Below are 57,671 nucleotides of genomic sequence, written 5' to 3' on the forward strand. Positions count from 1 at the left end.
ACTTCTAGCAGCCGGAAAACCTAAGAAAGTCGCAATAATCGCGTGTGTAAGAAAGATGGTTGTGACCCTTAACTCGATGCTAAGAGATGGCGCCATGTGGGATGAGAACGCAGTCAAAAATTAATCATTGACGCCATAGTCGTTTGTTAGCAGTTTTGCCACAGAAATTTGCTTAATCTAGTCGCTATGGAATCTAACTGACCAGATTCAAGAACAATAACCACTTGTACACCCCAATGAGGTTCAGTCAAATTCGAATAAATTTTAAAGTTAAGATAAACATGCCCAGTCAGGTCACTCTTTGCAGACATGGAATATTCACCTTCCAACGAGGACCACACCTTTTCACCATCCCAACCTTGCCATTCTTCTGCTAGCCGTTTGAAAAAGTCTTCCGGGCTATCACCATAAGGCTGATTCGCAACACGCACCGATGACGTCATGCCTCTACCACTGAGTGATAGTGTGTAATGCTCCATCCATCCGTCAAGGTTAAACTCTGGACGATGAAATTCGATAATTAGTTGGTTATCACTTATGATTTTCATCTTTACTATGACCTTTACCTTTGACTGCTAACATTCTTAATAACAGGCAGTCTCGTTTTTCTGTCTGCCTGCTTATCAAAAAATTTATCATAAACTACTGAAAATTAAAGCAAATACATCGAGCTAAGTACTCTGTCATCATATAGAAACGCGCCAGCGTGTTATCACTTTTTAACAGTGCCTGTTATCTAAGGCATGATTCTCACAAACATCTTAACAAACAATAGTTTATCAAACATTCCATTGACAAAACGAGATTAAGCACTCAACAAAACAAGCCATTATTCATACCCAAACCAGATTAAAACTAAATAAACTGTATAGATATACAGAAAAGAAAGTAAAGATGATGAGTAAATTATCCAAAACTTGATATTAGGATTTGTAGGGCAAACGCACGCCCTCTGAATTGTGCAGAGTATTTAATCTAAGTGATTTTGGGGCACAGGCTTTTCAGAAGAAAAGCCTGTTTCAGCACCTGTCAGCAGTCTGTTTTCTCAGACAACCTCAGAGCGTCTTCTAGTTCAACGCCAAGGTATCGAATTGTGTTATCTAGCTTCGAATGTCCAAGTAAAATCTGTACGGCCCTGATGTTTTTCGTTCTGGCATATATTAACGTGGCTTTGGTGCGGCGCATGGAATGAGTGCCGTAATAGTCAGCATTCAGTCCCAGTTTTACAGCCCAGCTCCTGATAATTGAACGATAGGATGAGTAGCTGATAGGTTGCCCAAAGCGTCGGCTACTCGGGAATAGAAAGCTGCTTGCCTCTAGGGATGCTGCAAAAATCCATCGGCTAATATTTTGCTGTGTTCTCGGAGTAATCTCATAGTGGACATCGGTGCCAGTTTTTTGCTGGATGCACTGAACCCTTTCATAGATAACCCCTTGCGAAGAAACATCGTAAACGTGTAGTTTTAGTAAGTCACTCGCTCTTAATTTGCTATCTATAGCTAGGTTCAGTAATGCGAGCTGCATCAGATCATTTTCAATCTCCAGCCTAGTTCTGATCCGCCAGATCTCTTCAAGCTTAAATGGCCTTTTGATGCCACTGCATTTTCCAGAAGATAACTTTCTCATGATGACCTCCTCTCAGTGTTTTGGTCAACATGAAGTTTGGCCGTCAAATTTAGTAGGGTTTAGGAAGCTCTTAAATGTCGGTGGACAGAAACTGAAAGGCTGAACTCTGAGATATCAACTTAATTAATGTAAAGTTTGTGAGATTGTATGCAACTCCCATTGAATTTCTTTCCTTGCAATTATGACAGTGTGCTGACACCATGTAAGCCTGTTGTCATTTTTGAGTGTAATTTATGAAGGAATCTATTTATCTAGCTGTATATGACGGAATCTCTGATTGGGAATATGGGTATGTCTTGGCTCATATCAACTCTCAAGAGTTTCAAGCTTTCCCTGACAGGTTTGAAATAAAGACGGTTGGGCGAAATAAAGAATCGATTAGAACTAAAGGTGGATTAACTGTCGTGCCAGATTTATCTCTCGATAAGCTAAATCCCTCTGATGGTAAAATGCTTATTCTTTGTGGTTCAGATAATGCTGCTACAGGCGGCATCGATGATTTTGTCGATGCAGCCAAGCGTTTTATCGACAATGGTATTTGTGTTGCAGCTATCTGTGGTGCAACCGCTGCTTTAGCGAGAAAAGGTATATTAGATAATGTTCCGCATACTAGTAATGCAAAAGAATTTCTGGAAATGACAGGATATGCAGGTAGCCAGAACTATATCCAAGAACCCGTTGTCTCGACAGACTATTTGATCACCGCAGGGGGTATTGAACCTATTGCTTTTGCGGCAGAGATATTCAGGAAGTTGGAGATCTATTCTGAAACTACGCTAGATTCTTGGTTGAAATTATTCGAACAGCGGGACATAACTGGTTTTTATGAGTTAATGGAGAATTCCCTTCAATGAGTGACCCAAGACATGACCTCAGTACTTTAGCCCTAACTGTTTTTTCTTTAAATGGTCAGTTTTTATCAATAGCCGAGAATATTGCTTCTCGGGCAGATCTCACCGCAACTCGCTGGCAAGTGTTGGGGGCTCTTGTTAATGATCCTCTTACACAAGCTGAAGTCGCACGTCAAATGGGGATCACACGTCAAAGCGTTCAGAGAACCAGCAAACAGCTTATCGATGAAGGTATGTTAGAAACATTAGCAAATCCATCTCATCAAAAGGCTATGCTACTTCAGTTAACGCCAAAAGGTCATAATGCTCTGTCAAAAATAAGACCATTTCATAAAGCATATGCTGAGCAACTAATTGATACGGTTGGGAAAGAAAAAGTAGCTGAAATGGTTAAAGCCATAACTGAGTTATCAACCGCAATGAAAAGCCTTTAATCTATATGAGTGATAAAGAGCGCCAATCATGAGAAAATGTAATCTGATTTCAGTGGCACGATTCACCAACGAACAATCACTCTAACGCGGAACGGGGCACTTTCGAGTTAGAAAGTGCCACGGGTAAGAATTCAGCCTGCGAAGATTTTGGACATTTCTGTGTCAGTGACATTACTAATTTAGTAATCAATTAATTTAGATACGGAAAATCAACTGATTATGGGTGTTGCTTCGCATACCAAACTCCGAAACCAATGATCATTACTAGCTCAACAGCAACCCACATCCAATGTCTCGGTACGGAGCCATCAAGGAAAATACCCATTACGCGCGAAATTAGCGCCCCTAATGTTAATGTCATGCCGAGTGCAGCTACAGTAAATAAATACGGAGTAATTTGATGATGAAAGATGAGTAGCATGCCTGCCCCCATCAGAAAGCCCCACCGGACTCTTCGTTCAACAGCTTGGAAGCTATCCTCGGGGATGGGTTTATTGCTCACTAGCTCAGGGTTATAGCTGAGTATCCCCCTAGCAATAAAATGATAATACCCACGACCTGTAAAATTTCTTTACTGTCCATAAATATCCTTAAACGTACTTAGCGCAATGCTCTAGTATCATCGTTTAATATTTTATTCCTGTTAATTCTTCAGATAGCGTCCAAAGCTTTCGCGCAGCATCGACATCATGTGACTGCTTGCTTGATTCGACCTTAATGGGTGCGCCATGCAGTTCAAAGAAATCTTGCGGGCCGAAGAAATCACCCGAGGATGCACTTTCGTCTATTGCAGCTCGTAGTGTTGGTAGTGCTCCCATTTCTTTACTCTGGCCGAAAAAGATATTTAAGAATTTCACCACGCCACGCTGAAGTTCCGATGTCGTCCAGCCCGGATGGGCTGCTGTAACCATAGGGTTTCCGCCCTCAGGTCCAAGCCGCCTTTTCAGCTCATAGGCAAAGTAAAGATTTGCCAGTTTACTATCTGCGTACGCCGTAAAGTTACTGTATTGTCGCTTCTCCCAGTTCAAATCATCCAAATCGATCTTCGAGGACTTATGTGCGCCAGCAGAAACGACCACCACACGAGAATTTGGTGTTTTTTTGAGAGTCTTAAGTAAATGACCGACCAATGCAAAGTGACCTAAATGATTCGTACCCATCAGAATTTCAAATCCATCATCGGTCTTGGCATACGGGCACGCCACGCCTGCGTTGTTGATCAGTAAATCAAGCCTATCGAAAGTTGCTAAAAACTGTGAACTAAACGCTTGAATTGAGTGAAGACTGGAAAGGTCTAATTGCATAACCGAAACATCGGCATCTGGATAGTCTGATCGAATTTCCGCTGCTACCTTCTTACCTTTTGATACATTTCTTACGGCAAGTACCACAGTTGATTGTTTTTGCGCTAGCACCCTCGCAGTTTCCTTGCCGATCCCGCTGGTTGATCCAGTCACAACTGAAATTCTGCCTTTTTGAGTAGGTATGTCGTCAGCACTCCAAGGTTTATTTGCCATGAACTTTATTCCTCATATTTTACGATGGTTTAGTTATTTTGAAGCAATGCCTATAGCACAATGCAGCTAAATTCGAGGGCTTCGTAATCGATAGAGCAATCTTAAGAGACATGGCCAAAAGTAGCAGTGCACAAAACCGTAAGAGTTGTATACAAAATAACGAATCTAACAGTTCAGACATTTTGTATACACTTCACGTCAATTTGTGCACTGATTTTTCTGTTCAACTAAACCATAATATGAATGAGAACGAGGTAGATGCAGTTAAAGGTTCTGAGATGAGGTTAAACAGTGAAAAACTTCCATTTTGATACTATTAAACAGCTCAATGCTGTTCTTGGTATACGCCCACCAGAGCACCCTTTAGTTGATGTAATGAAACTAAATCCCAACAGTGATGACAATCAATTACTCAGCGGTGAGAGCATATCACTCACCACTAGTTTCTATGCGATATCGTTTAAACACATCACATCAGGCGAGGTCATGTACGGTCGTACCCAATACGACTGTTCAAGTGGGACAATGCTGTTTATCGCTCCCGATCAAGAGCTGACTGCCAGCGGTATAATCATAGATTCCGTTGCTCGCACCATCTGTTTTCACCCCGATTATATCCGTGGTCACAAACTGCAAGACGAACTTAAACGATATCAGTTTTTCAATTATTCGGTTAACGAGGCTCTACACCTTTCACCAAAAGAAGAACTACATATGATCGCGATGTTTGATGCGCTTGAGGCAGAAAATAACATGAGCCTAGATGCCTTTAGTAAAGAGCTTATTTTATCGCAAATCAGCACCTTATTGATGTACGCCAATCGCTATTACCACCGTCAATTTATGATGCGCAAAGAGGCTAACACCTCAGTATACGATCGACTTTCAAAGCTTTTAGATGCTCGCTTAGACGCTATTATTCAAGAATCTGCCGCAATCCCTGAAGTAGATGAACTGGCGCAAAGCATGAATATGACCAGTCGATACCTAAGCGATGCCCTGAAAGCTGAAACGGGTAAAACAACGAAGGATTGGATTCAATATGCTTTGATTGATAAATCAAAAGATCGCTTACTCTCTAGTAAGGATTCCGTGGCGACCATTGCCTACAGTTTAGGCTTTGAGTACCCCCAATATTTTTCCAGATTATTCAAAAACAAAGTTGGGGTGACCCCTTCAGAGTATCGATTACAAAATACCCGCCATTAACAACTTAGACTGGGAACAAAAAACATTAAGAATGCTAATGGTTAGGAAAGTTCTATCTGGCTCACTTGGGGCATTTTTGAGTTAGTAAGTGCCACGAGTATAATTTCAGATCAATGAAGCTTTTGGACAAGGAATGTGTCAAAGATTCCTCTAAATTAGCAATTCATAGATAATTAAAGGTATGGAAATCAGCTCGCTAATGCCTTTCAATAAAAAAGCCCAAACGAAGGATTGGGCTTAATTCAATTATCATGAAACCATTGTCACGGCGGTTATATACCGTTTAATTCCCCCAGATTTGGCTGACAAACTCTGGATGGTCAATAAAAGGGTTACGATTTCCTTGGAAATCATGTACCGCTTGGTTTCGGTCGATTTCTTTTTGGCTTACTGGATCTATAGAATGCCAACGCTTAAGCATAGTAAGTAGCCAAGGTTCAAATACGGTGGTATTGGTTCCATCCAGGACGGCGTTTGAGCTTGTAGAGTTACCTTCCCAGCTCGCGATTTCATTTTCATAGCGTGTTGCCATGTAGAAATATGCTCTTGCGAAATCACCTTTGAACTCATCAATTGGTTCAAACACAGTACCCACATAACCGAGAGAGCTTGCCGCACTGCCTAGTTTAGAGCCATTGCTTGACGTGTATGTTGCATTGCCCACCTCACCAAATGGCCAGTTACTGCGTTTCGAGTTAACGTAGCCGTCAGTAGCAAATAGATGATGACCGTCAGAGTTCATTGGCTCCACTTTTCCACCAAACCAGCTTTTCGGGAAAGAGTGCTCGCGGTTGTAACAATCACCTTCCTTGCTGTACTGACCACATTGATCAGTCACCTTAGTGAATTGGATTGAATCAGAACCCGAAGGCTTCTCTGAATACATATCCAGAATCGACCCATCTGTCTCATAGTACGCGTCTAGGTCAGTCTCAGACACTAATGTCCAGATAGCGGTGTAACCCTGACTACTATGGTTATCTATAATTTGATGCAAAGCCGTTTTTAAAGCAAAGCCCGTTTTGCCTTCAGCGTCTTTGTAATACTCGCCTAATACTGGTGGTTCAGTTGGTGGTGTCGTTGAGCCACCAACTGTAAATTCTGTACTCTGACTTGATTGGAAATCACCGCCAGACGCCACAACGGTTCCATTAACCGACAAACTGTACGAGCCATTGCCTACATTGCAGCACATTCCATCGCCATAAGAGTCTTTAACTTCTAACGTATAGCTGCCGTTTGCTAAACACATTTCCACTTCATTGGTGGTGTTATTTTGATAGTCTGAACCAGAATAAAGAGTTTGAGAAACTGAGTGTTTAAGAGACCAACTGGTTTCAGAGCCATAGTTATCCGTCACTAGCGTAAGTGTGGCGCTGGTATCATTACAGCTTTGAGTGGGTGGAGTGACCGTAGGCTGAAAGTTATCTAGGTACACAACTTCCGATCCATCAAAGCCGGCTTCATCATAAAATCGTACGCCCACAACAATGTCTTTGGTGCTTGTAGCACTGTACGAGTGAGTCAATGCTTGCCACTGGTTCGTTAAACCATTATTTGAGTAACCTAAATAGCCATCCACAAAAAGGCGAGCTTTCACGTTGCCATCCGTATGGTAAACATCAACAGAGAAATCATAAGTTTTCCCTTGTTCAACACTTATTGTTTGCAGAAAATCGGTATTACTTTGAGTGCCTGTATTCACTGTTACTTGCGCAGAGAAACTGCCGTTAGTAACAGGAACGTTAGAGCGTGAAACTGCAATGCCGGAATCAATTACACTCCATCCAGATGGTGTATTTCCTTCCCAGTTTTCGAAACTTCCATTTTGGATTTGTGCATGTGCACTCGCTGAACAAAGTAATGCAACGCCACTTAGTGTTATTATTCTATTTATCATATAACCTTCTGTTTAATTGGATAAAAATCAACTAAGCTTAGAAAGTAATCAAAACATTAAGAGAGACATACATCTCATTAATAAATGTAATGATCATCACTTTTATTAATATATGTGATGTAGAACAATGCAACATTGACCTATTAAATGCATTTCACAGGCTGCGAATCGCACACTGCGAAATGAATTTTTGACTTGAAAAGGGGCACTTCAAACCAAGAAAGTGCCGTCGGCAAAATCCAGTCGCTTTCAATATTTTAATCAAGCTTGATCTCGGTCGATTGACTCTATTTATTGCTTGTCTGGTTAACAATAAAGCTGAGAGTTACTGCGACAATACTAAAACTCACTACACCAACTCGCTGACTATGCCAAGTAAACGGTTAAAACGGCAAACTAAAACAGTTTGCCGTTTTATAGTGAGGGTTAGTGATTGATCCAGTGCTCACAAGCTAGCTCTGCAACCATCATTTCGATGTCGTAGGGTACTGGCTGCGGTGTTTTGGTGAGTGACTTGGCATTCAGCGCGATACGCTCAAGACTAAGCGTTTGAAGAGCAAGACCTAAATCCATAATTTCAATTGGATTTCCATCACCTGCAGATAGATTGACTAAGTTCGCATCTGATAACACAAACAGCTCTTTGTTTTCACCGGCTATTTGATAAGCGGTGACGTGCGGGCGTATACGATTAACGCTCTCACTCATCGATTTAAGTTGAGGTAAGTTAATTTCTCGTTGGAAATGACCAGCATTTGCGATGATGGTTTTGTCACGCATGAGCTCGAAGTGCTCTTTGCGTAGAACATTGTCACGACCTGTGATTGTTACAACCATGTCGGCATCAGGCAGTGCTTTTTCAAGTGTTGAGGTATAGAAGCCTTCCATGTGCGCTTCAAGCTTCGTCAAAGAATTGCTCTCAACCACAGTGACATGAGCTCCCATTCCTCGTAGACGCTGTGCGGTTCCAGAGCCACAGTAACCATAGCCAATGACGACAACTTTCTTGCCATGAAGCATAACGTTGGTGGCTCGCATTATTCCGTCCACAACCGACGAACCTACGCCAAAGCGATTTTCAATGATGCGCTTAGACATGGTGTCGTTGATGATCAACGTCGACCACTTATCGGAGTTGAAGTCTTCGCGGAGGCGGTTAGCGCCTGTCGTTGTTTCTTCTGTTGCCCCTAGCAACGTGGCTTGCAAGCGTTCAAACTCAGGGTGAGTAAACACAAGTTCGTGTAAGTCCGCACCGTTGTCAGCAATGATGTCTGGATTAAAGCTAAGAACGTTTTCACAGTAGCGCATGTGATCTTCAAACGATTCATTGCGATGAGAGAATACGTGAACGCCGTAATCTTTCACCAATGCCGCTGCGGTTTCGTCTTGGGTCGAGCCCGGAGAACCGGTTAAAACAACTCTGGCTCCACCTTTTGTTAGAGCTTCCATCCATACGCCGGTCTTGGCTTCAACATGAAGACAGATACCGATGGTTAACCCTTTGAAGGGCTGTTCTTTTTCTAAGCGCGTAATAAGACTTCGCATAATCGGCATGTGTGCACGCGCCCAATCGATTCGTTTCGTACCTTCAGGCGCAAGCGCCAAATCTGCTACGTCATGGGTGATATTCGTCATGTCTGTATCCTTTAGTGAAAATTGGTATGGACACAGAATGAGTGAAATCGAGGTTTTGAAAAACAAAGCTACGTGGAAAGATTGTTCTTGTAGAGAAACTATAACGTGAGGTATGTAAAAGGAACTTGTGAATTCTTTTAGTAGTAATGGGGTAGAATTGAGTGACTATTTGAGGTGCCCCTATGAAAAACTTGAATTTAAATTTGGTCACTACCTTTTATACCGTAGTGAAGAACAATTCGTTCTCTCAGGCTGCGGATGAGCTGATGTTGTCCAAATCTGTTATCAGCAAGCAAGTTCGTCAGTTAGAGAATGAATTGCAGTGTACGCTCATTCAGAGAACGACCAGGACGTTATCCTTAACAGAGCATGGACAGTATCTTTATCACCGATATTCAAAGATTCTTGATGATATTAAAGAAGCTCACGATGTTATCGATCAACGTAATGAGACTTTGAGTGGCTCTTTTAAGGTGCGTCTCCCGATCGTTCTTGAACATGATTTAGACCTCATGCAAAAAATCAGTTCGTTCGCTCAAGCATACCCTAAGGTAGAACTTGAATTTACGTACGGCTATACATTGGATGATCTCGTGTCTGATGGAATCGACTTGGCCTTTCATATCGGTGATATGCCGGATAGCAGCTTTCGATGTAGAAAGATCAAAGACATCGGTACCAAAGTGGTCGCCTCAAAGAGCTACTTAGAACAAAATGGTACGCCAACCATCCCGTCTGACTTAAAAAAACATCGCTGTATGAATTATCGAAGTTGTCTCACGAAGGATAAATGGCGATTTAATTTTACGGATGAGTCTCATGAGTTTGTTGAATTGAATTCAACGATACGGTCGGACTCTGAGGCGATGCTAGTCGAAATGGCGAAAAGTGGAGTAGGCGTTGCATGTGCACTGGATTTTCTTGTTAATGATTACCTAAAACGAGAAGAGCTTGTGAACTTATTAACGGACTATACTTGGTCAACTGAATTGTATTTTGTTTACCCGAGCTCTGTTGTTGCATCACACAAGGTTAGAACATTTATCGACCACGTTTTGCAATAGTCTAGTGGGGTATAAAAAGCCCCCAATAGTTGGCGTCCAACCATTGGGGCGTTTATTTTTGACCTAATTTCTAATGGCTAACCTACGCTTCTACTTGTGGCATTCACGATTCGATTATCCAAAGTAACCAATATAACGGGCAGTATTGATAGCAACATCACCGCGGCTAATGTAGAGATACCGCTAACGCCCATCAATCCTGAAATTGCAACAAGCAGCGCACCACCAATCATTCTCAAAAAACCGTCAATTGATGTCGCTAGACCAGCACAGTACTTAAATGATTCGAGTGCCAATGATGTCGCTGAGCCAGAAAGAAGGCTGAACCCCGCGGCGCCTAATGCCGATAAAACAAAGAATAGGTATGTGGCATTCGGTGCAATGAATAACAATCCAATGCCACCGATAACGATAATCACAGTACCTAAACGCACGGTATTTCTACGACCAAACGCTTTCATTAGCTTGGGGGCAACCAGGCTAGACAGTATTTGAACGCCTCCAATGATCCCGAACATCACAGAGAACTGTACTTGAGAAAACCCACCTTCACTTATTGCCACTATGGGGGCGACAGAGATGTAGGTTAATAAGGCGCCAAAACTGAGCATGTTTGTCAGCGAATACACCAAAAAACTTCGATTGCTCAATATATCTCGTACGTTGCATTGTAGAGCCTCGGTATCCTCTACCTCCATTGTTGTCTTAACACTCGGTTGCGACTTAAGAGCCATTGCAGAGAGCACAAAAAGCAATATTGCTAAGCCAGCCATGAGGTAAAAGCCAGCGGTCCAGCCCCAAAATAGCGCTAACCCGCTACCAATTAGCGGAGCAATAGTCGGAACAGCACTGGTCACGCCACCCATGTAGCTCAACCACTTTCCAGCAGCGTCTCCTTCATAGTTATCACGTATCCAAGCCATTGCCGTAATCATGGTGAAAGACGCACCGACGCCTTGAATTGCTCGCGCGGCGTACAGCATATTTAGGGAGGACGAAGCGACAACCAACAAGCTACCGGCGGCATACATAAACAAGCCAAGCATTGCTGAAAACTTTCGACCCTTACGGTCAGAGACCGGCCCAGCAATGAGTTGACTGACCCCCAAAGCCAGAATGTAGATTGAAATGGTCTGCCTTATTTCACTGTCGGAGGCAGCAAAGCTCTCAATCATTTGAGGAAAAGATGGCAAATAGACATCAATCGCTAGTGGCCCCAAAGGTATGAATGAGAAAATTACCAACAGAGGAAGAATTTTGTTGTTTGCCATCTTAAACTCCATTACTTGCTGATTTTTGGATATAAAGACACGCCTGAACGTGATGCAATGGTGTGGATAAATTTCATAAGGCGTTCGCTCATTTCAAGTTCAGCAATCATGGTGTAGTTTCTTACCTCAGCAAATATGACAACGTCTTCGATACTCAGCGCTCGCTTGCCAGATATAAAGTCATCAATCTCAATGAATGATTCGAGCTCTTCTAAAAGTCGCTGTAACTCTGGTAGGCACTCTTGTGTCCTTGCTAACGCTTGATCAATTGATTGGCCCAAAGCATTTTTGCGTGACTCGGTAAACATCTTGAGTGCCGACGGTGATGCAAGCTCAGGGAGATTCAGCTTCGGCATTCTCGGGTATAGAAGTTGTGCAGATACCGGGTAGAGTCGCGTCAGAAGATCTTGTAACGGTTCTGATATTTCATAATTCTCAAATAGCGGCTTATCTAGTTGATCCAAGTAACGAATGATATCTAGGCTCTCGACCATTAGTGAGCTTTCACGATCATGGGGCTGGTGTAGTTCAAGTACAGGAACAGTCAAACGCTCTAACTTTCCGTCTAGAGATGCCGGTAGCTGACCTAGTGTCATTGTCTTGATTTCACAATTCAGGCTTTTCAGTCCAATAACGGTCTTAACTCGGACACAAAAAGGACAACTATCAAATACATGTAATTTCATCGTTACGCTCCAATTAGTTACCATGCCAAATTGAGTAAGCCATGCGCTCAACATGAGCGGATAGGTGTTCCTCGTAACCATTCCAATGACGGAATTTAGGAAGTTTTATCGACGTTTTAAGTTCATCGACAGATTTTCCTTCTTGTAGCCCTTTCCAAACTGCGTCAAACAGAGCTTGGGCAAATTCTTCACTCTCTTTTAGAAGCTCAGGTGAATCGACCGGAATATGGCCATTGACGATGGTGTCGAATTCGAGCTCTTGTCGAACACGCTTGATCGTATTTAACGTAGCGACGTAGTCTTGTTCAATCAAACGACCTGAGCTCACCAGGTACTGTGGTAAATGCCAGTCAACGGCAACAAGAACTTTGTCTTCAGGCATATGTACAATACTCATACAGTTACCATCATTCTTACCGTAGTAATGGAGGTCGATTTGTTTCCCACCCAATGAGATAGTCATGTCATCTCTATAAGTCGTTGTTGGGTAAGCTACTTTTTGTTCTAAATCTCGAGAAAGTAAGTCTGTGCAGTTTTCTTGTGCAATAAACTCAGCCCCCTGATCTTTGAAGATTTTTCCCCCACGGGAATGATCAAAGTGGTCGTGAGAATAGATGACTTTTTTAACGGGTTGCGTTGTCACACGGCGGATTTCTTTCATCATTTGTGCTGAGCGAGTATCTCCTGAGGGATCGGTGATGATCACCCCTTCGTCGGTAACAACAACCAAGCTGTTGTAAAAAAACTGAGAATATTGATAGATGCCATCTTTCAGTTTTGTCATTACCGGTTTAGAAGGATCGAAACTGTCAGCAGCACTGACACTGGTCGCCATTCCTAAAACCAGAGAAAGAGTGGTGAGTTTTGAAGTAAGAGGCATGATTATTTCCGTTTCACTGTTGATGATGAAACAAAAGATAATTAACATCAGTAAATAGAACAATAGACGTAAAAGTAACTTCACTTAATACAAAAGGTATCAAATGGATAAGTGCCGGAATATGCAGCTGTTTTGCTCTGTTGTCGATAAAGGGAGCTTTTCTAAAGCGGCAAAATCACTGGGTATCACACCTGCGATTGTTGGTAGACATATTGCCGCGTTAGAAGACTCACTAGGATTTGTGTTGTTAAATCGCACAACGCGCAGTATGCACCTTACACCGGGAGGCAAAGCCTATTACGAGGGGGCGAAAGCGGTGTTAAGTGATATTGAACAGCTCGAGGACTCATTGGCGACAGCACATCAAAATAACCCAGAAGGGCTCATTCGTTTGTCCGCACCTGATGCCATGGGATCTTTTTTAATGAAGGCTATCAAAGAGTTTCGTAACGAATATCCAGGTATTCGTTTTGATTTAGCTTTGTCGAACCATCATATAAATTTGATTGAGGAGGAGATAGATCTGAGCATTCGATTTTCATTCGAACTTCAGGATTCTTCTTACATCGCAACTAAGCTCGGAGAGTCAGAGTTCGGCCTTTATGCGGCTCCTTCATACATAGAACAATATCAAGCTCCTGCTGATTATACTGAGCTGAAGGATCACGATTGTTTACATATGGGGAATTCAAGAGATGGGGATTACTGGACACTCACCATTGATGGAAAAAGCCTTTCCTATAGGCAGCCTTGGGTCGCTGTTATTTCAGATACACACACGTTAATTCAAGCGACTGTAGATGGAATGGGGATTGCGATGATACCAAGTGTATTCGTTAATCCCCATGTGAAGCGCGGGCATTTAGTTCAAATTGAAAATGTTGCCAACTTTCCGATAGTGAATATCTATGGTATGTATCCAACTCGCAAGCATGTACCATTTCGCTTATCGCTGTTCTTGGCGTTTTTAAAGGCGAATTTTACTCGCATCATTACGTCGTAGGAAAAGACGACCACATGGAGAACTACGCCGCTTAATTACTCGGTGTTTATTCTTTAGGTATATGCCCCGTCTTCTTGGCAAGCTTTTGCATTGCTTCGGCGAAGGTTGTTGTCCCGCCTTTTGCCTTAACCTGAACGACTTTAAACCCCATTTGCTCGAGCGTTTTGCGCTCGGCTACTACCTCTTTATCACCTTCTTGGCTGCCTTGTACTGGCTGGTGAATGTAGCACCCTTCTAGTTGGCCATCTTCGACGAGTTGATGGTGTTTCAATGTGTTGATATCAAATTTCATAGTCAGTCTTTTGGTTAAGTTTGGGTAGTAGCATTGGTAAAGTCGAACGCCAGTACCATCCTGTTATACAGGGTACTCACCTTTGTGATGAGAGTACAACGATCGGGCTATCTAAATATTCTTATACTCGCTATTTTTCTTTTTCTCGTTTGTTGCTTTAACCTTTATTCAACGCATAACAAATCGCTCCCTGCAATCATAAAGCAATAAGGCTTTAGGGAGTGAAAGGAGTAAATGATGAGCCGAATCCTTCCTTTGACATTGATAGCGAGTTTAACAATGAGTTCGAATGCATTGGCTACTGAAAACGCTGATACGATTTTAACCAACGCAAAAATTTATGGTTACGAAGAAGCGAATACGATCGCCATTCATGATGGAAACATCGTGTTTGTCGGTAATGGGGCAGACGCCAAGCCGTATCGTAATCAAAACACAGAAATCATCGATCTCGAACACGCTTATGTCATGCCAGGTTTCATTGATAACCATAATCACGTATTTGAAGCCGCTTCCGAAGCGGGTGGTAATTGCGAGCTGAGTATGGATGCTTCACTGGAAGGTCAGATTCCTTACTTACAGGCGTGTAACCGGAGCAGTAAATCTAAAGGTTGGTTGATGGGGTATGGTTTTTCGCTTGATGCCATTCTAAATGAAACGAATACACAAACCCCTCTGGAGGTGATAGATCGTATTTTTCCTGATCGCCCCGTTGTCATCATGGAGCAGACTTCGCACTCGATGTGGGTTAACTCTGTAGCAATGGAACTGGCTGGGATTACTAAAGACTCACCAGAACCGCAAGGCGGGAAGATTCTTAAAGACCCTTTTACCGGAGAACTTAATGGAATCTTATTTGATAATGCTGGCGATATCGTGATGGAGATGGCGTGGAATAGTCTGGAAGGGCAGTTCAACCAAAGTTATGACGGTTTAATGGCAGGTTTAGAAGAGTCGGCAGCTTATGGAATAACAACTATTGGTGATGGGCGACTGTACTGGAAGCGTGGCTGGTATGAAGTTTGGAAACAAGTAGAAAAAGACGGCAATCTAACTGCGCGAGTCTCTCTGCGTCCTTGGGTGTATCCTGCAGACTCTATGGAGCCGCAGTTAGCATTCCTGAAAACAATTCAATCCAGTGATACATCCGGTTTGTTATTGGTAGACCAGGTAAAAATGTACAGTGATGGAATTACCATAAACGGCACCGCGAAAACACTTGCACCTTATTTAGAAACTTACATTACCGATGAGCCTTACGGTATTAACTATATCCCACCAAGCGAGATGAAAACGTGGTTGGATGCATTGGATAAGATTGGTTATGGCGCACATATTCATGCGATTGGAGACGGTGCAGTGCGCGAGTCGCTTAATGCCGTGGAACATACTCGTAGGAATGGCTCAACGAGACCATACACCCTGACTCATGTCGAGCTTGTTGACCCCAAAGATGTGAATCGCTTTGCTACTCTTGATGTCACTGCGGATTTTCAAGTCGGTTCGGAATATGTTGTTGAGCACGACCATTCATGGGCTAAGCTATTCCTAGGCGCAAAAAGAGCACAGGCTCTTATGAATCTTAAAGCTATTTTTGGTACGGGAGCTAACCTGACATTAAGTAGTGACTGGAATGTTCACGAACTTAACCCGCTTGTCGGGATTGCAAACAGCATAAGAATGGGAAACACCGGTTTGCCTGATGTAAAGTCCGCCATTGATGCGTATACCATTAACGCAGCAAAAAGTCTTGGTATACAAGAGATTACAGGTTCCATAGAAGTTGGAAAGTCAGCAGACTTTGCGATCTTAGATCGCGACATTACTCGCTTATCGCCAGATGATATCGCCGATACGAAGATATTAATGACGGTACTACAGGGTGATATTGTATTTGACGCTGAAGAGTAAAAAACTTGGGTGTGGAGTTATCTCTACACCCTTTCTAGTGGAGTCTAATATGCAGAAAAAACACTTTTTTCGAAATAGCAGTTAGCGCTTCTGAAACGCCAGATAATCACTCTAAGTAATAGGGCGACTTTGTAGTTGGTGACTATTTTTGAAAGCCTCTACGATTTGAAGACCATACTGAGACAGCGTTAAGCCGTTGCGCCAACATAACTCAATTCTTCGATCTATTCCCACTGGCTCAAAATCGCAATTCAGAGCTATGAGCTCACCATTTTTAATGTAGGCATCAACACACTCGTTGGGCAAAAACGCAAACCCTTTGTCGCGTGTTAACATTGCTATTAGAAGCTGTACATCCGAGAAAAAGCCAAAATTAGGACTAAAACCATCGTGATTTTCATTGATCGTTTCAAGATCGCTATCTGTTTCACCCCAAATTAGCTCACGGTGTTGGCTCAAGTCATTGGTTGTAACGACCGGCAATTGACTGAGAGGATGCTTTGGGCTGCACGTTAATACTTCTCTGTAATGACCTACGCGGCAATATTCGAAGTTTTGATGGTGAAGAATGTCGGACTCATGAGTAATGATGATATCGACGTCGCCTTCATTTAGATCCTGCATGAGCTGCGCTTTATCTTCGCGATACACCTCGATACACAAATTAGGCAGCTCTAGTGCTTGAGAAAGAGGGGTGGCGAAGGCAAGGTCGGGAACATAGTTTTCAATCCCAATTCTCACCACGGTAGACTCTCCTTGGGCGATCATTTCAGCACTTTTAATCAGCTTGGTAAGCTGACTCATACTGTGGGAAAGATAAGGCAGCAAACGCTCCCCATCCTTACTGAGTGATGTTTTATTTCCAGTTCTATCAAAAAAGGAAACCCCAAGTTCAATTTCTAAGTCAGAGATCCATTGACTAACTTGAGGCTGCTTTTTCCCCAGCTTACGAGCTGCAGCAGAAATTGAACCTGTCTCCGCGGCTAATAAAAGCGCTTGTAGGTGTAGTAAATTCATAAATTGAACTCAACTCCGATATGAACAATGTTTTGACGAACATGGGTTTAACAAAAAGCATAACTATACGTAATTCACAACGGCTAATCATATCGGAAAAGAGTAGCAAACAATAACCATCGTATTGGAATCAAAAGCATGTATGAAAGCGTGCTTAGTTATTTATTTATCAATTCCAAGATAATTGATTATGGCTTACCTCTTCTTTTTTAATGAGATTTATTGTCAATTAGAATAAATACTCAATAAAAATAACTCGAAATTCATGTTTTTGATAAATAATTGGCGGTTTTGTAAACGATAAATTGGATATTGAGTGTTCACTCTTTTGGTTTAGCGAGTGATAACCGCTCAAGAAATAAACATTTGTGTGGTGAATGATTTGGACTTTAGAGCAATTAATTTATAGCTGAATAGCCCATGAGTGGATTTTATAAATGATTCTTCATGGGTTATGTGTGAATAAAAATATGCTAAAGGAAAAAGCAGATGCACTATACAACGTTAAATATGAAAGGCTTGATGCCACTGTCCGCCGTAGCAGTGGCGATGACATTGTCTATGTCAGCGCAGGCGGCTCCATTCTCTGGGTTCGATGAATCCAACTTGCCAACCAAGTACATCGTTAAGTTTAAAGAGGATGCATCCAGCCCTTCCGTCATGGGGGGGAACGTGTTTTGGGGGCCGCGCATTGTGCAAGAGTCGGTGCTCGATCAGCTCAAAGCACGTAAGGTCGAAAAGTTAGGTAAAAATGCGATCTACAGTGTGGAGATGGCAGACTCAGAGTTGGGGAAATTGCGCAATCGTAGTGATGTTGAGTATGTAGAGGTTGACCCTCCGCGTTACTTGTTGAGTGAAACCGTTCCTTGGGGCTATCAAGCGGTGAATGCTCAGCTTCTGGAGGATTCGAACGCAGGTAATCGCACCGTATGCATTATCGATTCAGGCTACGACCTCGCTCATAACGATCTGAGTGGCAATCTTGTGTCGGGGACTAACGACAGCGGCACCGGTTCTTGGAGCGTTCCTGGGAATAACAACGCGCACGGTACACATGTAGCAGGCACCATTGCGGCGATTGCTAATACCGAGGGCATCAAAGGGATCATGCCTAATCAAAACGTGAACCTGCACATCGTCAAGGTGTTCAATGAAGCAGGTTGGGGGTACTCATCTAGCTTGGTTAAGGCGGTACAAACTTGTGCCGACAACGGTGCTAATGTGGTCAACATGAGCCTGGGTGGTAGCCAATCGAGTGTGACCGAGAAAAATGCCCTAAAAGCGGTATACGATAATGGAGTGCTGTTAATTGCAGCAGCAGGTAACGACGGCAATACGGCACACAGTTATCCAGCATCTTACGACTCGGTGATGTCCGTCGCTGCGGTGGATGATAAGAGCGATCATGCTGCGTTCTCTCAGGCGACAAACCAAGTCGAGATCTCAGGTCCGGGTGTGGCGATTTTGTCTACCGTTACTGTCGGTGAAGGTAAGCTTTCAGACATCAAACTTAACGGTGTTAGTCAATTTGAACGTGGTATTGTTCCTCACAACCGCTTGGTTCAGAGTGGCGGCAGTTACGGTCCTGATCCCGTTGCAGGTTCCATTACAGCTGCTTTAGCAAGCTGTGAGGTGTCTGGCAGTCGTTTTAATTGTGGTGATATGTCAGGCAAGATCTGTTTGGTTGAACGCGTTGGTAATCAGTCTTCGAGCAGTTATCCAGAGATTGATGCTGTTCAAGCGTGTTACAACGCAGGGGCAAGTGCAGCGATTGTTTACAGTAACTCAGCACTTCCTGGTCTACAGAACCCTTTCCTAGTCGATCAAAACAACGCTGCACGCATGGTGTCGGTGACGGTTGATCGTGCCTTTGGTCAGGAGTTATTAGGCTATGTTGGTCAAGAAATCACGGTATCGACCACCAGAGATGAAGACTATGAGTACTACAACGGCACATCAATGGCGACGCCGCATGTCACCGGTGTTGCAGGCTTGGTTTGGAGTTATCACCCGACATGTACCGCTTCACAAGTGCGTAATGCGTTGATTAAGACAGCAACGGATATCGATGTCGTGGGTCGTGACAATCGTACTGGTCATGGTCTTGTGAATGCAGATGCAGCGAAGCAATACTTAGATGCTGGTTGTGATGGCCCGGATGGTTCAGGTAATGGAGGCGATCTAAATAGCTACACCAATTCTGATGCTGTTGCGATTCCTGATAACAGTGCCGCGGGCGTTGTGAGTGAACTTGATGTCATTCGTTCCGGTGATGCGGGTTTGGTCACGATTGATTTAGATGTTGCTCATACCTACATTGGGGATCTGCGTATCACGCTCACTTCTCCAACGGGTGGGCAAGTGGTTCTGCATGACAATCAAGGCGGTAGTGCCAATGATATCAATACCACTTTCCAAGTCGATTTTACGGGTTTTGAATCTCAAGGCATTTGGGAACTTAAAGCGGTAGACAGTGCCAGAAGAGACACAGGAACCATCAACAGTTGGACACTAACCTTTCAATAAGGAGTGATTATGAAGGCGTTGAACTTTGTTTCATTGTCCGCAATGGGTGTGAGTGCGCTTTTAGCACTCGGGCTGAGCTCACACAGTTTGGCTAATAACCAAGGCTTTCCTTTGGTGGATAAACGCCCTGAACAAGCGGAACAACAACCTACGCGTTACTTTGTTAAGTATGTTGAAGGGAAGGAAGACGAGGTAAGAGCGCTGCTTCATCAACACGATGTTCAAGTGGTAGACGTGCTGGTGGACCAGAATGTGCTGGTTGTGATTGGCGAGCAATCCGAACTGGATAAGCTTGCTAACCACCAATCAGTGGAATATACGGAGCCCGAGCCTGTGCGAAAGCTGCTGTCTCAGTAAAACACTCCAATAATCTGTTCTAATACGAAAACGCCCCTCAGGTTCTATAAACAGTAACCTAGAGGGGCGTTATGTGCTACAGCGACTCTGAATTAAACTAACTTCTTGTATGAACTATCTGTTGGTGATTCGGGAGCAAGCAGTTGTCACAAGGCCTCGTTTAGGCGTTAGCAAACTTAAAGGTTCGATAGCCGCCGATTAAGTTCCTCGCTTTAAACCCATTGTTGACCAGCTGGCGATAGGCCACATTGCCACGCAATCCTACTTGGCAGTAGATAATGATCTCTTTATCTTTTGGCAGCTCATCCATACGCTGACGAAGCTGGTCTACTGGAATATTGACAGCACCAGAGATAAAGCCGACGTTTTCGAGTTCGCCAGGGTTTCGTACATCTAACAGAATCTGATTGTCATTGAGGTTAATGATCTCATCAAAGTGGATTGGTTTGGCGTCACCTTTGATGATGTTGTTTGCCACAAAAGCAGCTTGGTTAATCACATCTTTGGCACTGCCATATGGGGGCGCGTAAGTGAGCTCCAAGTGTTGAAGCTGCTCGACAGTCATGCCGGCTCGTTGAGCAACCGCCATCACATCAATACGCTTATCGACACCATCTTTGCCGACGGCTTGTGCCCCCAGGATTTTTCCAGAAGATGGTTCAAACAGCATTTTGAATGAGACAATCTCAGCCCCAGGGTAGTAGCTAGCGTGACTTGCGGTGTGTACATAGACTTTTTCATAGTCCACACCCTCGCGTTTCAACTGCTTCTCGTTTTTGCCTGTTGAGGCAACGGCAAGATCAAAAATCTTACAGATTGCCGTGCCTTGTGTACCTTGGTAGGTTTCATTGCGTCCGAGCATGTTGTCGGCAGCCATACGACCTTGACGGTTGGCTGGTCCTGCAAGCGGAACGAGAGTTTGTGCACCTGTGACAAAGTCTTTTTCTTCGACTGCATCACCAACGGCGTAGATGCTAGGGTCGCTAGTCTGCATCATTTCATTGGTGTAGATACCACCTAACGCACCAATTTGAAGCCCAGCTTCTTCTGCCAATTTCGTCTCAGGGCGTACACCGATGGCCATGATTAAGATGTCGGTGGTTAGTGACTCACCGTTGTTTAGAGTCAGGTTCAGCTCACCCTCAATATGTTGGTGCTCTTCGTCTTCACCAGAACCGATACTGGCGATATGGTCATTCGGTATGTACTCGACCGCTTGAAGTGCAACGCCTAATTTAAGGTCAATCCCTTGCTGGCGAATTTCGGCATGAGCAAAGCCTGCCATTTCGCGATCAACAGGAGTCATCACCTGATCCGCCATCTCAATCAGGGTGGTTTTAATCCCCAGTTGATGAAAGGCTTCCATCATTTCTAAACCGATGAATCCACCACCAACGACAGTCGCGTGTTCAGGCTTATTCATTTGTATCGTTTGAATAATACGATCCATATCTGGAATGTTACGGAGCGAGTGGGTCAATGGGTTATTAATTCCTGGTATAGGAGGAACCACTGGACCGGCTCCAGGGCTGAGCAAAAGGAAGTCGTAGCTTTCAATATACTCACTACCGTCCAGTAAATTCTTAACCGTGACCTGTTTGTTGTGTCGTTCGATAGATACGACTTCGTTCATAACGCGAACATCGACGTTAAATCGAGCTAAGAAGCTCTCTGGAGTTTGTAGAAGGAGCTTACTTCTATCCTTAATGTCCCCACCTATGTGGTATGGCAAACCACAATTAGCAAATGAGACGAAATTTCCTCTTTCGAACATGATGATTTCTGCATCTTCACTTAAACGACGCGCTCTCGCAGCAGCAGATGCTCCGCCAGCAACGCCACCAACGATAAGAATCTTAGTCATAAGGTCACCTTTTGATCATTCTGAATGGCAACAACTATAAAACCTATAATTAGAAAAGTCTAATGTATATTTTTCTAAATTAGATTTGACTAATTTAAATCGGTGTACCATGATATTGTTCAAAATTAAGTGATGAGATGGTTTGAATGAACATTGAAGACATGCGTGACAACGCAAATGAAACCGCTGAGTTTTTGAAATCGATGGCTCACCCTGACAGGTTGATGGTGCTGTGTCAGCTGAGTAGTGGTGAAGTTGGGTTTACTGAATTGCTGGAGTCATCTCATTTAAGCCAGTCTGCTTTCTCTCAACAGCTTACGGTTCTCAAAAAGAAAGGCTTGGTAAAAGTAAGAAAAGAAGCACAACAAGTGTTTTATTCGTTGGCCGATGAACGCGTCATGATGTTGATGGGCTCTCTTCACACGGTATTTTGTAAACATCAACAAGAGGACAAATAGATGGAATTCTCAATGCCTTGGCATGCGTTGGCTGGTGGTGCTCTGCTTGGTCTATCTGCAGGTCTACTGATGTTGTTTAGTGGAAAAGTTGCTGGGATCAGTGGAATTATTGGAGGGTTACTTACTCCGAAATCGGGAGATTGGTTATGGCGAGTTCTGTTCTTGTTCGGCATGGTTATTAGCATCGTTTTTACACGTCCAATGGGTTTCGAATTGCCAGATTTAAGTGCGATGAACCTTGGATTGGTGGTGGTTGCCGGGGGACTGGTAGGTATTGGTACTCGTTTAGGTAATGGTTGTACGAGTGGGCACGGAATTGTTGGAATGGGACGTTTTTCGAAGCGTTCAATCGTTGCGACTTGTACCTTTATGACTGTCGCGATCGCCGTTGTATTCGTTCGTCGTATTTTAGGAGTGCTTTAGAATGACCCTTGTTTCTTTATTTGTCGCTCTTTTATCTGGCGTACTGTTTGGCGCTGGGATGAATGTTTCTGGAATGGTCGACCCTGCAAACATTTTTGCTTTTCTTGATATCACGGGTGAGTGGGATCCGAGTCTTGCGTTCGTGATGGGGGGAGCTCTGCTCGTATTTGCGCCTTTCTACCATTTAATCATCAAACCTCGTAGTAAAACTGTTGATGGCAATGCGTTTAGCCTGCCTACGAATACAAAGATTGATCACAAACTTATTTTGGGCGCGTCTATTTTTGGCCTAGGTTGGGGGATAGGTGGTATCTGCCCAGGGCCAGCAGTGGCTAGCTTAGGTGAGGGCAGTATTACCATCATCCTGTTTATTGCTAGCATGATGATTGGGATGAAGTCGGTTACCTTATTCGCAAGAAAGTAACCGTATGTTTTTCTAAATCAGCTTAACGGAAAGGGGGGATACTTGTAAGGTACTTCTGACAGTGAAGAGTATTTAAGCCGCTTATTATTAGCGGCTTTTGTTTATTTATTGCACTGGCCTAGGTCTGCTCTCACCCCCGTGACTGACAATACCTGTTATTTCACTTTCTTCTTTTTGCCGAAAACTTACGACCATCTTTAATATTTAGCACCATTAAACTTAGGTTGGTTGCACCTGCAATCAACTCTAGTGCCTGTACTCCGTAAAAGAGAGCCCCAAACTCACCGGCTTGCGCCCATTGATTAAGGAAGTAAGCGGCTGGGATCAAAATAGCGATGCCGTTGAAAGCGATGATCGGCATACGCTTACTTTTGCGTTCAATCACTTTCCCCTTTCTTACTTTGGCCATAGCGGCGCCTGTCGCCCCTGTGGTTGCAATAGCCGGTACCAATATGAACAGCCCAGGAAAGACGATAAGAGATTTCACCAACTGGATGGATTCCGTTGAACCAAATAACTCAACAGCCAACGTTGAAGTAAAAAAAGTTGCGACACATAGGGTGGCAATGATGGCAGCGGTGCGGTGAATGATTGGTTTCATAATCGGATTCTCTTAGTTGGTAACATGTTGTCGATGTAAACTTAGTAAAAAGACAACCTGTTGTCAATGTGATTTTTTAAGGTGAGAATCAAATTTAATCAATATGCTGGTTTTATATTGGCTTAAATTATTGTTAAATAATGCTTAGTTGTGTTTTATTGAGAGTTTTGAATAAAATTAGTGGTAAGGAGGGTGTTTGACAACAAGATGTCTTTATGGATAAGGTGACACTGTATTGTCAATCTAGTGGGGCGATGCCGTGAGCGGTATCAGACTCTTCGGGTTGGGCTTTTCATCGGTGTTCGGCACTAAGCCGATAAAGGCATAATTAGGTTGCTGCTAGAGTAAAAGTGACGCTCTAATCGCAACCTAAGGCTTTGAACTTGTTACTTTTGAATTTGTTCTTCTGAACATATAGAGTAGCAAGCAGTTAAATGTGTTGGGCGCAGTTATGTATATTGATCCAAAGGGTGAAATGTTCACCAATGTTGTTTTAGAAATCTTTAAAGTGAATGGAATGCTCAATGCGGAAGGCGATGAGATGTCCAAAGAGTTTGGAATGAGCAGTGCCCGCTGGAAAGTGCTTGGTGCTATTGTCAAACTTGAGCAAGCAGCGACAGTCGCGCAAATTGGCCGCACCATGGGGCAAAGTCGCCAAGCAACACAAAGGCTCGTTGATGTGATGGTAAAAGATGGCTTATTAAAGATGCTGGACAACCCACACCATAAGCGTGCCAAGCTTGTTGATTTGACTGATGAGGGCAAACGCGTTTACAACTTTTTATACATCAAGCAGTTATCATGGGCTGCGAAAGGTGCCGATGGTCTTGACCTTAAAGATCTAGAAACCACCCTTGCGACACTTCAAAAGATGTCCCAGCACTTCGATAAATAGAAATAAGAGCTGATTGAATAACAGAAAGCCTCCTGAGTGGAGGCTTTGTTTGGGTGTGGTTTGCTTTTTAGCTCATAGCCATGTCAACGTCTATGACTGTGATGGGGATACAAAATGAGTCCTCGACTCGTTTAATTGATCAAAGAGGCTAAAGAACTCTCTTACATCATTCTTGTTGTTAGTGACTACGTTACTGCTATCCAACATCTCATCTAAATCTAATTCTCCAACAAAGTACTGCACCCAAACTTGTTTAGGTAGGCTTAGTTCGAGGTTGGGTTGCTGTACATAAGTAGCAACATTAGGCACAAACTCCGCAACCGTACTGCGAACATGTAATCCTGATGTAGGCCCATCAGCATCTGTGATTTTAATTGCCAGCATTTGGTTTTTACCATAGCTAGCTTTCGGATCCAGACGCACTCGGAACTGGTTAATGAAAGTCTCCGATGGCATGTCAATGATAGAATCTACATCTGAGAAGACGACTGTAGGGATTTCTAGCTTACCTTCTAAAGCGAGTGCTTTTGTGAGGTACCAAGAACGTGGAATAGTCGCTTCGGTTCTATAACCCATTTCTCTTAACGCATTGGCTAAAAGTTGCTTGGCTTCTTTATCGTTTGGCGCAACACGAACTAAGTAGCCTCCTAACTCAGCTGACCAAGCAAATTCTTTGTTTTCTAGAGTCTTAACCAGCTCTTTTTTCACTGCGTCGACGCCTCCAAAGCCTTCAATTATCTTTTGGGCTTGTAGACTTGGCTCAATGGTATTTAACGTTTCGACTTCGCCATTAAACCAACCTAACGCATGTTGATAGATGCTTTTTGGATAGTAGGCAAACTCACCATAGCTCATTTGGTTATGGGGGAACTCAGCTAAGTCTTTAGGCAACTGCACAGAATAACTTAGCTCTTCGGGTGTTTGTCCGAGTAAGATACCGCGTAGTGTCTGATCATAGAGATACATAATGCCATCGTAGTAACCATTCAATACTGTTTGGATATTCTCTTGACCACTGAGCGGTTCTGCATGGGTGTTAATTAAATGCTCTGGATTCAGGCTTCGGAGAAGTTGAATCCCTTCAGCCCAGTGTGTCGGGTCTCGGTATATTGAACCTCGCAACGTATAGAAGTTAGGGTAGGTTGGCCATAAATGGTTGTTCAGGACGGTATTTGACTCAGGTAAGTACACAATAACTTGGTCATCTGTATCGCTGTCAAAGTCGGTATAGAACACCATTTCAACCCCATCGACAGTCATCACTTCACCGTTTGTTACAGGCGTATTTACAGGGATGAACCCTTTGGTTTTACCTACAGGGGTAGGGGCTTTAGCGTCTGCTCCATTTTCTGGTAGTAACACAGAAAACTGCTGATAGGCTCTAGCAGTTAATGTTGGTGACAATTCTGGTATCGATGAACCAAGGCCGCCACTCTCTAGTATGTTTGAGTTGACTTTAGGGTGGCCTATTACGGTCAGTTCACCGTCATAAACGTCTTGTAGAGCTTTCGAACCAAAAGCATAGTGCGAATGGCTGTAGATAACCGTATGAATTGGCTTATCACTAATGTGTTCTCGCACTAACTCAATGATCTCTCGAGCTTCTTCTATATCGTCACCAGAGTCATAAATAATTAGCCCAGTATCTCCTTCAATGACGGTTTTATAGCCCCAATGAAAGCCAGTTAAAGCCCAAACGCCGTCTGCTACTTGTTTGATGTATGCCTCCTCAGGCTGGGTTTTCGCAATGTTATCAATAACAATGGAATTTACCACTCCACCATTATCATATTTAATTAGGTTAACTTCTGAACCGTTATATATATTTTGATGGTTAGGGAATATGTTATCACTAGCGACCGTAGTGGCACTAATAGATGCGGTTATTAGAAATGTTTTTATAGAAATAGCCGATGCATTAAGTTTCATTTAAACTCCGAATTATTTGATCTAATAAAGAATGCTTGTGATATAAAATAAAGGCATGTCTGATTTTTTAATTGTTACTTTAACTATTTAGCCGAATGACTAATATGGAGAAAAAAGCCAAATAACCAATAAATATTAAGCTGGCTGGTAAGTACTTCATATTCCCTCCTTATGTTTTCTAATCTCAATATCACATTGATTTTTCCGGATGGGTAGGAATTAGAGAAATTCATAATTGCAGCTAATTGGTTACAAATTTGAATTTCTGTAATTCATCGCGGTTACTATTGAGGGAAGTGATAATGAACCCGTTAGCCGAAAGTGGCCTTTAATTAATAACTGGAGTCATCATGAAATCGAATTCATTACGTACAATCATCCCTGCTTTATTACTTGGATTATCAAGCACAGCTGTACTTGCTGACATAACGATGAAAGAACGAACGGTACCCACACCTGCAGGTGTTTCGTCGGAGTTTGCACAAATATTAGAGAACAGAACGGTTCCAGCGCCACAGCCAGTACCGACCACTACAGAAGAGTGGTTAGCGTATCAAACTCAGTTCGATGCCTCTGGTATTGAAATTGCCCATAAAGCTTTAGAGCGTACGGGGGTGACTTTTGAGACCAAGCAGATTGCAGGTGTTGATACATTCTTAGTGACGCCAAAAAACATTGCACCTGAATATAAAGATAAGTGGCTTGTTCATATTCACGGTGGGGCATTTGTTTTCGGTGGTGGCGAGTCGGCACTACGTGAAGCAATATGGATGGCGGACGGACTTGGAGCGCAAGTGATTTCGATTGATTATCGCCAGCCGCCACTGCATCCATTCCCTGCTGCCGTTGATGATGCGGTGGCAGTGTGGAAAGAGCTGATTAAAACTCAGTCTCCAGAGTCAACCGCTATGTTTGGCACCTCTGCTGGTGGTAACTTGACCTTGGCGACAACACTTAAACTGCAAGAGTTAGGTCTACCAACACCGGGTGCGTTATTCGCGGGCACACCTGCGGTTGATTTGAAAGAGACATCAGACTCTTGGTTAACCCTTCAAGGGCTTGACCAGCTCGGTCAGCGAGCTGGGATGATTGATGGAACATTTGAATTGTATGCAGGGGGAGAGTCACTTGATAACCCAATCATCTCCCCAATTTATGCCGAGATTGATGAGTTTCCACCAACTCTTTTTATTTCGGGTACTCGTGATCTCTTATTAAGTGACACCGTTCGAATGCACCGCCTATTACGTAGTGCGGATGTAGAAACCGATCTTCATATTTATGACGGGCAATCTCATGGTGATTACATGAATAGCTTATTATTCGATATGCCTGAGTCTGATGATGCGCTTAATGAATTGAGGAATTTCTTCAACAAACATATTAATCGCTAGTTATAAGGAAGTGTAACCGACGCTTATTCACAGGGATGTGGCTTCTTACCTAGGAGGCTATGATGACTAAAATATTCACGTCCATTTTCAGATGTTTCGCGACTCTCCTCAGTGCGAACTATCACTATGCCCCACATCAATCCGTATTAGACCACTCATACCCCATCGCACCAATGGTGGAGCTAAAACTGCGTAATAGCGGGAGAAGCCGGTGATTAGAGTGCTATTCAAAACACTGCTTGGGTTGTGCTTAACGATATCCAGTTCATTAGCGGTATCGAGCACAACCCTTGAGTTATCAGACACATCAAGCCCAAATAAGACGCTTGCAAGTTTTATGAGAGATTCTAGTGTTGTCATTGAACACTGGCAGCAAGAGACATTACATACAAAAGAAGCGCAATACGCCTACTCTCAAGTCCAACGAACCATGGATCTTTCTATGGTGCCTAATCGCAGTAGAACCGTCGTGGTGATGGAAAAAATCATTCTTCTTAGAGAGCTACTCGACCGGATCGACCAGGCGACTCATGAGCTTGCGCCTAACGTAATTCAAGTGAAAGAAAAAGGCATTGAACACTGGCGTTTTGGAAACACAGAAATCGTAATATCTCGTCAAGCGGAGGGCGAAAGGAGTGATCAGTTTCTTTTCAGCTCAAGCACGATTCAGAGTTTGTCTCGCTGGTATCGCACGATGTCCGCGCTTCCCTATGATGCGGAGAACCGTTCTGACTATTATCAAGAGTTTTTGATCAGCCCGGGGCCATTGTTTTCTAAGCAATTTATTCTATCTTTGCCTCAACCATTCAATGAACTTCATGGCCCGTTACCGATGTGGCAGTGGTTCGCACTTGCAGGCATTCTGGTTGCCTGCCGAATATTGATGAAAATCAGCTTCATATTGGGTGAACGTTGGAATCTTCGCTGGGAAAGCAGAGGCTTGAAATGGCAGGCGGGCAGGCTGTTTTCTCTTGTCGGGGTTGTGAATTTATTACTGCTCGCAAGGTGGATTATTGATGATGGTGTTTGGATCTCTGGTGGAGTTTACCAGTTGTTTACAACCTCATTTTTGCTCGCGCAGTTCTTTTTTGTTTCTTGGCTAATTATGGCGATCTTTAACTATTTCGCGGATATCTACGCATTCAAGAAGCATAACGGCAAACATGTCGATTCCTCATTAATCACTGTACTCGCTCGTATTTTTGGCGGTCTAACGATCGTTATTCTTGGTATTTACGTCATTGAGTTTATGGGATTTTCTATCTCCCCAATTCTTGCTGGTTTAGGTGTGGGTGGTTTAGCGGTTGCTTTGGCAATTCGACCGATCTTAGAAAATGTCATTAATGGCTTAACCTTGTATGCCGATGGTGGGGTGAAGCTTGGTGAGTTTTGTCGATATGGGGATAAGCTTGGCACAATAGAGAGTATAGGCTTACGTTCCACGCGTGTTCGCACTTTAGAGCGCTCGTTGATTACCATACCTAACTCAGAATTTGCCAATATGGAAATAGATAATCTAGAGCGGCGTGACAAGCGACGTATGGATCATATTATTCGGCTCCGTTCAGAAACCTCACTCGATCAGTTGCGAGTGCTTATCGTCAACATTCGCCGTTTGTTACTGCAGCACCCAATGATAGAAGAGGAGCCGGTGCGAGTGCGGTTGATGGGAGTAGGAGAGTACTCTATCAATATTAATATGATGGCTTACATTAGTTGCCGAGATCATGAGGAGTTTATGGCAGTGCAAGAAGACATTCTGTTTTCAATGCTGACTCAGGTTGACAGTGTGGGCGCCAAGATAGCGCATTCCACTCAATATCAGCTATTTGATAAGGTATCGACGGATAACCAAGAGCAGAAACGGAAAGCGGAGCAAGTGGTTGCGCAGTGGCATGAAGAGCAAGCTTTCCCATTTCCAGACTTTAGTTATGAATATAAGTATGAGATCAAAGACACCGTTATGTATCCAGCTACAACCTCTGCAGTACGTCAGTCTGGATCTATGTAGCCGACTGTTCAGGATACTGTACTTCCGGCTGGGCAAGATTGTCAAAGAAGTGCTGCATTGTCTGGTGCAAGAGTTGGTGGAGTGGGAAGCCCCGCTTAGATTGCAGGTAGCCCCCATCCACCACAATTTGTCGGAGTTCTTTCGGCAAGTTCGGTAGTGGATAACACGCTAAATCTGCGTCGCCCTCAGTCATAAAACTACTGCCAAAAGAGATCGAATCTGAGTGCTTAAGCTTGTTTCGCAACACCGTGATACTGTGCGTTGAAAGTGCCATGTTTGCTTTGTAGCCTTTTGACTTATAGAGATCTTCTACGGGAGCCCTTTTGGTATTGATACCATCGATCAATATTCTGCTGATTGGTAAATGGTGGATGTCTTCCCAGTGGCTACTTTTCATTAGTACTGGGTGGTTTTTGCGTGCGACAATGCTTAACTTCACTTCGGTGAGCTTATGTAGATAGATATCTTGTGGAAATGGGATGCCAGAAAGCTGCAGTAAGTAATCCACTTGACCATTTAACATTTCCACTAAGCTTTTATCTTGCCAATAGACTAACTTGAAGCGTGCCTTTGGTAGCACTTTTTGTAACGCTTCAAAGATGCCATCGCCATACAGTTCGAGCAAAAATATATTCAGGGCAATTGTAACTTCACCCGTAAACTCTTTTGGTTCAAAGTTGTGGTAGGACTCGACCACTTTAATCAACGGCGAATACATTTCATCCGCAGCTTCTGCGAGCTTTTCTGCCAGTTCTGAAGGTTCAACACCGTGCGCTTTTCGAATGAAAAGTTGATCACCAAAGGTCTCTCTCAACTTTGCCATGCCTCGACTCACACTGGTTTGTGATATACCAAGCTTATCTGCCGCCACATGAGTATTACGAGTTTCGACAACCGCTTTAAGCAACTTGAGTAGATTTAGATCTAAGTCTTGAAGTTCTTTCATGGGTTACCTTTTCGTAATGAAGTTTAGAAGCACCATTTAAGAATAAGGGAAATTGCGAGTTGTTCAATAGGTTACGAATGTTATGTGGTAATGAATCTTTGATGCACTCCGCAAGAAAGGGGTGTGAGCGGCAGTCAATTTTAATATAACGTGTTCCATACAACGAAAGTAAATAAAAGGAAGGCTGGCAACATCCTTGTTACTAAAAGGGAGTAGGTGTTTGAAGTGGAGTAAGAATCTTAAATTTGAGTGTTTGAAATAAGCTGGTGCGTAGAATTCGACCTAGATAGCAGGTATACAGCTAAAAAGCATAGGTGTAGTTAAATCCAACTTTATTGTCGGATTGGTCATAGATGCCGTAGTTGATTGAAACATTTTGATTATCTGCGACTCGATAGGAGAAGCCGCTCTCCCAGTCTAACGTTTTGAATTTAAGAGTTTGGTCGCTTAAAGACATCGTATAGATTGGTACCAACATTATCGAAGCTTGCTTGGTAATGGTCATCACACTGTATAATTGTGCCATGGCAATAGGCACTTCTTTATTGAGGCTATCGTTGAAAATGGCGCCCGCGCCAATAACCGGTGCAATAATGAATCGTTCATGCAGTGGCAGGACTTGCATCGCGTTCAGTACGAAAGTGTGTGTATCGTGTCGCTCATCGTATAAATAGTCTCCCATTATGCCACTACCGAAATTGGTGCTTAGCGCAGCAGCTCTCACTCTGTAAGTATCGAAGTTGTTTAGAGACTGTGCAAAAATCAATGCGGCCCAATTATCAGTAATCGTTTTGGCATAACCAAATCCTGTCTCAAAGCCTTCGTTGCTATACCCTATCTGGAGAGAGCTATAAGCTGCTGTTGGGTCAGTGAAATCAACGGGAGAAGTTTCTATGGTGGCTTCTGTAAATTCTTCTACCGCGGATTCAAAGTCAATTGTGTTTTCATCAGCGATAGAATAGGCACTGACAATACAGCTCAGCAATAATAGTTTGGTTTTCAAAATGGCTCGCCTATTATAGTATTGTTAAAATGGATATTAAAAAAATGAGCTGCCTATTGTTGGCAGCTCTAATAATTTAGAATGAATGCTTAAACGAAAATAATGAAAGATTATTGCCATCATCATATTGATAGCTATATACGAATGCGCTCGTGCTATTAAATTGATAACCAAGCTCTGCTGTGTAATCCCAATCTCTCAGCGTAGATTGATTTCCATTATTTTCTTTCACTTTACCTAAGCTGTAAGTGTATTCCGGTGTGAATCCTACCCACATGCTAGGGTTCAGGTTGTAAGTCATATCGAGTGATGCACTGGTGTAGTAAACACTGCTGCTCATGTCTTGATGCTTTAAATTACCTAGTGCAAGTTCTGGTGTCACGTTAAGCTTGTCCGTGATATTACTTGAACGATATAGAGTAAACTGGTAGTCGTTCGCACGTAAATCTCGAGATTCATAGTCAGTATCGTGGTGATAATTAAAAGCACCTCCTAGCCCATCAGTACGCTGGAAGTCGAAGCCAAGTTCGTGGTTATCAAAATTGTCGTCACTACTATATGAACTTAGCAAACTCCAATCGTTATTTAGTGACTTGGCATATTGAAGGCCAATATCAAAATTGTTGCTGCCGTAACCAATATTAAAACCCGAATAATGTTGTTTAGAATCCGAAAAATCAATATTAGTATTTGCAAGTACTAATGGTGAAGAAATAAGTGATGCAATTAATAGCGATGTTTTAGTTAGTTTCATAAATATAAATCCTAGTTGTGTTTGTTTATGATGCTATTTTATTTATCGACTTGGTTTTTGACTATGAATTACAGCGATTCATATTTGCTAAACGTATAAACATAAAAAAGCCCCAACCAAAACTGGTTGAGGCTCAAGCTGGGGCTGTATTGGTGACTTATAAGAGTTCGTTGATCTCAAGAACGATTTCTTGAATCCCAATTGTGAAAAATTGCACGCCCATACAAATTAGTAGAAAGCCCATAATTCGGGTAAATGCATTGATTCCATTCTGACCAAGCGCTTTGAGCAAAGGGTATGCCATGGTTAATGTGAAGGTCGCAATAAGTGCGACGAAAGCAAGTCCGGCGACGACACCACCGTAGACACTAGTCATACTGATGTGGTTTTCATAGGTAGCGATTTGAGCGGCTAGGCTGATGACCATAGCCATAGAACCTGGGCCACACAGTGACGGAATGGTCAATGGGACTAGTGCGATTGAATCTTGTCCGGACGGGGCTGCTCCATTGTCGGAGCGAGGAAACAGCATATTGAAACCAATCGCAACAATGATGATTCCCCCACCTAAACGCAAGCTTGGTATGGAAATACTGAAGAGTTCGAGTACCGATGCCCCAATAAAGAAGGTGATGCACAAGGCAATGAAAAGATAGAGTCCAGTCGCTTTGGCTTGCGACACAATATAGTTCTTATCTCGTCCCTTACTCAAACCGAGTAAAACCGTTGCTGCTGCGGGTGGATTCATAATGGGTAGCAGACCAAGAATCGTGAGTGTCATATAGGTGAATAATGTTTCTAAATGCATAGGAGTCTCCATTTAGTGGTGGAAAAGAAAGTTACATCACAGTAAAAAAGCGTGTGCTAGATATAGAACACTGAAGAACGAAATTGCGTCGGTTAAGGTTGTCAACATGGGGCTTGATAGCATAGCTGGGTCGAAGTGGAGCCGTTTGAGTAGCAGGGGCAATGTCCCCCCGATCACGACGGCAAGAGTGGAAGAAAGTGTGTAAGCAATGGCGATAACCAATGGTAATCCAGCGTGCCCTCCGCCAAGCGTGAACAGCGTAAGCAGAGCCAAAATACTACCAATTAGTATTCCATTAAGCGCACCTATTGGGATCTCTTTGGCTACCACATACAGAAAATCTTTAGGTGAGATTTGCCCCATAGAAAGTTCACGTATCGACACGGCAACGGATTGATTCCCAGCCGCACCAGAAAGGTTGGCGACAAGCGGTAACACGGCCGCTAAGACGGCAATTTGTTCAATGATGGGCTCGTAAATAGCAATGATTGAAATAGCGGCATAACTTAAGGCGACGGAAGGCAATAAAAATGCGAGTCGACGTAGGTTACGTTTTAGTACTGGCATGGTGCGAGATTCATCACCACCAAATACACCGGATTGCTCTAACATTTGCTGCTTCGAACGTTGGTATAAGGCATCATTGAGATGCTTAAAGCCGACGATGCCTATTTGGAAACCTTGTTCATCAACGATGGGAACAACGGGGTGTAAAGTGGTGTCCAGCGTACTTTTAATCGTATTTAGATCCGTGTCAGGGTTGATAACGGGCACTGTGGTATCTATGTATTCCCGTAATGACGTGCCCCGTGGTAGAAGCAGTACATCACGGATCTTCAGCCCGCCTAAATAACTTCCTTCATTGTCATGCAAGTAAACGTAACGCCACTCTAGTCGATCTAAGTTGTGTTCTTCTGCGCTTAATATTGCGCTCAAACTGTCGATGGTCGCGTCTGCTGCCAGTTTGAGGACTTCGCTTTTACAAATCCCTCCGGCAGAGTCTTGTGGGTAGATCAAGGCTGCGCGCTCTTCGTCTTTCCATGTTGAAGGTAGGGCTTGTCTGAGCTGTTTTTGTAGGTCGCTTGGCAGCTCATTGAGTAGCAGCCGACGGTCTGCGGAATGCAAATATTGAAATAGCACTATGGTGCTACTTTCAGGTAGTTGACTGATCAGCCATAGAAGCTCGGGATCAGACAAGTGATCAAGTAAGTTGGCAGCAAGGCTTGGGTTTACTTCACTTAATAGAGTCCAAGTGGCGATACGTTGCTGGTCGGTGAGCTTCCTTAATACTGATGGCAGTTCGGTGGGTTCAGCCTCTAGAAGCGTTTGATTCAGTCGTTTAGCCTTTCTTAGCGTGAGACACTCCAGTATTTTGAGATACAGCTTTTCCGCCCCTTCTGATGAAAAAGCTAATGTAATTAATGTCATATGTTAGACCTTTGACAATAAGTGATAATACGATTGAAGAGATTCTTATTAGGATGTTTGTGGTTGTTGCTTCTTGGTTGCAACCCTAATCAAGAGGGTGATAAATGCGGTCATCATCAATATCAAGCTGCCCAATAAAAACCACTTAGTCAGTAGCTCCTGATATTGAGAGACGAATGGGTGGCGCATGACCCACTGACCAGTCATTAATAGACTGATGACCCAAGTGATTGAGCTTGTGAAACTGACCACCAAAGTGCGAACCACACTTAGTTGAGCGACGCCCATTAACATGGGAGTCAACACGCGGACAAATGGAACAAACCGCGAAACGAATAAGGATAAAAAACCGTAGCGGTTTAACAGTCTTTTTGCCTTGGGTAATGATTCGTCTGGAAGGGTTTGCTCGGCTTTACGCATGAACGGAGTATTGTGCAGCCAGCGCCCTTGGAAATAGGCCACGATACTGCCCAAAAAAGAGGCACTGGTTAGAAGCATTAGAGCACTTGAAAAATCAATCGCGCCTAAACCCACCATGCCCCCGACAAACAGCACTAGGCCGTCACCGGGTAGTGGTAAGAAAACAAAACTCGACTCGAGGAAAAGCACGACACCAAGCAAAAGCAATAAAACGTGCAGTGAATTCAATTCAAGTAAGGCATCAAAGTCTTGCAGCCAAATCGCGGAAATAATCTCTTGCATGGATACTCCAAGTTAACATGGGCTCTGGCTGTTGATAGCCGGAGCCCACAATGTGTTTTAATCAAACATCAAGATGATGTAGGCAAAGAACAAAATGAGGTGTGTTGCACCATTGAGCGAGTTGGTTCTTCCGCTGCTAAAGCTGACACTGGTCATTAGGAGTGTTGCGCCGAGTAAGACCATTTCAGCAGGGGCTAGGCCGAGTTGGATGGGTTCGTTCATTACCCCTGAAATCAGCAGAACGGCAGGTACGGTTAGTGCAATGGTGGCAAGAACAGAACCAAAGAACAGATTCATTGCTCTTTGCAATTGGTTAGTGACAGCGGCTTTGACTGCACCGACTGCTTCAGGAGCAAGAATAATTAACGCGACGATTAATCCACCTAGCGCGGCAGGTGCGCCCATCTCCGTGATTCCATCGTTAATTGGGATCGCGAGGCTTTTCGCTAACAAAATCACCACGATCAAATAGCTCGCCAGCATAATCGTGTGAAATATATTGCTGTGAAGAGGGCCGTGATGTTCGTGGTGATCTTCATTGTCGCCATCGATGAAGTAGTCGGTATGGGTGCGTGTTTGGATGAACAGGAATACGGCGTACAAGGCGATCGAAGCGAGCACTAATGTCCAAGTTAGGCTGGTCGACATGTTACCCAATGGGTCCATACTGGTGAAATTAGGCAGTACCAAGCACAGTAATGAGAGTGGGATAATGGCCACCAAGTACGCTTTTATTCCATCAAGGTTGTAGGTTTGAGTATGGTATTTCATACCGCCGATCAACAAGGTGATACCAACAAAGCCATTGAGTACTGCCATCACGACAGCAAACATGGTGTCACGTGCTAAGAAGGGGTTTGATTCTCCGGTCAACATAACCGACGAGACCATAATGACTTCGAGTAGTACTACGGACAGCGTCAGTATTAAGGTGCCATACGGATCACCAAGCTTTATTGCTAGAGCGTCAGAGTGACGAACAACCGAGAATATAGCGCTCATGACGGCGTAAAACAGCGCCGCCGTAATCATGATATAAGTGAATGGTTCTACGCCACCTTGTAACCAATTGTCGCCGACCAGCTTAAAAAACAGGACGGCGAGCAGGCCAAGTGGCAATTTATATTCTTGTTTGAGTGCGTTGAGCATATTGAGCCTTTATTAAGTAATCGAAGACTCGCTAATGTCCTTTAACGAGAGTTAATCGGATGAATACTGCAATTTCCTCTGCAGCAATCGGTTCGTTTCAAGTCATGTGTTTAGGTTCAGCATTTAATGCGATAGGCCTAAAGCTAGAGCAATGCGCCTAAGCATGTCGCTAACTTAATGTGAACAGGTTATTCAAACTATGGGTTAGAGAAATTCATATTTGGTTGACTTGGTTTTTCATATATGAATTTCTCTAATTCCTCGAAAACATTCGATTTAATCAAAATAATGAGAACTGAATTAATTAATGAGGATAGTTCTACGTGGATTGCACAATATATTTAAACGACCGAAAATATAGATTTTGCGATATTGGTGAAGGGAGATGCACTCTAGTGCTGAGTTACGCAGAAGGTATAGAGTCATTGTATGAGCACTTTAGCCACCAGTTTCTCGAGCTAGAAAGAATGATAGTCATCGACATATCAACATGTTGGAATCATGAATTTGACGCGCTACATGAAAAAGAACGTTGCGAACTGATAGGAGATACTCACTTATTAGCTAGCATCTATTGGCTGGATGATTTTCAAATTAAAACAGATAAGGGGCTAAAAATATATCAGAGGGTTTCTTCGTTCTCTTCATGTATTGATTAGATTAGGTATTGATAGGGAAAATGTCATTAATGACGGGTTGCATTCTGGTTCATTAAATAGCTTATTTTCATTGAGTTTAGGGGGCATAGCGCAGACTGTTATAACTCATTAAAAGCGGGAACCAAATCTAAAGAAACATTTGAACGCGCTCTAGTTCTTGTAAGGCAACTTTGTCAGCGGCTATTTCAACGGCTGCTGACTCCAACGTATGCCATTCAACATTGTCTGCCTCATAAGGCTTTATCTTTCCGCTCCAACCACTGACGATAAAATAGTGAATGAGTTGCAGCTCTTCGGTAGGGTGGTAAAGAGAGCACAAGAACTTGTATTCAGTGGGCGTTACATCAAGTTCTTCTTGCACCTCTCGAACTAAAGCTTGAATGCGAGTCTCTCCGTCTTCTACGTGACCACCAGGTATAGTAACCAAGCCAGGATCCGTTTCTTTCTCTTCGCTACGTCTTTCCAACAGTACTTTTGCCTCATCTAGCATAATGAAAGAGACACATTCATGAGTTTTCAAAGTAATGATTCCTTTTGAGTGTTGGTGCGATGTAAGGCTGTGGCGACTAGTCGTTCCATCCATACGAAAAACATCAAACGATAGTGTTCACGTCATCATCGGATGCGAACTTACCAAAATTGCCACCATTTTTTCTTTTCACTCTCGATTCCACTGGAGCCATCAGGATATGTAATAACCCCATTTTGTGGGTCAAAGGTTGGAAGTTGATGTTTAGTTGCGATCTCTTGAACGAGCTTGTGAGCATAGTCTGATTTCGGCCAAACTGTGCTAATAATTAAATGCCCATCAGATTTGTCGATATCACAACTCCAAGGGCAAAAATCTAAGTCATCAATTTTATCATCGGGAACATCATCAATCTCAGGGTGCTTAGCCGTTAAGTCATGATAAATACGGTTGATCGCGTCACTCGGTGCTATACGTGAATAGTTGCCTTCGTTTAGCTCTGCGTATATATCTGTTGCTTCTGCGTTGGTGATTTTTTTGTCTAGGCTTAAAACAGCGATATCAAAACTCATCATTATTCCTGTTTGTACTATGAAACTCTTCAAATCTTTTTAGGCTGGTTGTATATGGTGACCGTCCTGAACTTTGAGCCGTCCTCTTAGCTGATACTTCGACACAATTTCGTTCCGATTTATGAGGGTAGCTTCTTAACCATTGGTTATTACATCACGGGCATCATACTAATGATTTTTAATAACCAACAAAGACTTACAGACATAAATGAGATGTTGAGGTTAAGAATGATAACTTAGGGGGATGCGTCTAACTTAAACAATGAGTAAATGAACTCATTTTTACATTGAAGGGACTTGTTATTGGCTCAACTAGTGTGAGCCTTGTTTTTCAGTCATATTACTTCTTATGGCCATCGAATGGATTGGAAAGTTGGCTGAGTAGACAGAGTTTCAAGGTCAATAACACTCAGTACTTCAGTGAAGGGCGAGCGCTGCATAAACTCGACAATATTATCGCTCTTAATGTCGCTGAAAATAGTGTTATGGCGAAATTGCACGTAATCCAGTGCGATATGAAGGTATAGGTTGGCAAGGGTTGGTAGTAGATAAGAGTCGATACATGCGGGACTCAATTGCTCGTTTAGCTTCACCAGCGCTAAAGACATGCCTTTCTGGCCACGAGCAATCAACTCGTTCGACTCTTCGGTATAACGCTTTAACGCTGCACTTCTAAACGCGATTTCCATCAGTGTCTTTGAAAAACCCAACTGGCTAACCTGATCAATGCTTTGATAGTCGATAGGTATTAGCTCTTGTGAACGGCTCACTTCGATTAGGTGTTGGCAAATACATAGGCTTTCAGATAGTGCGATACCTTCGTCGGTTACAAGCGTTGGGATTAGACAAAACGGGTTCACGTCCACTAATTCATTAGGTGATGCCCATGGGTCGACCCATTCGAAAGATAGAGAGGTGTTTTGCGTTAGAAGCGCTGTTGCGACCACTGCGCGTGAAAAGGGGGAGGTGTCATTGAGATACAGTTTCATAATTTGTCCTTTAATTTCGATTCGAAGCTGGGGATGGCGACGCAACTTGAGTTTGAGTCGAGCTGAATGAGACACAAAGTGCGGCCATTATCAAAGCGGCAGTCGATACCAGAAACAACTGAGAGTAGGTTGCACCTTGGCTCAATAGATAGGCCATTAAAAAGCCCACAATGCCTTGTGAAAGGGCAAAGGATATGGTCATTAACCCCCAAGCTTTAGTGTGGAGTTCATAGCCAACGCACTCGAGGGTATAGGTTGAAACTAGCATCACAGTCACCGGTGTGAACATACCGACCAAGATGGAAGATATGAATAAGGCACTAGGGTGAATGCTCATTAGTGGCAGCCCTACGCCAATCGCTTTAAATAAGAATGCAATACACAAGGTGAGTTTTATGCCCTGCTTTTCAGCGACTATACCAATTAATATTGGGCCAATGGCGGCACCAACCCCAAAGGCAGCCCAGAAAAAGCCACCCGCGCTAAAAGACATGCCAATGTCTCTTACGATGTAATCTACCCAAAATAAGGTGTGAGGTAGATATCCAATGGCATCAAAGGTGTAAGCGATGAAAATTAGCATCACACAGTGGCGCTGTGAAACAGAGAGTTGAGAAAAAGGTGCTTTGATGTAACTAGCACTAGAAGAAGGGGATGTACTTTCCCATGCGCGCCAAGTTAATAGTGTTGCCAATAGCGTAATGACGCCCATTCCAATCCATGTTGAGATGACGCTGGTACTGATCAGTAAAGGTATTAAGGTTCCTGAGAGCATGGCTCCGATCCCTAGACCAGAAAATACCACACTACTTATTCTACTCTTAGATTGAGGAGAGACGCTCCTTAGAACCATTGGGGGCGCTAAAATCATTAACAGTGCCCCCATAGTGCCCGCGAGTGTCCGCCATAGGTAAAACCAAATAAGAGGCGCCTGTTCGAACGCGCAAGCGAAGTAGCTGAACGTGCTAATGACCATAGCAGTACGGACAAGGTGACCGGGACTCAAAAATCGTAATAAGAAGCTCGCTAAAGGTGCACCTAATAGGTAGCCGACAAGAGTAGACACGCCCAAATAAGCAGCTTGGTCTTGATTAAACCATCCATGCTGAATTAGCGCAGGCATCAAAGCAATATAGGCAAATCGACCAATTCCGACACCTACCAAGGTTGCGGCGAGCCCTGCCAAGCTGTTTCGGTTTATAAAAGGGGTATTGTTTGTCATCCTTGCTCGACACATCGTTGTATGGGATTTGATTGTGACAGCAACCGTAACACAGTTCATTTGGGCTTTAGTGGCAGTGAGTGGCTTGTTGTATTTCGTTTTTCAGCAACGATTGTTTGATTATGCAATTGAATGGGCTGTTGCATTAGGGAAGGCGTGCAAGTTTATGTTTAAATTGGGGGTTGGAGAGTGGACCTTGGGTTTAGACTAAAGTCTAATAAGCGAGTGTGAGGCACAGAGAACAGCATAAGTTATCGGGTACTACACATTCTTTGCGATCTAAGATTACATAATATCAAGCACCACTCATGGTGTGTTAACATCACCGCCTCACAGCTCATGGAGTCTTGACATGCAACTTATTCCTTTATTAAAACAGCCTCGTATTCACTGACTAATTCGTTGTTTGAATTTTCGAATTTTTTATATCAACACGAATTAAAGGTGAAAAGATGGATAAGAAGCATTGGTCGAAAATGCAGTATCTGCATGAGGTAAATACCAACCCCAATATATCGATCAAAGGCACGCATAGTTATTACAGTGATTGCTGGGATAACGGTTTTGAATCATCCGTTGTGCGTTACTTGCATGGTGATGAAATCAGCCGCGAGTGGGAACCTCGTTGGGAGATCGACAAACTATACATTGGCGATTACGTTTGTATTGGCGCTGAAGTCGTGATCTTGATGGGAGGGAACCATACACACCGCGTTGACTGGTTCAGTCTATACCCGTTTATGGACTATATCGAAGAAGCCTATATTGGTAAGGGTGATACACACATAGGTGACGGCGCATGGTTAGGAATGCGAGCGATGATCATGCCTGGTGTGTCGATCGGTGAAGGTGCGGTTGTCGCTGCCAATAGCGTTGTGACGAAAGATGTCGCACCATACAGCATTGTTGCAGGGTCTCCGGCTAAACACATCAAATATCGATTTGCCCAACCCATCGTAGAAGAGCTTTTGGCTTTGAACATCTACGATTGGCCTGAAGACAAGTTCAATGCGTTAAAAAGATACCTGTGCGCTGATGACATTCATCAATTAAAACAAGCTGCGCAGAAGTTTGACGAAAGCAACTAACGACCAAGAGCAGTACCTTTGATGGGTACTGCTCTTTGACCATTCTGAGTTTAGAAAACCCCATTTGAGTTTGCGATATCTCCACCACTGATAAGTGAATACAGTCTCATCGAAAACTCCAGCGCTTGGATTGAATCCCAATGCTCAACAATTCTTCCATCTTCCAAACGCCATGTATCAATAATGTTCATCCCTTTTTCATCGTTGCCGCGATCTTCTGCATATAACGTCGCATGAGAATGAAAAATAACGTAATCACCATCAACGTAGATGTGTTTCACATCGTAGGTGTAGTCTGGGTATTCCTCAACGAACTCTTGCAAAAAGCCGACAAGGCCTGTGATTTTGTCAGGTAGGTTTCGATTATGTTGAGTGTATGAGCTGTCGTTGTAGTGAGTCAAAACGTAGTTAAAATCATGGTTGTTCATCAAGTTTTGAACGAAGTCGGTAATGATCGTCGCGTTATTAAGCTCTTGCTCAGACCAGTTTGATTTTTGTAATGAAGGTAAGTCGATGATGATTTTATCTGAAGCTTGCGCGTAAGCAGCCGTGCTTGCCAGTAAAAGGATAAATGAGGTCAGTGCTTTAAACATGGTTCACTCCGTTGTTTTTCCTGCTTAGGTATACATTGATAACCATAGTAATTAATAGTAACCTGCTGTACAAGAACGCACCAAAACATGCCCTAGGCACATTTTGGTAACCTATATAGATAAATTCACCTTGAGAGCGTGAGGTAAACGATGGCAAAGACAAAACCAGATAGACGTGTATTTCACAATAATGAAGACTGCCCAATTCGAAATGTCGTTGCGCATATCGGTGACAAATGGTCATTACTGATTTTGTTTGCGCTGGTGGATGGAGAAGACCGATTCAACTCTTTGAAATCGAGAATTGAAGGTATTTCACAGAGAATGCTCACACAAACACTCAGAGATTTAGAGCGAGATGGGTATGTGAATCGTACAGTCTACCCAGAAGTACCCGTTAAAGTTGAGTATTGCTTGACGGAAATGGGAAGAGAGATTGTTAAGCCACTGTACCAATTGGTCTCTTGGGCCGGTGATCATCAGAAAAGCATAGAAAAAGCCCGCATGGAATATGATGCTAAAAACTGATGTTTGATGACGGTTAGATGTTAGAGTCGAAAAAGGCCACGAGATAAGTGGCCTTTAAAAGTTTATACGCGTGATAAATCATAACCAGCAGCAAGGAGAAGTCCTCGCTCATGTTTTATCAGTTGAGCTCGGTCTTCGATCAGCTCATGTAGGGCTTGCTGGGGTTTTGATGCGATTGATTTGAATTCTTCAAAAGAGAGCGCAGATTCAATCGCTTTAAACATTTCGCTGATAACATTTCGAGCTTCACACGGGCTTGATTCTGTTTTGAAATATTCTACGCCTTTAGCCGCTTCTCGCATTTCAACAAGCAGTTCTGCTGGGCTTGTTTCCTTCGCTACCGCTAGGTAGTTATCGAGCACTCGCTTAGCGAAAAGGAGCTCAGTTAATGGAATGTCACGACCACTTTCGATCAGTGCTTGGTCTAAAATTTGGTTTGAGCTCATCGTCTATCCTTGTTCATTTTTTACAACGTTAAAAGCAGTCTAAAGTATCAAGCTGCCAAAAGAAATAACTTAATGATTACTCAATCGCTTTCTCTAAACTTGGAGTTTTAGGAGTCGTGTGTGTTACGCATTATTTGAGCTTAGGTAAAGGCTAGATTCGTTAGAATACTGTGGTGAGTGGCACCCTGCGAACTGTCTATATTATAAAACTACGCGCAATGCAGCTTTCTTAGTAATGTTTGAGTGACACGCCTGTAACAAAATGTTACAAAGCAGCAAAAATACTTATGGATTATAAGTAGTTATTGAACGATTGCTGCCCTGAGACACAAAATGACGATAAAAACTAAACTATTTGGCTTAACTGGCCTTTCTATTCTCGCCTTGATTGCCATTGTTACCATTACTGAGTTAGCTAATCTGAAACTGCTAAAGTTGGAACAAACCTTAATTGAAGTGAAAGAGATGGAAGTGTCTCTTTTACAGATGGATCGTATTCAACGAGATCTATCCGATTCATTTGCCACCTCTAAGTTAGATTCATTCAAAAATGAGTATTCAGACTTCCAGATGCTGTCTGGATTACTGACTAATGACCTAAATGAGTTAGGTATTCGTGTCCCTGAGCTCTCTTCATTGCGTCAAAAGATTACGCTTTATCGTAAAGATGTTGAGGCTACGGTGGTTAATCGTGACGCGGAATCAAACGTTGTCGCAGGGATGCGCGCAGAGATGAAAACCTTAATTTCCGAAATCTTCACGGTTTTCCATGGTATCGAGTCCACGTTGAATACAGAGTTAACTCAAGAGCAAAATAGCATTGAGCGCTTTATCACGATATCGGTTCTGTTGGTCACAGGCTTGCTCATTTTTGGTTCTTACATCTTGATTCAGAATATTCAGGGGAATATTCGCCAGCTAAGCCAAATGATGCTGACTATAGCGAATACCCATGACCTAACTTTGAAAGCTAACACTGATCGGAACGATGAGATCTCAGAAATGGCGGGTCAGTTAAACATTCTTCTAGAGAGCGTACAGGGGCTTATTTCTCGAGTGCAAGGCAGCGTTTGTGAACTTGGCGCTGCATCGACGCAATTGCAACAGAGCAGTGTCGATACAGAGAAGGCTTTGAATCGCCAACAACTAGAAACCGACGGCGTTGCTGCCGCTGTTACCGAGATGGGTGAGTCGATTAAAGAGGTAGCCAGTACAACAGAAAGTGCGGCAGATAATACACAGCGAAGCTACGACAATGCTCAATTAGGTTTTAATGAAATTGTCGAAACACGCGATACGATCACCGAACTTTCTAGTGACTTGTCGAGCGCGAGTGATGAGGTGAATCATTTAGTAGAACTGTCTCATCGAATTAGCTCGGTATTGAACGTCATCGGAGAGATCGCGGAACAAACAAATTTGCTTGCATTAAACGCCGCGATTGAAGCCGCGAGGGCAGGAGAGCAAGGTCGTGGTTTTGCAGTTGTCGCCGATGAAGTGAGATCATTAGCGGGGAAAACTCAGCGTTCGACGGCAGAGATTTCTGAGATCATTACCGCCGTGCAACAACAAACTCAAACCGTGGTATCGACAATTCAATCTTGTAGCCATAAAGGTGCTGACAGTGTTCACTTATCCGAGCAAGCGCTGAGCCATATTAAAGCGATTATGGAAGAAATGAAGCACATATTGGATAGCAGCACACAGATCGCGTTGGCAGTTGAGCAGCAGAGCAGTGTCTCTGAAGAGATCGCACGTAACGTGAACACGATTCGAGATTTAACTTGTGTCAATGTTGGTGCGGTTTCAGAAAATGCGCAGTCCGCGACAGTAGTTGCGAGTCAAGCGGGCGATCTGACTTTGGCCATTGATAAGTTTAAGGTTTGATCGTGGCCAGTGGTAACACTAAGGAGTGGTTGACATAGAATGACAATGTAAGGCGGGTTGTAAGAGATTGTATGGGAATGTCTTTTAGTCATCGTCGTCACTTATGGCCCCGCTCTTTTTACGTACATTGATACCTCGTTGAGCGTAATGAGGTTTATCATGAAAATTTTATCCATAGCCGCTGTGATCACGGCGGCTTTGCTTTCCGGTTGTAATAGTTCTAATCAAGGCAGTTCAACGGGGATATCTACTACGGCAACGCTCGCCACTGTGCATGGCGTTACGATTGAATCTGTACCTTCAAAATTCTCAAATTATTCTAGAGCGGGTTACGACCGATATGTGGCAGTGAAAGCGCCTAATGGTAAATCGATTCATATTTTGATTATGGATCGATTGAGCGTTCATCAGATCGTCAAAGCGGTCAATGTCTTGAATCATTATTTAACCCCAGTGGAAGGGACCAAATATGGCGATAAGGATTCTAAACGCGACATAGCCAATGCAATGGCGAATAACGGGGCGATATTGAAGTTGATGAACTACCACGATGAGCCTCAATATAATGATGACTTAGATGGACAGCCTCTGTTTGAAGAGGAAATTCAGGTGGAAGGTGGCGATTGGTACGTTCGACAAGACTATGAAGAACATCGCGATGCTTCCTATGAAGAGATATTACACTTGGTTCATGATTATGGCATTGGAGTTCTCAACTCTCCAGAGGGTGGGCGTACGGCTTTGCCTGAGTTCCAAAAAGAATTCAATACGATACAGAAGCAAGCTCTGAACAGTGCTTACACACCGCCTGCAGATATTCTTACTGAGTGGCAAGAAGAGGTAAGCGTAGATCAGGAGTATTTTGCTGCGGTCATCGACAGTTATTATGGACTTTGGGGAGCCTATACCGGAAAAGGCATGTGGGGTATGTACAGCGTTAAAAATCGTGGAGACTTCTCATCAGAGGATCCTAACGCTCAATACATCACGGAACAGATTTTCTCTCCAACCTTGAGCTATGACGCCTATATTTCGGATACGTTCAATGGCACTTTTAAAATGAAGTATGACCCGATGACACCGTATACCCACCATTCTCAATATCTCACTAAGGTCATTTTGACAGGGAGTAAAGATGCAAACGTTGAGCTAAATGGTCATGATAATCAGGTAACAGGTAATCAAGGCAAAAATACGGTCATCGTTCATGGTCTTCGCAGTGAATATCACCTCCATGACTCTGGGGAAGAAATAGTGCAGTTGAATGATATGCTCACAGGGCGTGATGGCGACAACGTATTATTAAATATCGAGAAGGTTCAGTTTACGGATCAATTGTGGGTTCGCTGATATGAAAAGCGAGCGCTAATAGGCCCAGTAAGTCAGTAACCAAGTTATCAAATAGCCAACGCGTAATAACGTTGGCTGTTTCAAGATTGCGATGAATTACAGAGGTATTTATTGAACGGTGATTGCGTGGTTTTTTAGTGCCGCGTCGCGAACCTCTTCTGGCAGATCATCGTTGATGTCTAACCAAGTATTTGTTGAGGTGTCGTAAATGGACGGTTTGCCTGTAATTGGGTTGGTCCCGGTCCAAAACTCAATACCATTCAATATGAAAAAATCCGCGCCGGTTGCTAGAACATAAATTGGTGACATCAAGATGGTAAGTCCTGCTCTTGCATATCTATCGATTGTTCCAACGCTCTAAATGTTTGACTGGGATGGAAATTCGGCATCGCAAGAGTCAGATTTATCCTATAGTTTTCATATCACGCTTTGAAAATTACATGGAAGTCATTTAGATATGGCCAAGCTATCTTCGGTGAGCCCCAAAGTTCTTCTAGCTCTGTTCATTTTGTTGACGTCGTTGACCTACGGCGCCATCTCAATATACGTGCTCACAAATCACAGCCAATCAACGGTTAAAAAGCTGCAAAGCGGGAACAGTAGCTTTGAGCTTGAATCCGCCAAAATTTTTATGGAGAAGTACCTCGAAGTCGCAGAGGATCGCATCATCTTGGCGTCTCAGTATCAAGGTGTGATTGATGCTGCTTCCAGTTCAAATATAGAGCGCCTTGCCTTTCAGTTAGAGCGCTTCAAAGGTCAAAACCAATCGATGCAATTTGCTGTACGGGACCGTACTGGGCAGATCTTATTTGAGGATACATTTCGTCACCCTGCAGCCAAACAAGAGCGCGTTATTTTCAATGCACTTGCCAACAAAGAAGTGAATGAGCGTATTTTATATCTGCTGCACGATGATACGAATCATATCTGTATCAAGCTATTTATGCCTTTGTATCAATCCGGCGACTTCACAGGTGTTCTATACGGTGAGACTGCTGTTGATTACGATGACTTTTTTGGTTCATTTGTGACGAGTAGAGAGCGGTGGTATGAACTCAGCCAAACAGTTCCTCCGGTTACAGAACTCTTAGAAACGGGCGGTGAACTCGCACGTGATGGCCATTCACACACCAACGTAAAACACAATAGTGAAGATTGGTTGTTGACACAAACCGCATTAACTCGAGGAGATTTGGTTCTCACTCAAGGTATTAGTCGTTCGTTTCTCGATGAACAACTGTCTACTCTGCAGAAAGAGTTATTTAATGGACTCTTGATTGTTTTGGCAATCAGTTCAGTTTTGGTTGTTTTGATGGGGAAGAAGCTGTTTGTGAACCCTCACAGTGAGTTAGACGGGTCGAAGAAGCAACTTGAAGAATCGAACAAACTGTTAGCAGAGAAAGAGCGTGAAAGTCACCTTCTTGCAACTGTAGTAAAAACGGCTAGAGATGCGGTCGTGATTACCGACCAAGAAGGGCGTATTGAGTGGGTTAACAGTGCTTTTGAGACGATGACAGGGTACCGACTTGATGCAGTCAAAGGGTTAACTCCAGGCTCTTTTTTGCAAGGAGAGGATACTTGCCGTGAAATGGCGAGCAATATCGGTTCTGCAATAAAGCAGGGTAACCAAGTCAAAGCAGAGATCTTGAATTACACCATAGATAAAACACCCTATTGGGTTGATATCGATATCGTTCCTTTACGAAATGGGGAAGGGGAAGTCGAACGCTTTATCGCTATCGAGCGTGATGTTACAGAGTTTAAAAAACTTGGATTGGAGCTCGAAGACCAAGCCCATAAAGCACGCCAAGCTAATGATGCGAAGTCACTATTTCTGGCAACAATGAGCCATGAGATCAGAACACCGATGAATGGGTTATTGGGTATTTTGCAGATGCTCGTCGACGATTTAGAAAGAGATGAGCAGAGAGATGTCCTTAAGTTAGCTCTTGGGTCTGGTGAGCATCTCATTGCTATTCTTAACGATATTCTCGACCTGGCTAAAATTGAGAACGACTCGTTAGAGATCGATCCTCATCCCTTTAAAATGTCAGAGATAGCCAGCCCAGTCTTGAATACTTATCAGACGTTATGCTCAGAAAAAGGCATTGAGTTTAGTTTGAACGACCAGTGTGATGCTAACTTTGCTTACAAAGGTGATTCAGTGCGAATCAGACAGGTTCTGCTTAACTTGGTTGGTAACGCATTGAAGTTCACTGAAAGTGGCAAGATCAACGTCAGTATAAAACCACTAGGGCAATCAAAAGTTCAATTCTCCGTGGAGGATTCGGGGATAGGAATTCCACAAGAAAGGCTTGGTTCAATCTTTGATGAGTTTGAGCAAGCAGATGTCTCTACGACAAGAAATTATGGTGGTACTGGGCTTGGGTTAGCCATTTGCCACAAGCTTGTCACTCTTATGAATGGCCAGCTTAATGTGGAAAGTCAGCTATCAAAGGGAAGTCGCTTTAGTTTTGTTATTAAATTGCCAAAAATTGTTCACGAAGAAGATAAAAGCTCAATACCTCAAGAAATAGATCTCTCATCATTTAAGGTGCTGGTGACAGACGACAACAAAATGAACCGTATTATCGCCAGTGGTTTTCTAGATAAGTTAAACATTGAGTGTGCAACCTGTGCAGATGGGTACGAGGCTTTAGCTATGGTCGAGACTGGGCGCTTTAACCTTCTGATTATTGACAATCATATGCCGAAAATGAATGGGGTGGAGACAGTTAAGAAAATACGTGAAGCAGGCCATGACGATATCCTGATCTTTGGGTGGACCGCCGACATTATGCAAACATCAACCGAAGCTTTTTTAGAGGTAGGCGCGAATGAAGTATTGGCCAAGCCTTTAATAAAATCGGACTTGATAGAAGCGCTTGCTCGCTATCGTGATCGTATCAATGAAATAGAGACGGCTAGCTAACGGCTTGAATACATAGTTCGATGATGTTTTTTAAACACTGTAATAGTTTGATTCGATCACAAATTGCGCGTTTATCGATAGTTATTATGAAAAACAATATATTAGCTAACGAGTATTCATCATGTTTCCAACTCCCAATCAAGTTTTGTTGAGCCTAACCTGCGCGAGTTTTGCTTTAGGCGCTGTCGCTGCTGATCACGGTCAGTCAATTAAAATTCCTATGAAAGATAAGGGCTGGTTATGGGACAGCGATATTGTTCTAGAAGCCACTCTTTATAAGCCGCAAGGAGAAGGTCCCTTCCCTGTCGTTATTTTTAATCACGGTTCGACAGGAGGTGATAAAGAGTACGCGAAGCAAACGGTCAATCCGTGGGGCTTTGGCAAGTACTTAAACGACAAGAACATTGCGCTCATAATCCCGATGAGAAGAGGTCGAGGTGGTTCAGAGGGGAGCTATAAAGAGCAATACACGTGCGAGGATAAAGGGATTCGTGAAGGCATAGAGTATGCAGCGGAGTCTCTGGATGCATCGTATCAGTTCATCTTAGATCAACCGTGGGTCGACAAAGAGAAAGTTATGTTAGCAGGTAACTCAAGAGGCGGGATCCTGTCGTTGAAGTTTGCTTCAAAACATCCAGGTGCATTCACTGGGGTGATGAACTTTGCTGGAGGTTGGGTTGATGATTCCTGTGTTGCTGGCGGTGTATCACCAAACGTACCTATATTCGAGAATGCGGCACGTAAGCTCAGCATACCGACTTTATTTATCTACGGACGAAACGATTCATTTTATTCCGATGAGTCGATAAAGAGTTACGCAATGTCTTATGAGAACGCGGGTGGAAATATGGATTTTGAGCTATATCAGCTCGGCTCTGGAGCTTCGGGACATGATGTTTTCTACAGGTACTATCACTTATGGTCGGGTGTAGCTGATCAATATCTAATTGAAACAAAAATGGATGTGACGCGGTAACTTGTTGACTAGCTATCTAACCCTGCATAGTAAAACGTGCAGGGTTAGCGATTAATTAATGATGGTTTTTTTCAATTGTTCGCCGTATTGATGCTAGAAGTCGAAATCGACCTTCACGTAGTATGTCCGGCCCATTTCTGTTTCTTCGTAGGCCTGTGTTGATTGGTCTAAACGTTCATCTGTTACGTTAGTTACACCGGCGCGGAACGTGAAGTTCTCGTTGAGCGCGTATGCACCGCCTAACGAAACAACCGTGTAGGCGTCGAGGTTATTGTCGCTACCATCTTTTTGCTTACCGGTGTAGTTAAGGCCAGTAAAGAAGGACAAGTCGCGTGTTGCCAGCCAGTTCAGATTTACGTTTGCTAACCACTCTGGTGTGTAGGCGATGTCTTCATCGTCGACTTTATTAACGGCATCGGTATAGGTAGCGTTGGCTGTAAACGACCAGCTTGTTGAGAACTCATAGCTACCCTCCAGTTCAACACCTTTGGTTTCAACCTTATCTACGTTTTCGTATTGAATGATGGTCGATGTTCCATTGAAGAACGGCGTTAAGTCACGGTCAATCAGGTTTTTCACATCATTGAAGAAACCTGTAGCTTGCACATAACCATCGACGCCAGAGTACATGGCAGATAACTCGTATGTTTTCGACGTTTGTGGCTTCAGATCTGGGTTCCCAACAAGCGTGCATCGGCCACCACAACTCACTAGAGAGAAGTCTTCAGACGATTGGAAAAGTGTTGGTGACTTAAAGCCCTCACCATACCCACCTTTTAGGGTGACGTTATCAATTCCGTTGTAGACAAAGTAGACACGTGGGCTGAAGTCATTGCCAAATTGGTTGTTGTGCGTGAGACGTCCGCTTAATGTTGCTGCGAAATCATCCGTCGCGAAATACTCATCCTGAAGATAGACGGCACTTTGTGTCACTGAGCGAGAACTCGAATAGTCGCGTTGGTTCTCGACGCTGGTATAAGAGACTTGTGCACCAAGAGATAGAATCTGACTGTCAAAGTAGTCGACAACAAATCTTGAATCTACGGTGTGGTTGTCTTGGTTCAGTTCAGCTTCATCAACCAATGGGTGGAAGTTGTTTTCGTTCACTCGTGCTGTTTCATAGAAGTAACTGGTATCCGATTCACCCCAACCCCAACTGCGCACATGACCTAAAGTGCTGGTCAGTTTTTTGCCGTCGTAGTAGCTGGTTGCTAACATGTTCATGCTGCTGAAGTAGCTGTTCTCTACACGTTCATCTTTTGAGTACGACACATCAAGGTAGATGTCGTCTCTATCTGTGATAAACCAGTTCAAAGAGCCTCTGAACACGTTTCTTTTCTGCTCTGTCTGTGGAGAAAAGTTCTCGCCAGCATTATCTGGGAACCACGCTTCTTGATCACTGATGTCTACGGTCGCAGTGTAAGTCAGTACGTCAGGAATGATGGAGCCGCTAACAAATGTATTACCTGCCTTCAATTCACCGCCAGCATTAGGCAATAGCGCATTGGCGTCGTTGTCAGCGGGCATGCTGTAAGTCAGGCTGCCTGAAACATTGGTTTCTGTTGACGCTTGTTTCAGGATTACGTTAACCACGCCCCCAATCGCCTCACTACCATAGAGGGAAGACATTGGCCCTCTTACGACTTCGATCTGTTCAATAGCGCTCATTGGGATACTGGATAGATCGAATGAAGCACCACGGATCACGGTTTCACTAGAGCTTATTCGACGTCCGTTGATCAAAAACAGAGTGTAGTTACCGTTGGAGGAATTTTGATTCTGTAGACCACGGATAATGATTCTTGGCTCTGCACTTGTTGTTTTGGCAACGTGTACACCAGCCACGCTCTCAAGCGCTGTCGAAATGTCGGTGGCAGGCAGCTTATCGATATCTTCACGTGTGATCACCGAGATTGAAGCTGGCGCATTCTTTATCGATGTTTCATATTGGTTCGCCGTTACGACCATAGTTTCTGTGTGGTGTGTTGATTCACTTGCTACTGAGGGTAACGGGATTGAGCCTGCTAAAGCGATGGCCACTGCTAATTGATGTTTCTTTGTTTTTATCTGTTCCATTTCTTGGGGGATCCTTGGTGCTTATTTACTAAATAATGTTGTTAATCCATCTGCCAGCATCACGCGCCAGCTATAGTAGTCATGACCACTCGCAACGCTTTTAAACGTCACCGTATAGCCTTTCTGTTTTAAGGTGTCGAATAGGTTTCTATTGGTTTGATAGATACTTGCGTTCTTTGGCTCTGTCTCGAATACACCGGCATTGAGATAGAATTGGATGTCCATTTTGCTCTTGGTCGCGGCAAACTCGCTCATCCAACTCTGCTGGTGGGACAATTTCTGTTTGGCGCCTCGTGGTTTCCACCAAAATGAGCCAGATTGACTCAGCACCTTGCCAAAACGTTCTGGGTGTTCCAAAGCAATATAAGTCGATGCTAAGCCGCCATAACTCGAACCAGACAACACCGTGTTCTCTGCGGTAGGGCATATAGAATGTGTCTCACAAAGCCATGGCATAAGTTCATTAGCCAACATGTTGGCGAACGTCTCATTGGGTGTGAGTTCCTTACCTCGCAAACTTGGTCTTGATGGGTTAACAAACACGACCCTCATTGGTGGGATGGCTTTGTCGGCAATCAAGTTATCCATGACAACGGGGGTCGGTACTTTGTTTAGGTAGGCGTCGCCATCGAATAGAATCAGTAGCGGTGAAGCCTTATCTAGCGGGTAAACTTTATTCGGCTGATAGATGCTGATCTTTCTCTCTTCATCACTCATCGAGTCATTGTAAGAAAAGTGGCTGACCAGCCCTTTTGGTCGTTTTTGCTCGGTTGCGACCTGATCGCTCGGCGCGTATTTCAGCGTTAACGTTGACGCTGAGCCAAAGAGGCCGGTATCTGATCCAAAAGTTGGTTGTCGATTCAGTGGATCGGGTGCGGCGGTCGCCAATACCGCTTTTCTTTGCTCTCGATTTGCGTCTTTTAGTAACTGCGGAACATTGGGCGCAATTCGGTATGAGAGGCGCGTGGTGTCGGGTACTTCAAATGAGTGGAACCAGATGTCACTACCTTCAATCTGGCTCATCTGAGCATGGCCGCCATAAGGAGCACCTAACAAGCGGACATTGTCGACATCACTCTTATACAAAAAGGTAACGATCGCTTTGTTGAGAGTTTGATATTCAACGAGCGGCGCGCCCTGCGACTCAACGATTTGCCAGATTTTTTTTTCAGCATCTTTTACCCCACTTTTGATGTCACTGGCGGTTTTAGACAGAGTTGGGCTAAGCATTGGCAGATCTGGCGATAAGTATTGATTGCTTTTGAGCGCCATCGGGTTGAGTTGCATCTCGACCTGTATTGGCTTGTTGCTGTCCGCTGTCACCTCTATTTGGTAGGTGTCTGCTTCATCGACGTACCAAAATATCTCGGTTTCACGAGAGTGGTCGTTAAGTAGCTTCTTGACTGGGTCGCCAGACGAGTTAAATGCAATCACTTGCTCCATATACCCTTGGCTGCGGATATAGCCACGGTAATATCCAGGTTTATCGACCTTCAAAGATAGCTGTGTTTTGGTGTCGAATTTGATGTTCTGTGCTTTGTTTGCATCAATGATCATTGCTTGAGCACTGGATAATTGAGTGACAAGAGCAAAAAAGAGAAAAATCCATTTCATGAAGAATCCAATTGGTGTTAATGATATTGATTATCATTTATGGTAATTTTCTTTTTCACTCTCTAACAGCAGTTTGAGTTATGCAAAGTAACTAGATTGTTATGAAAACTGGCAGGCACTTATGAATAGTCGAATATCTTCATCTTTTAGGAAAAGCGCTCTCGTGCGTTGGGTTGAGACTGAAGAGAAATACCAAATGGTGTCTGAACAATTCACAGAGACAGATCCACTTCTTGAAGGTAATGTGGATACCTGCAAGGTTAAAGAAAGCTTCTCTCTGCATTGGGGAACCACAACAGAGCTTAAAGATCACCAAGTGATATCCACAGCGCGTAAAGCTTTGATCCTAATAATCCTAACGGACGGCAAGCTTGACTTCAGTTACGATGATTTGAACTTCAATATGGACTCTAAAGATGGCTACCAAGGCTTGGTCGTTAACTTGGCCAAACCTGCTACCTTTAGACGCTCTGTTCAGAAAGGAAATAAGGTTGCCAAGTTAAAAGTACTGATTCCTCAGAAGTGGGTTGAGGAGCGAGTAGAGGTGGGCAGTCGAGTCGATGAATTTATCTCACAGCACTTAGCTAACTTTGACCTGTACTCTAATGAGCATCTACGTGCAATCATCGATACGATTATTGAACTGCATAATGGAAACGAAACATTTAAGAAAATTAAGTTGGAGTCGCTAACTCAAAGTTTGGTTGTAGAGGTGTTTGAGCAGCTCATAAACAGTGACAGTCCCGTGAAACCCGTTCCGTTAGAAGGCTCTAATATCACAACGGATAGCACCAAGAGCTCCATTGATGGCCTTATTAACCACATTGAAGACAATCTCGATAGCGATCTTTCTGTTAAGGCTTTAGCGGAATATTCGCACACAAGCGAATCCAATCTTAGACGGAAGTTCAAAGAAGTGATTGGCTGTAGTATTAAAAGTTATATACGTCGTCGCCGCTTAGAGGTCGCTCGTAAGCATCTTGAACAAGGCTTAGCTTCAATAACGGAGGTAGCCTACTATGCAGGTTATCGTCACCCTTCGAACTTTACCAATGCCTACAAGAAAGCCTTTGGTTATCCGCCTGCTGAATCGGTGAATAAACGTGATTAGATTGGAACGCTTTATAATCTAAAGCCAAACGATATTTGAAGCCATCCCACTTTTTTGTCGAAATTTCGTCAAGTTTAATGCGAATGTCTTAGGTAGGAAGAATTGTGGAACTTCCTCAATTTAGAAGACTCTGATAGGCACTTATATATGCCCTATAACAACACTATGATTTTTCGTTTTATCACTGACCTCGTTATCATTCTTTATGCTGTTGCTAGCTTTTCGTTCATTCTTTGGTGTGCCTTTGGAAGATAAGGCTCCCACTGCGACCCAGATTACCTAAGTCGCAGGGTACTAGTACCTTCGGTTCGCTGATGCATGCTTCCAGATAAAGAAAAAGGAAAGCGGTACGAAACATGCTTTCCTTTTTATTCGGTTTGAGGTGAACCTTTACTTCAGAAGATCAACGATAGCTTTGCCTACGCCATGAGCGCTCGTCGGGTTTTGACCTGTGATGACGCGGTCATCGACAATCACAAACTCTTGCCATGGCTGCACTTTCGAGTAACGCGCCGCGCTACGAGCCAGAGACTCTTCCAATAAGAATGGGATGTCATTGATGGTGCCAAAATCAATCTCTTCTTCGCGAGTAAAACCAGTCACTGACTTAGATGCCAGCAGCTTTTCGCCGTTGCTTAGTGTGATTGGTAATAGGGCTCCTGGACCATGACAAACTGCTGCCACAATACCGCCATCTTCATAGTGCTTAGCCGAGATCTTAGCGAAGTCTTCGTTGCTTGCTAGGTCTGAAAGTAGACCAAAACCACCTGGGTAGAAGATCGCATCGTAGTTATCTCCATTGATTTGCGATACAGGAATGGTGTTGTTTACACGGTTCTGGAAATCATCATCTGCCAAGATTTTCGCGTTTACCGCATCGCCTTCGATGTCTGTACCGTACAGAGGAGCCTGACCACCTTTAATAGAAGCAATGTCGTATTCAAAGCCAGCATTCAATAATTCGCTCAGGGCATGAGTTAGCTCTGGTGCGTAAGTTCCGTTTGCTTGGTCGGTTTCACCTAGCGTTGCATGGTTTGTAACAATAATCAGTACTTTCTTCATGATGATGTCCTTGTGAGGTTACGGGTATCTGTTGAATACCTCCATACTAATTGCTAATCAAATGGGTGATAATATGATTAAACGGCAAAACATTATTGCTAAATAGCAAAGGTGAATATGGCACAGGTGAATATGGATAGCTTCGAAGGCATTAACGAGTTTGTTACGGTTGCGGAGAGCAAAGGGTTTTCTGCAGCAGCAAAACAGTTGGGATGCAGTACCAGTCACGTGAGTCGCCAAGTCACACGATTAGAAGAGCGATTGGGCGTGGCCCTGTTGGCACGCTCAACAAGAATGGTGAGTTTGACCGATGCTGGTCAGGCTTATTATCAACAGTGTAAAGAGTTAGTGATTGGACTCCAGCAAGCGAATGAAACCCTGACTACTCAACAGACACAATTGAGCGGCGTATTAAGAGTGAGTGCGGCTGGGGCATTTTCTGAAAATCATGTCGCACCGGCTTTAATGGAGTTCGCTAAGCAGCATCCAAACCTCACGGTAGAGATTAACTTCAACACCAGCATGGTGAACTTTATTGAAGACGGTTTCGACTTTGCTATTCGTTACGGAAGATTAAGTGATTCAGGTTTAGTGGCAAGAAAGCTGGTGAACCGTCCAATGGCAGCGGCTGCCAGCCAGAGTTATCTTGATGAACATGGTTTACCAACGCATCCTGATCAGCTTAAACATCATAGTTGTATTATCGCGAACAAAGACGTTTGGTTGTTTGAAAAAGATGGCAAAACTTTGGATGGCGTGAGAGTTCAAGGTAGATGGAAGAGCAATAATGCTCAAACGGTTTTACAAGCTTGTACTGAAGGGCTAGGTGTTGCTTATTTGCCAAAGAGTAGCTTCAACGATGCCATTTCTTCTGGGTATTTAGTGCCCATTCTTGAACCTTATTGGGGGAGTGGCAACAGCAGCTGGATTGTGTATCAGAACCGTCATTTTTTGCCATTAAGAGCGAGATTGGCTATCGACTTTTTACTCGAATATTTTGCTGACTGGCAAGAGTAAGTTGCACGCTTGTCCCTTCTGTAAGGATAGTTGTGCCGACACATATTGTATTAGTTGACGTGGCTTGAGTTGAACATCGGTTGGTTTGCTAAACTTGAACCCGTAGCACGAT

The 57,671-nt window shown here is 43.5% G+C and carries 53 protein-coding genes and 1 pseudogene; 23 read left to right on the top strand and 31 right to left on the bottom strand.

Features of this window, described 5'->3' with window-relative positions:
• Positions 1-124 (top strand): annotated as a pseudogene (locus tag L1D60_RS20995) (IS110 family transposase); the annotation flags it as partial.
• A gap of 22 nt (positions 125-146) precedes the next feature.
• Here the strand turns inward: L1D60_RS20995 and L1D60_RS21000 are convergent.
• Positions 147-548 carry a DUF6228 family protein gene (locus L1D60_RS21000; protein ID WP_239842807.1) on the bottom strand — a complete coding sequence of 134 codons (402 nt, stop codon included), beginning with the start codon at positions 546-548 and terminating at the stop codon, positions 147-149.
• Positions 549-1,029: 481 nt separating this feature from the next.
• On the bottom strand, positions 1,030-1,626 hold the full coding sequence (locus L1D60_RS21005) for a tyrosine-type recombinase/integrase (RefSeq protein ID WP_239842808.1): 597 nt from the start codon (positions 1,624-1,626) through the stop codon (positions 1,030-1,032).
• Between the two features lie 233 nt (positions 1,627-1,859).
• On the opposite strand from L1D60_RS21005, the gene L1D60_RS21010 reads away from it, so the two are divergent.
• Positions 1,860-2,480, top strand: a complete 621-nt coding sequence (locus L1D60_RS21010) for a DJ-1/PfpI family protein (protein WP_239842809.1) — start codon at positions 1,860-1,862, stop codon at positions 2,478-2,480.
• Positions 2,477-2,911: a MarR family winged helix-turn-helix transcriptional regulator gene (locus tag L1D60_RS21015; protein ID WP_239842810.1), complete on the top strand. Its 435-nt coding sequence runs from the start codon at positions 2,477-2,479 to the stop codon at positions 2,909-2,911. Before L1D60_RS21010 ends, L1D60_RS21015 begins: the two co-directional genes overlap by 4 nt.
• Before the next feature lie 217 nt (positions 2,912-3,128).
• Here the strand turns inward: L1D60_RS21015 and L1D60_RS21020 are convergent, their stop codons facing one another.
• Both L1D60_RS21020 and L1D60_RS21025 read right to left on the bottom strand, forming a co-directional pair.
• Positions 3,129-3,332, bottom strand: coding sequence for a hypothetical protein (locus L1D60_RS21020; RefSeq protein ID WP_239842811.1), 204 nt, complete (start codon positions 3,330-3,332; stop codon positions 3,129-3,131).
• Positions 3,333-3,537: 205 nt separating this feature from the next.
• Positions 3,538-4,428 (bottom strand): oxidoreductase, encoded by an 891-nt coding sequence (locus L1D60_RS21025; RefSeq protein WP_239842812.1) that lies wholly within the window; start codon positions 4,426-4,428, stop codon positions 3,538-3,540.
• Between the two features lie 291 nt (positions 4,429-4,719).
• On the opposite strand from L1D60_RS21025, the gene L1D60_RS23610 reads away from it, so the two are divergent.
• Entirely contained in the window at positions 4,720-5,637 is a 918-nt protein-coding gene (locus L1D60_RS23610; protein ID WP_239842813.1) for an AraC family transcriptional regulator, read from the top strand.
• A 283-nt stretch (positions 5,638-5,920) separates the two neighbouring features.
• Here the strand turns inward: L1D60_RS23610 and L1D60_RS21035 are convergent, their stop codons facing one another.
• Both L1D60_RS21035 and L1D60_RS21040 read right to left on the bottom strand, forming a co-directional pair.
• On the bottom strand, positions 5,921-7,537 hold the full coding sequence (locus tag L1D60_RS21035) for an endonuclease (RefSeq protein ID WP_239842814.1): 1,617 nt from the start codon (positions 7,535-7,537) through the stop codon (positions 5,921-5,923).
• 426 nt (positions 7,538-7,963) lie between these two features.
• Entirely contained in the window at positions 7,964-9,172 is a 1,209-nt protein-coding gene (locus L1D60_RS21040; protein WP_239842815.1) for an adenosylhomocysteinase, read from the bottom strand.
• 182 nt (positions 9,173-9,354) lie between these two features.
• Between L1D60_RS21040 and L1D60_RS21045 the strand changes: the two genes are divergently transcribed.
• Positions 9,355-10,236, top strand: coding sequence for a LysR family transcriptional regulator (locus L1D60_RS21045; protein ID WP_239842816.1), 882 nt, complete (start codon positions 9,355-9,357; stop codon positions 10,234-10,236).
• 77 nt (positions 10,237-10,313) lie between these two features.
• On the opposite strand, the gene L1D60_RS21050 is transcribed toward L1D60_RS21045, so the two are convergent.
• The 3 genes from L1D60_RS21050 to L1D60_RS21060 are packed head-to-tail and all read right to left on the bottom strand — an operon-like array spanning position 10,314 to position 13,073.
• On the bottom strand, positions 10,314-11,507 hold the full coding sequence (locus L1D60_RS21050; RefSeq protein WP_239842817.1) for a multidrug effflux MFS transporter: 1,194 nt from the start codon (positions 11,505-11,507) through the stop codon (positions 10,314-10,316).
• Between the two features lie 11 nt (positions 11,508-11,518).
• Entirely contained in the window at positions 11,519-12,193 is a 675-nt protein-coding gene (gene grxB / locus L1D60_RS21055; protein ID WP_239842818.1) for a glutaredoxin 2, read from the bottom strand.
• Between the two features lie 13 nt (positions 12,194-12,206).
• Entirely contained in the window at positions 12,207-13,073 is an 867-nt protein-coding gene (locus tag L1D60_RS21060) for an MBL fold metallo-hydrolase (RefSeq protein WP_239842819.1), read from the bottom strand.
• 103 nt (positions 13,074-13,176) lie between these two features.
• On the opposite strand from L1D60_RS21060, the gene L1D60_RS21065 reads away from it, so the two are divergent.
• On the top strand, positions 13,177-14,076 hold the full coding sequence (locus L1D60_RS21065; RefSeq protein ID WP_239842820.1) for a LysR family transcriptional regulator: 900 nt from the start codon (positions 13,177-13,179) through the stop codon (positions 14,074-14,076).
• 46 nt (positions 14,077-14,122) lie between these two features.
• Here L1D60_RS21065 and L1D60_RS21070 read toward each other — a convergent pair whose 3' ends face one another.
• The gene (locus L1D60_RS21070; protein WP_239842821.1) at positions 14,123-14,368 is read right to left on the bottom strand and encodes a hypothetical protein; all 246 of its coding nucleotides are present in this window, start codon (positions 14,366-14,368) and stop codon (positions 14,123-14,125) included.
• A 237-nt stretch (positions 14,369-14,605) separates the two neighbouring features.
• Between L1D60_RS21070 and L1D60_RS21075 the strand changes: the two genes are divergently transcribed.
• A complete protein-coding gene (locus L1D60_RS21075) occupies positions 14,606-16,279 on the top strand; it encodes an amidohydrolase (RefSeq protein ID WP_239842822.1) in 1,674 nt (557 codons plus the stop codon).
• 111 nt (positions 16,280-16,390) lie between these two features.
• Here L1D60_RS21075 and L1D60_RS21080 read toward each other — a convergent pair whose 3' ends face one another.
• Complete coding sequence (locus tag L1D60_RS21080; protein WP_239842823.1) at positions 16,391-17,296, bottom strand: LysR family transcriptional regulator; 906 nt, start codon at positions 17,294-17,296, stop codon at positions 16,391-16,393.
• Between the two features lie 489 nt (positions 17,297-17,785).
• Between L1D60_RS21080 and L1D60_RS21085 the strand changes: the two genes are divergently transcribed.
• Together L1D60_RS21085 and L1D60_RS21090 are read left to right on the top strand one after the other, a co-directional pair.
• Positions 17,786-19,822 carry a S8 family serine peptidase gene (locus tag L1D60_RS21085; RefSeq protein WP_239842824.1) on the top strand — a complete coding sequence of 679 codons (2,037 nt, stop codon included), beginning with the start codon at positions 17,786-17,788 and terminating at the stop codon, positions 19,820-19,822.
• A 9-nt stretch (positions 19,823-19,831) separates the two neighbouring features.
• A complete protein-coding gene (locus L1D60_RS21090) occupies positions 19,832-20,179 on the top strand; it encodes an ATPase (protein ID WP_239842825.1) in 348 nt (115 codons plus the stop codon).
• Positions 20,180-20,339: 160 nt separating this feature from the next.
• On the opposite strand, the gene L1D60_RS21095 is transcribed toward L1D60_RS21090, so the two are convergent.
• The gene (locus L1D60_RS21095) at positions 20,340-22,043 is read right to left on the bottom strand and encodes an FAD-dependent oxidoreductase (RefSeq protein WP_239842826.1); all 1,704 of its coding nucleotides are present in this window, start codon (positions 22,041-22,043) and stop codon (positions 20,340-20,342) included.
• Positions 22,044-22,189: 146 nt separating this feature from the next.
• On the opposite strand from L1D60_RS21095, the gene L1D60_RS21100 reads away from it, so the two are divergent.
• Genes L1D60_RS21100 through L1D60_RS21110 form a run of 3 tightly spaced genes read left to right on the top strand, consistent with a single transcriptional unit; the run spans position 22,190 to position 23,348 of the window.
• Positions 22,190-22,501, top strand: coding sequence for a metalloregulator ArsR/SmtB family transcription factor (locus L1D60_RS21100; RefSeq protein WP_239842827.1), 312 nt, complete (start codon positions 22,190-22,192; stop codon positions 22,499-22,501).
• Positions 22,502-22,924, top strand: coding sequence for a YeeE/YedE thiosulfate transporter family protein (locus L1D60_RS21105; protein ID WP_239842828.1), 423 nt, complete (start codon positions 22,502-22,504; stop codon positions 22,922-22,924).
• Between the two features lies 1 nt (position 22,925).
• The gene (locus L1D60_RS21110) at positions 22,926-23,348 is read left to right on the top strand and encodes a YeeE/YedE family protein (RefSeq protein WP_239842829.1); all 423 of its coding nucleotides are present in this window, start codon (positions 22,926-22,928) and stop codon (positions 23,346-23,348) included.
• A 160-nt stretch (positions 23,349-23,508) separates the two neighbouring features.
• Here the strand turns inward: L1D60_RS21110 and L1D60_RS21115 are convergent, their stop codons facing one another.
• Positions 23,509-23,949 carry a hypothetical protein gene (locus L1D60_RS21115; RefSeq protein WP_239842830.1) on the bottom strand — a complete coding sequence of 147 codons (441 nt, stop codon included), beginning with the start codon at positions 23,947-23,949 and terminating at the stop codon, positions 23,509-23,511.
• Positions 23,950-24,400: 451 nt separating this feature from the next.
• On the opposite strand from L1D60_RS21115, the gene L1D60_RS21120 reads away from it, so the two are divergent.
• The gene (locus L1D60_RS21120; RefSeq protein ID WP_239842831.1) at positions 24,401-24,844 is read left to right on the top strand and encodes a MarR family winged helix-turn-helix transcriptional regulator; all 444 of its coding nucleotides are present in this window, start codon (positions 24,401-24,403) and stop codon (positions 24,842-24,844) included.
• A 90-nt stretch (positions 24,845-24,934) separates the two neighbouring features.
• On the opposite strand, the gene L1D60_RS21125 is transcribed toward L1D60_RS21120, so the two are convergent.
• Positions 24,935-26,620 (bottom strand): alkyl sulfatase dimerization domain-containing protein, encoded by a 1,686-nt coding sequence (locus L1D60_RS21125; protein WP_239842832.1) that lies wholly within the window; start codon positions 26,618-26,620, stop codon positions 24,935-24,937.
• A 503-nt stretch (positions 26,621-27,123) separates the two neighbouring features.
• Here L1D60_RS21125 and L1D60_RS21130 point away from each other — a divergent pair.
• Both L1D60_RS21130 and L1D60_RS21135 read left to right on the top strand, forming a co-directional pair.
• Positions 27,124-28,167, top strand: a complete 1,044-nt coding sequence (locus tag L1D60_RS21130; RefSeq protein ID WP_239842833.1) for an alpha/beta hydrolase — start codon at positions 27,124-27,126, stop codon at positions 28,165-28,167.
• Between the two features lie 211 nt (positions 28,168-28,378).
• Complete coding sequence (locus tag L1D60_RS21135; protein WP_239842834.1) at positions 28,379-30,178, top strand: mechanosensitive ion channel domain-containing protein; 1,800 nt, start codon at positions 28,379-28,381, stop codon at positions 30,176-30,178.
• Here L1D60_RS21135 and L1D60_RS21140 read toward each other — a convergent pair.
• The 11 genes from L1D60_RS21140 to L1D60_RS21190 all read right to left on the bottom strand — a co-directional run bounded on the left by L1D60_RS21140 (position 30,171) and on the right by L1D60_RS21190 (position 40,879).
• Entirely contained in the window at positions 30,171-31,124 is a 954-nt protein-coding gene (locus L1D60_RS21140) for a LysR family transcriptional regulator (RefSeq protein ID WP_239842835.1), read from the bottom strand. The two genes, L1D60_RS21135 and L1D60_RS21140, sit on opposite strands and share 8 nt — an antisense overlap.
• Positions 31,125-31,425: 301 nt before the next feature.
• Positions 31,426-32,127, bottom strand: coding sequence for a hypothetical protein (locus tag L1D60_RS21145; protein WP_239842836.1), 702 nt, complete (start codon positions 32,125-32,127; stop codon positions 31,426-31,428).
• A gap of 76 nt (positions 32,128-32,203) precedes the next feature.
• Positions 32,204-32,881 (bottom strand): hypothetical protein, encoded by a 678-nt coding sequence (locus L1D60_RS21150; RefSeq protein WP_239842837.1) that lies wholly within the window; start codon positions 32,879-32,881, stop codon positions 32,204-32,206.
• Positions 32,882-33,038: 157 nt separating this feature from the next.
• Complete coding sequence (locus tag L1D60_RS21155) at positions 33,039-33,689, bottom strand: MarC family NAAT transporter (RefSeq protein WP_239842838.1); 651 nt, start codon at positions 33,687-33,689, stop codon at positions 33,039-33,041.
• Between the two features lie 36 nt (positions 33,690-33,725).
• Positions 33,726-35,117, bottom strand: a complete 1,392-nt coding sequence (locus L1D60_RS21160) for a magnesium transporter (protein WP_239842839.1) — start codon at positions 35,115-35,117, stop codon at positions 33,726-33,728.
• Positions 35,118-35,165: 48 nt separating this feature from the next.
• On the bottom strand, positions 35,166-35,819 hold the full coding sequence (locus L1D60_RS21165; protein ID WP_239842840.1) for a DedA family protein: 654 nt from the start codon (positions 35,817-35,819) through the stop codon (positions 35,166-35,168).
• Between the two features lie 57 nt (positions 35,820-35,876).
• Positions 35,877-36,968, bottom strand: coding sequence for a calcium:proton antiporter (locus tag L1D60_RS21170; RefSeq protein WP_239842841.1), 1,092 nt, complete (start codon positions 36,966-36,968; stop codon positions 35,877-35,879).
• A 786-nt stretch (positions 36,969-37,754) separates the two neighbouring features.
• Positions 37,755-38,147, bottom strand: coding sequence for an NUDIX domain-containing protein (locus L1D60_RS21175; RefSeq protein ID WP_239842842.1), 393 nt, complete (start codon positions 38,145-38,147; stop codon positions 37,755-37,757).
• Positions 38,148-38,257: 110 nt separating this feature from the next.
• Positions 38,258-38,668, bottom strand: coding sequence for a hypothetical protein (locus tag L1D60_RS21180; protein ID WP_239842843.1), 411 nt, complete (start codon positions 38,666-38,668; stop codon positions 38,258-38,260).
• A gap of 347 nt (positions 38,669-39,015) precedes the next feature.
• Positions 39,016-39,657, bottom strand: a complete 642-nt coding sequence (locus L1D60_RS21185; RefSeq protein WP_239842844.1) for a glutathione S-transferase family protein — start codon at positions 39,655-39,657, stop codon at positions 39,016-39,018.
• A 10-nt stretch (positions 39,658-39,667) separates the two neighbouring features.
• On the bottom strand, positions 39,668-40,879 hold the full coding sequence (locus tag L1D60_RS21190; RefSeq protein WP_239842845.1) for a YbfB/YjiJ family MFS transporter: 1,212 nt from the start codon (positions 40,877-40,879) through the stop codon (positions 39,668-39,670).
• 452 nt (positions 40,880-41,331) lie between these two features.
• Between L1D60_RS21190 and L1D60_RS21195 the strand changes: the two genes are divergently transcribed.
• Positions 41,332-41,967, top strand: a complete 636-nt coding sequence (locus tag L1D60_RS21195; protein ID WP_239842846.1) for a CatB-related O-acetyltransferase — start codon at positions 41,332-41,334, stop codon at positions 41,965-41,967.
• A gap of 50 nt (positions 41,968-42,017) precedes the next feature.
• On the opposite strand, the gene L1D60_RS21200 is transcribed toward L1D60_RS21195, so the two are convergent.
• On the bottom strand, positions 42,018-42,560 hold the full coding sequence (locus L1D60_RS21200; RefSeq protein WP_239842847.1) for a nuclear transport factor 2 family protein: 543 nt from the start codon (positions 42,558-42,560) through the stop codon (positions 42,018-42,020).
• A 150-nt stretch (positions 42,561-42,710) separates the two neighbouring features.
• Here L1D60_RS21200 and L1D60_RS21205 point away from each other — a divergent pair, with 150 nt between their 5' ends.
• Complete coding sequence (locus L1D60_RS21205; RefSeq protein WP_239842848.1) at positions 42,711-43,088, top strand: helix-turn-helix domain-containing protein; 378 nt, start codon at positions 42,711-42,713, stop codon at positions 43,086-43,088.
• Between the two features lie 62 nt (positions 43,089-43,150).
• Here L1D60_RS21205 and L1D60_RS21210 read toward each other — a convergent pair whose 3' ends face one another.
• Positions 43,151-43,534 carry a hypothetical protein gene (locus L1D60_RS21210; protein ID WP_239842849.1) on the bottom strand — a complete coding sequence of 128 codons (384 nt, stop codon included), beginning with the start codon at positions 43,532-43,534 and terminating at the stop codon, positions 43,151-43,153.
• Between the two features lie 333 nt (positions 43,535-43,867).
• Here L1D60_RS21210 and L1D60_RS21215 point away from each other — a divergent pair, with 333 nt between their 5' ends.
• On the top strand, positions 43,868-45,421 hold the full coding sequence (locus tag L1D60_RS21215; protein WP_239842850.1) for a methyl-accepting chemotaxis protein: 1,554 nt from the start codon (positions 43,868-43,870) through the stop codon (positions 45,419-45,421).
• 159 nt (positions 45,422-45,580) lie between these two features.
• Positions 45,581-46,771 (top strand): hypothetical protein, encoded by a 1,191-nt coding sequence (locus L1D60_RS21220; protein WP_239842851.1) that lies wholly within the window; start codon positions 45,581-45,583, stop codon positions 46,769-46,771.
• 108 nt (positions 46,772-46,879) lie between these two features.
• On the opposite strand, the gene L1D60_RS21225 is transcribed toward L1D60_RS21220, so the two are convergent.
• Positions 46,880-47,116, bottom strand: a complete 237-nt coding sequence (locus tag L1D60_RS21225; protein WP_345772881.1) for a DUF3332 family protein — start codon at positions 47,114-47,116, stop codon at positions 46,880-46,882.
• Positions 47,117-47,228: 112 nt separating this feature from the next.
• On the opposite strand from L1D60_RS21225, the gene L1D60_RS21230 reads away from it, so the two are divergent.
• Together L1D60_RS21230 and L1D60_RS21235 are read left to right on the top strand one after the other, a co-directional pair.
• Positions 47,229-49,703, top strand: a complete 2,475-nt coding sequence (locus L1D60_RS21230; RefSeq protein WP_239842853.1) for a PAS domain-containing hybrid sensor histidine kinase/response regulator — start codon at positions 47,229-47,231, stop codon at positions 49,701-49,703.
• A gap of 121 nt (positions 49,704-49,824) precedes the next feature.
• The gene (locus L1D60_RS21235) at positions 49,825-50,679 is read left to right on the top strand and encodes a dienelactone hydrolase family protein (RefSeq protein WP_239842854.1); all 855 of its coding nucleotides are present in this window, start codon (positions 49,825-49,827) and stop codon (positions 50,677-50,679) included.
• Between the two features lie 93 nt (positions 50,680-50,772).
• Here the strand turns inward: L1D60_RS21235 and L1D60_RS21240 are convergent, their stop codons facing one another.
• The gene (locus tag L1D60_RS21240; protein WP_239842855.1) at positions 50,773-52,755 is read right to left on the bottom strand and encodes a TonB-dependent receptor; all 1,983 of its coding nucleotides are present in this window, start codon (positions 52,753-52,755) and stop codon (positions 50,773-50,775) included.
• Between the two features lie 21 nt (positions 52,756-52,776).
• Positions 52,777-54,369 carry an alpha/beta hydrolase-fold protein gene (locus L1D60_RS21245; RefSeq protein ID WP_239842856.1) on the bottom strand — a complete coding sequence of 531 codons (1,593 nt, stop codon included), beginning with the start codon at positions 54,367-54,369 and terminating at the stop codon, positions 52,777-52,779.
• 163 nt (positions 54,370-54,532) lie between these two features.
• On the opposite strand from L1D60_RS21245, the gene L1D60_RS21250 reads away from it, so the two are divergent.
• Positions 54,533-55,480, top strand: coding sequence for an AraC family transcriptional regulator (locus L1D60_RS21250; RefSeq protein ID WP_239842857.1), 948 nt, complete (start codon positions 54,533-54,535; stop codon positions 55,478-55,480).
• 390 nt (positions 55,481-55,870) lie between these two features.
• Here L1D60_RS21250 and L1D60_RS21255 read toward each other — a convergent pair whose 3' ends face one another.
• Complete coding sequence (locus L1D60_RS21255; RefSeq protein ID WP_239842858.1) at positions 55,871-56,542, bottom strand: type 1 glutamine amidotransferase domain-containing protein; 672 nt, start codon at positions 56,540-56,542, stop codon at positions 55,871-55,873.
• 132 nt (positions 56,543-56,674) lie between these two features.
• Between L1D60_RS21255 and L1D60_RS21260 the strand changes: the two genes are divergently transcribed.
• Positions 56,675-57,559 (top strand): LysR family transcriptional regulator, encoded by an 885-nt coding sequence (locus tag L1D60_RS21260; RefSeq protein ID WP_239842954.1) that lies wholly within the window; start codon positions 56,675-56,677, stop codon positions 57,557-57,559.
• Positions 57,560-57,671 lie beyond the last annotated feature (112 nt).

Source organism: Vibrio sp. Isolate30 (genome assembly GCF_022397975.1).
Lineage (GTDB): Bacteria > Pseudomonadota > Gammaproteobacteria > Enterobacterales > Vibrionaceae > Vibrio > Vibrio fortis.

Coding starts and splice junctions, on each gene's coding strand:
- L1D60_RS21000 (WP_239842807.1), bottom strand. CDS start 548: ATGAAAATCATAAGTGATAACCAACTAATTATCGAATTTCATCGTCCA.
- L1D60_RS21005 (WP_239842808.1), bottom strand. CDS start 1,626: ATGAGAAAGTTATCTTCTGGAAAATGCAGTGGCATCAAAAGGCCATTT.
- L1D60_RS21010 (WP_239842809.1), top strand. CDS start 1,860: ATGAAGGAATCTATTTATCTAGCTGTATATGACGGAATCTCTGATTGG.
- L1D60_RS21015 (WP_239842810.1), top strand. CDS start 2,477: ATGAGTGACCCAAGACATGACCTCAGTACTTTAGCCCTAACTGTTTTT.
- L1D60_RS21020 (WP_239842811.1), bottom strand. CDS start 3,332: ATGCTACTCATCTTTCATCATCAAATTACTCCGTATTTATTTACTGTA.
- L1D60_RS21025 (WP_239842812.1), bottom strand. CDS start 4,428: ATGGCAAATAAACCTTGGAGTGCTGACGACATACCTACTCAAAAAGGC.
- L1D60_RS21035 (WP_239842814.1), bottom strand. CDS start 7,537: ATGATAAATAGAATAATAACACTAAGTGGCGTTGCATTACTTTGTTCA.
- L1D60_RS21040 (WP_239842815.1), bottom strand. CDS start 9,172: ATGACGAATATCACCCATGACGTAGCAGATTTGGCGCTTGCGCCTGAA.
- L1D60_RS21045 (WP_239842816.1), top strand. CDS start 9,355: ATGAAAAACTTGAATTTAAATTTGGTCACTACCTTTTATACCGTAGTG.
- L1D60_RS21050 (WP_239842817.1), bottom strand. CDS start 11,507: ATGGCAAACAACAAAATTCTTCCTCTGTTGGTAATTTTCTCATTCATA.
- grxB (WP_239842818.1), bottom strand. CDS start 12,193: ATGAAATTACATGTATTTGATAGTTGTCCTTTTTGTGTCCGAGTTAAG.
- L1D60_RS21060 (WP_239842819.1), bottom strand. CDS start 13,073: ATGCCTCTTACTTCAAAACTCACCACTCTTTCTCTGGTTTTAGGAATG.
- L1D60_RS21065 (WP_239842820.1), top strand. CDS start 13,177: ATGGATAAGTGCCGGAATATGCAGCTGTTTTGCTCTGTTGTCGATAAA.
- L1D60_RS21070 (WP_239842821.1), bottom strand. CDS start 14,368: ATGAAATTTGATATCAACACATTGAAACACCATCAACTCGTCGAAGAT.
- L1D60_RS21075 (WP_239842822.1), top strand. CDS start 14,606: ATGAGCCGAATCCTTCCTTTGACATTGATAGCGAGTTTAACAATGAGT.
- L1D60_RS21080 (WP_239842823.1), bottom strand. CDS start 17,296: ATGAATTTACTACACCTACAAGCGCTTTTATTAGCCGCGGAGACAGGT.
- L1D60_RS21085 (WP_239842824.1), top strand. CDS start 17,786: ATGCACTATACAACGTTAAATATGAAAGGCTTGATGCCACTGTCCGCC.
- L1D60_RS21090 (WP_239842825.1), top strand. CDS start 19,832: ATGAAGGCGTTGAACTTTGTTTCATTGTCCGCAATGGGTGTGAGTGCG.
- L1D60_RS21095 (WP_239842826.1), bottom strand. CDS start 22,043: ATGACTAAGATTCTTATCGTTGGTGGCGTTGCTGGCGGAGCATCTGCT.
- L1D60_RS21100 (WP_239842827.1), top strand. CDS start 22,190: ATGAACATTGAAGACATGCGTGACAACGCAAATGAAACCGCTGAGTTT.
- L1D60_RS21105 (WP_239842828.1), top strand. CDS start 22,502: ATGGAATTCTCAATGCCTTGGCATGCGTTGGCTGGTGGTGCTCTGCTT.
- L1D60_RS21110 (WP_239842829.1), top strand. CDS start 22,926: ATGACCCTTGTTTCTTTATTTGTCGCTCTTTTATCTGGCGTACTGTTT.
- L1D60_RS21115 (WP_239842830.1), bottom strand. CDS start 23,949: ATGAAACCAATCATTCACCGCACCGCTGCCATCATTGCCACCCTATGT.
- L1D60_RS21120 (WP_239842831.1), top strand. CDS start 24,401: ATGTATATTGATCCAAAGGGTGAAATGTTCACCAATGTTGTTTTAGAA.
- L1D60_RS21130 (WP_239842833.1), top strand. CDS start 27,124: ATGAAATCGAATTCATTACGTACAATCATCCCTGCTTTATTACTTGGA.
- L1D60_RS21140 (WP_239842835.1), bottom strand. CDS start 31,124: ATGAAAGAACTTCAAGACTTAGATCTAAATCTACTCAAGTTGCTTAAA.
- L1D60_RS21150 (WP_239842837.1), bottom strand. CDS start 32,881: ATGAAACTAACTAAAACATCGCTATTAATTGCATCACTTATTTCTTCA.
- L1D60_RS21155 (WP_239842838.1), bottom strand. CDS start 33,689: ATGCATTTAGAAACATTATTCACCTATATGACACTCACGATTCTTGGT.
- L1D60_RS21160 (WP_239842839.1), bottom strand. CDS start 35,117: ATGACATTAATTACATTAGCTTTTTCATCAGAAGGGGCGGAAAAGCTG.
- L1D60_RS21165 (WP_239842840.1), bottom strand. CDS start 35,819: ATGCAAGAGATTATTTCCGCGATTTGGCTGCAAGACTTTGATGCCTTA.
- L1D60_RS21170 (WP_239842841.1), bottom strand. CDS start 36,968: ATGCTCAACGCACTCAAACAAGAATATAAATTGCCACTTGGCCTGCTC.
- L1D60_RS21180 (WP_239842843.1), bottom strand. CDS start 38,668: ATGAGTTTTGATATCGCTGTTTTAAGCCTAGACAAAAAAATCACCAAC.
- L1D60_RS21185 (WP_239842844.1), bottom strand. CDS start 39,657: ATGAAACTGTATCTCAATGACACCTCCCCCTTTTCACGCGCAGTGGTC.
- L1D60_RS21190 (WP_239842845.1), bottom strand. CDS start 40,879: ATGACAAACAATACCCCTTTTATAAACCGAAACAGCTTGGCAGGGCTC.
- L1D60_RS21195 (WP_239842846.1), top strand. CDS start 41,332: ATGGATAAGAAGCATTGGTCGAAAATGCAGTATCTGCATGAGGTAAAT.
- L1D60_RS21200 (WP_239842847.1), bottom strand. CDS start 42,560: ATGTTTAAAGCACTGACCTCATTTATCCTTTTACTGGCAAGCACGGCT.
- L1D60_RS21205 (WP_239842848.1), top strand. CDS start 42,711: ATGGCAAAGACAAAACCAGATAGACGTGTATTTCACAATAATGAAGAC.
- L1D60_RS21210 (WP_239842849.1), bottom strand. CDS start 43,534: ATGAGCTCAAACCAAATTTTAGACCAAGCACTGATCGAAAGTGGTCGT.
- L1D60_RS21215 (WP_239842850.1), top strand. CDS start 43,868: ATGACGATAAAAACTAAACTATTTGGCTTAACTGGCCTTTCTATTCTC.
- L1D60_RS21220 (WP_239842851.1), top strand. CDS start 45,581: ATGAAAATTTTATCCATAGCCGCTGTGATCACGGCGGCTTTGCTTTCC.
- L1D60_RS21230 (WP_239842853.1), top strand. CDS start 47,229: ATGGCCAAGCTATCTTCGGTGAGCCCCAAAGTTCTTCTAGCTCTGTTC.
- L1D60_RS21235 (WP_239842854.1), top strand. CDS start 49,825: ATGTTTCCAACTCCCAATCAAGTTTTGTTGAGCCTAACCTGCGCGAGT.
- L1D60_RS21240 (WP_239842855.1), bottom strand. CDS start 52,755: ATGGAACAGATAAAAACAAAGAAACATCAATTAGCAGTGGCCATCGCT.
- L1D60_RS21245 (WP_239842856.1), bottom strand. CDS start 54,369: ATGAAATGGATTTTTCTCTTTTTTGCTCTTGTCACTCAATTATCCAGT.
- L1D60_RS21255 (WP_239842858.1), bottom strand. CDS start 56,542: ATGAAGAAAGTACTGATTATTGTTACAAACCATGCAACGCTAGGTGAA.
- L1D60_RS21260 (WP_239842954.1), top strand. CDS start 56,675: ATGGATAGCTTCGAAGGCATTAACGAGTTTGTTACGGTTGCGGAGAGC.